The 57671-nt window shown below is 45.4% G+C and carries 46 protein-coding genes and 2 pseudogenes (1 of these 48 running past the window's edge); 21 read left to right on the top strand and 27 right to left on the bottom strand.

The genetic code is table 11. The annotated features are described in order from the left end of the window. Positions 1-710 carry the 5' end (the start) of a S9 family peptidase gene (locus ONT08_RS07795; protein ID WP_264959651.1) on the bottom strand. The gene continues 1840 nt to the left of window position 1, outside the view, so 710 of the gene's 2550 nt are visible here — the first part of the coding sequence; its start codon is at positions 708-710; its stop codon lies off the left edge, out of view. Between the two features lie 130 nt (positions 711-840). Here ONT08_RS07795 and ONT08_RS07790 point away from each other — a divergent pair. Then, positions 841-1215: pseudogene (locus tag ONT08_RS07790) on the top strand (aminotransferase class I/II-fold pyridoxal phosphate-dependent enzyme); the annotation flags it as partial. Here the strand turns inward: ONT08_RS07790 and ONT08_RS07785 are convergent. Next, positions 1216-3402: a helix-turn-helix domain-containing protein gene (locus tag ONT08_RS07785; protein WP_264959650.1), complete on the bottom strand. Its 2187-nt coding sequence runs from the start codon at positions 3400-3402 to the stop codon at positions 1216-1218. 59 nt (positions 3403-3461) lie between these two features. Further along, entirely contained in the window at positions 3462-3983 is a 522-nt protein-coding gene (locus ONT08_RS07780; protein ID WP_264959649.1) for a nitroreductase family protein, read from the bottom strand. A gap of 171 nt (positions 3984-4154) precedes the next feature. Here ONT08_RS07780 and ONT08_RS07775 point away from each other — a divergent pair, with 171 nt between their 5' ends. Both ONT08_RS07775 and ONT08_RS07770 read left to right on the top strand, forming a co-directional pair. Then, positions 4155-5540, top strand: a complete 1386-nt coding sequence (locus ONT08_RS07775; RefSeq protein ID WP_264959648.1) for a Y-family DNA polymerase — start codon at positions 4155-4157, stop codon at positions 5538-5540. Positions 5541-5614: 74 nt separating this feature from the next. Further along, positions 5615-6073 (top strand): LexA family protein, encoded by a 459-nt coding sequence (locus ONT08_RS07770; protein ID WP_182429241.1) that lies wholly within the window; start codon positions 5615-5617, stop codon positions 6071-6073. 106 nt (positions 6074-6179) lie between these two features. On the opposite strand, the gene ONT08_RS07765 is transcribed toward ONT08_RS07770, so the two are convergent. The 3 genes from ONT08_RS07765 to ONT08_RS07755 all read right to left on the bottom strand — a co-directional run bounded on the left by ONT08_RS07765 (position 6180) and on the right by ONT08_RS07755 (position 10260). Further along, positions 6180-7487, bottom strand: a complete 1308-nt coding sequence (locus tag ONT08_RS07765) for an MFS transporter (protein WP_118086141.1) — start codon at positions 7485-7487, stop codon at positions 6180-6182. A gap of 36 nt (positions 7488-7523) precedes the next feature. Then, positions 7524-9020, bottom strand: coding sequence for a mannitol dehydrogenase family protein (locus ONT08_RS07760; protein WP_117587333.1), 1497 nt, complete (start codon positions 9018-9020; stop codon positions 7524-7526). A 235-nt stretch (positions 9021-9255) separates the two neighbouring features. Beyond that, complete coding sequence (locus ONT08_RS07755; RefSeq protein ID WP_117587335.1) at positions 9256-10260, bottom strand: LacI family DNA-binding transcriptional regulator; 1005 nt, start codon at positions 10258-10260, stop codon at positions 9256-9258. Between the two features lie 329 nt (positions 10261-10589). Between ONT08_RS07755 and ONT08_RS07750 the strand changes: the two genes are divergently transcribed. Beyond that, complete coding sequence (locus ONT08_RS07750; protein WP_118086142.1) at positions 10590-11963, top strand: NAD(P)/FAD-dependent oxidoreductase; 1374 nt, start codon at positions 10590-10592, stop codon at positions 11961-11963. Positions 11964-12140: 177 nt separating this feature from the next. Here ONT08_RS07750 and ONT08_RS07745 read toward each other — a convergent pair whose 3' ends face one another. After that, positions 12141-13148 carry a LacI family DNA-binding transcriptional regulator gene (locus ONT08_RS07745; RefSeq protein WP_118085987.1) on the bottom strand — a complete coding sequence of 336 codons (1008 nt, stop codon included), beginning with the start codon at positions 13146-13148 and terminating at the stop codon, positions 12141-12143. Positions 13149-13427: 279 nt separating this feature from the next. On the opposite strand from ONT08_RS07745, the gene ONT08_RS07740 reads away from it, so the two are divergent. The 5 genes from ONT08_RS07740 (at position 13428) to ONT08_RS07720 (ending at position 18349) form a co-directional block, all read left to right on the top strand. After that, positions 13428-14831, top strand: a complete 1404-nt coding sequence (locus ONT08_RS07740; RefSeq protein ID WP_117587718.1) for an MFS transporter — start codon at positions 13428-13430, stop codon at positions 14829-14831. A gap of 112 nt (positions 14832-14943) precedes the next feature. Further along, entirely contained in the window at positions 14944-15993 is a 1050-nt protein-coding gene (locus tag ONT08_RS07735) for a zinc-dependent alcohol dehydrogenase (protein ID WP_264959647.1), read from the top strand. 168 nt (positions 15994-16161) lie between these two features. Then, on the top strand, positions 16162-17046 hold the full coding sequence (locus ONT08_RS07730) for a carbohydrate kinase family protein (RefSeq protein WP_118200927.1): 885 nt from the start codon (positions 16162-16164) through the stop codon (positions 17044-17046). A gap of 122 nt (positions 17047-17168) precedes the next feature. After that, on the top strand, positions 17169-17903 hold the full coding sequence (locus ONT08_RS07725) for a hypothetical protein (RefSeq protein WP_117587721.1): 735 nt from the start codon (positions 17169-17171) through the stop codon (positions 17901-17903). Positions 17904-17959: 56 nt separating this feature from the next. Then, positions 17960-18349, top strand: coding sequence for a VOC family protein (locus ONT08_RS07720; protein ID WP_117692306.1), 390 nt, complete (start codon positions 17960-17962; stop codon positions 18347-18349). Positions 18350-18524: 175 nt separating this feature from the next. Here the strand turns inward: ONT08_RS07720 and ONT08_RS07715 are convergent, their stop codons facing one another. From ONT08_RS07715 to ONT08_RS07705, 3 genes are all read right to left on the bottom strand, one after another. Beyond that, positions 18525-18857, bottom strand: a complete 333-nt coding sequence (locus ONT08_RS07715; RefSeq protein WP_022122055.1) for a cupin domain-containing protein — start codon at positions 18855-18857, stop codon at positions 18525-18527. Between the two features lie 64 nt (positions 18858-18921). Further along, positions 18922-19470, bottom strand: coding sequence for an NUDIX hydrolase (locus ONT08_RS07710; RefSeq protein WP_117587722.1), 549 nt, complete (start codon positions 19468-19470; stop codon positions 18922-18924). Positions 19471-19683: 213 nt separating this feature from the next. Continuing rightward, complete coding sequence (locus tag ONT08_RS07705; protein WP_437181606.1) at positions 19684-20523, bottom strand: phospholipase; 840 nt, start codon at positions 20521-20523, stop codon at positions 19684-19686. 267 nt (positions 20524-20790) lie between these two features. Here ONT08_RS07705 and ONT08_RS07700 point away from each other — a divergent pair, with 267 nt between their 5' ends. Genes ONT08_RS07700 through ONT08_RS07690 form a run of 3 tightly spaced genes read left to right on the top strand, consistent with a single transcriptional unit; the run spans position 20791 to position 22086 of the window. Next, entirely contained in the window at positions 20791-21252 is a 462-nt protein-coding gene (locus ONT08_RS07700; protein WP_118085989.1) for a peroxiredoxin, read from the top strand. A 31-nt stretch (positions 21253-21283) separates the two neighbouring features. After that, positions 21284-21547, top strand: coding sequence for a GlsB/YeaQ/YmgE family stress response membrane protein (locus ONT08_RS07695; RefSeq protein ID WP_117587725.1), 264 nt, complete (start codon positions 21284-21286; stop codon positions 21545-21547). Positions 21548-21579: 32 nt separating this feature from the next. After that, complete coding sequence (locus tag ONT08_RS07690; protein ID WP_117587726.1) at positions 21580-22086, top strand: HD domain-containing protein; 507 nt, start codon at positions 21580-21582, stop codon at positions 22084-22086. A gap of 93 nt (positions 22087-22179) precedes the next feature. Here the strand turns inward: ONT08_RS07690 and ONT08_RS07685 are convergent, their stop codons facing one another. The 3 genes from ONT08_RS07685 to ONT08_RS07675 form a co-directional block, all read right to left on the bottom strand. After that, the gene (locus ONT08_RS07685) at positions 22180-22722 is read right to left on the bottom strand and encodes a beta-class carbonic anhydrase (RefSeq protein WP_117587733.1); all 543 of its coding nucleotides are present in this window, start codon (positions 22720-22722) and stop codon (positions 22180-22182) included. A 37-nt stretch (positions 22723-22759) separates the two neighbouring features. Continuing rightward, entirely contained in the window at positions 22760-23482 is a 723-nt protein-coding gene (locus ONT08_RS07680; protein WP_117587727.1) for a phosphatase, read from the bottom strand. 112 nt (positions 23483-23594) lie between these two features. Next, positions 23595-24098: a methylated-DNA--[protein]-cysteine S-methyltransferase gene (locus ONT08_RS07675; RefSeq protein WP_200758233.1), complete on the bottom strand. Its 504-nt coding sequence runs from the start codon at positions 24096-24098 to the stop codon at positions 23595-23597. A gap of 277 nt (positions 24099-24375) precedes the next feature. Here ONT08_RS07675 and ONT08_RS07670 point away from each other — a divergent pair, with 277 nt between their 5' ends. Further along, a complete protein-coding gene (locus ONT08_RS07670) occupies positions 24376-25128 on the top strand; it encodes a YaaA family protein (RefSeq protein WP_118201923.1) in 753 nt (250 codons plus the stop codon). A gap of 303 nt (positions 25129-25431) precedes the next feature. Here ONT08_RS07670 and ONT08_RS07665 read toward each other — a convergent pair whose 3' ends face one another. Both ONT08_RS07665 and ONT08_RS07660 read right to left on the bottom strand, forming a co-directional pair. Next, positions 25432-26988 carry an IS1182 family transposase gene (locus ONT08_RS07665; RefSeq protein ID WP_118200255.1) on the bottom strand — a complete coding sequence of 519 codons (1557 nt, stop codon included), beginning with the start codon at positions 26986-26988 and terminating at the stop codon, positions 25432-25434. A 496-nt stretch (positions 26989-27484) separates the two neighbouring features. Next, positions 27485-28147 (bottom strand): hypothetical protein, encoded by a 663-nt coding sequence (locus ONT08_RS07660; RefSeq protein WP_117587729.1) that lies wholly within the window; start codon positions 28145-28147, stop codon positions 27485-27487. Positions 28148-28355: 208 nt separating this feature from the next. On the opposite strand from ONT08_RS07660, the gene ONT08_RS07655 reads away from it, so the two are divergent. The 3 genes from ONT08_RS07655 (at position 28356) to ONT08_RS07645 (ending at position 34207) form a co-directional block, all read left to right on the top strand. Further along, positions 28356-28490 carry a hypothetical protein gene (locus tag ONT08_RS07655; protein ID WP_254973341.1) on the top strand — a complete coding sequence of 45 codons (135 nt, stop codon included), beginning with the start codon at positions 28356-28358 and terminating at the stop codon, positions 28488-28490. Positions 28491-29006: 516 nt separating this feature from the next. Further along, positions 29007-30974, top strand: a complete 1968-nt coding sequence (locus ONT08_RS07650; protein ID WP_264959646.1) for a site-specific DNA-methyltransferase — start codon at positions 29007-29009, stop codon at positions 30972-30974. A gap of 98 nt (positions 30975-31072) precedes the next feature. Further along, the gene (locus tag ONT08_RS07645) at positions 31073-34207 is read left to right on the top strand and encodes a type III restriction-modification system endonuclease (protein WP_118200014.1); all 3135 of its coding nucleotides are present in this window, start codon (positions 31073-31075) and stop codon (positions 34205-34207) included. A gap of 180 nt (positions 34208-34387) precedes the next feature. Here the strand turns inward: ONT08_RS07645 and ONT08_RS07640 are convergent, their stop codons facing one another. Further along, a complete protein-coding gene (locus ONT08_RS07640) occupies positions 34388-36163 on the bottom strand; it encodes an ATP-binding protein (protein ID WP_118200015.1) in 1776 nt (591 codons plus the stop codon). A gap of 243 nt (positions 36164-36406) precedes the next feature. Here ONT08_RS07640 and ONT08_RS07635 point away from each other — a divergent pair, with 243 nt between their 5' ends. Continuing rightward, positions 36407-36559 (top strand): hypothetical protein, encoded by a 153-nt coding sequence (locus ONT08_RS07635; RefSeq protein WP_181985913.1) that lies wholly within the window; start codon positions 36407-36409, stop codon positions 36557-36559. Between the two features lie 10 nt (positions 36560-36569). Further along, positions 36570-37004, top strand: a complete 435-nt coding sequence (locus ONT08_RS07630) for a retropepsin-like aspartic protease (RefSeq protein ID WP_117587382.1) — start codon at positions 36570-36572, stop codon at positions 37002-37004. Positions 37005-37119: 115 nt separating this feature from the next. Here ONT08_RS07630 and carB read toward each other — a convergent pair whose 3' ends face one another. The 8 genes from carB to ONT08_RS07590 form a co-directional block, all read right to left on the bottom strand. Further along, the gene (carB, locus tag ONT08_RS07625; protein ID WP_264959645.1) at positions 37120-40353 is read right to left on the bottom strand and encodes a carbamoyl-phosphate synthase (glutamine-hydrolyzing) large subunit; all 3234 of its coding nucleotides are present in this window, start codon (positions 40351-40353) and stop codon (positions 37120-37122) included. Between the two features lie 11 nt (positions 40354-40364). Continuing rightward, complete coding sequence (gene carA, locus ONT08_RS07620) at positions 40365-41441, bottom strand: glutamine-hydrolyzing carbamoyl-phosphate synthase small subunit (RefSeq protein WP_040553026.1); 1077 nt, start codon at positions 41439-41441, stop codon at positions 40365-40367. Positions 41442-41516: 75 nt separating this feature from the next. Then, the gene (locus ONT08_RS07615; protein WP_264959644.1) at positions 41517-43400 is read right to left on the bottom strand and encodes an amidophosphoribosyltransferase; all 1884 of its coding nucleotides are present in this window, start codon (positions 43398-43400) and stop codon (positions 41517-41519) included. Between the two features lie 105 nt (positions 43401-43505). After that, the gene (glmS, locus tag ONT08_RS07610) at positions 43506-45410 is read right to left on the bottom strand and encodes a glutamine--fructose-6-phosphate transaminase (isomerizing) (RefSeq protein WP_117692286.1); all 1905 of its coding nucleotides are present in this window, start codon (positions 45408-45410) and stop codon (positions 43506-43508) included. Positions 45411-45462: 52 nt separating this feature from the next. Next, entirely contained in the window at positions 45463-46263 is an 801-nt protein-coding gene (locus ONT08_RS07605) for a polysaccharide biosynthesis/export family protein (RefSeq protein WP_117587379.1), read from the bottom strand. Positions 46264-46381: 118 nt separating this feature from the next. Then, complete coding sequence (gene pyk, locus ONT08_RS07600) at positions 46382-47836, bottom strand: pyruvate kinase (RefSeq protein WP_264959643.1); 1455 nt, start codon at positions 47834-47836, stop codon at positions 46382-46384. A 258-nt stretch (positions 47837-48094) separates the two neighbouring features. Further along, a complete protein-coding gene (locus ONT08_RS07595; protein ID WP_228112425.1) occupies positions 48095-48718 on the bottom strand; it encodes a LemA family protein in 624 nt (207 codons plus the stop codon). Between the two features lie 55 nt (positions 48719-48773). Next, complete coding sequence (locus ONT08_RS07590; RefSeq protein ID WP_264959642.1) at positions 48774-49598, bottom strand: TPM domain-containing protein; 825 nt, start codon at positions 49596-49598, stop codon at positions 48774-48776. Positions 49599-49753: 155 nt separating this feature from the next. On the opposite strand from ONT08_RS07590, the pseudogene ONT08_RS07585 reads away from it, so the two are divergent. Together ONT08_RS07585 and ONT08_RS07580 are read left to right on the top strand one after the other, a co-directional pair. After that, positions 49754-50050, top strand: a pseudogene (locus ONT08_RS07585) (HU family DNA-binding protein); the annotation flags it as partial. A 280-nt stretch (positions 50051-50330) separates the two neighbouring features. After that, positions 50331-51902 (top strand): Rne/Rng family ribonuclease, encoded by a 1572-nt coding sequence (locus ONT08_RS07580; RefSeq protein WP_117692278.1) that lies wholly within the window; start codon positions 50331-50333, stop codon positions 51900-51902. A 94-nt stretch (positions 51903-51996) separates the two neighbouring features. Here ONT08_RS07580 and ONT08_RS07575 read toward each other — a convergent pair whose 3' ends face one another. Continuing rightward, entirely contained in the window at positions 51997-54084 is a 2088-nt protein-coding gene (locus ONT08_RS07575) for a S9 family peptidase (RefSeq protein WP_264959641.1), read from the bottom strand. 133 nt (positions 54085-54217) lie between these two features. On the opposite strand from ONT08_RS07575, the gene ONT08_RS07570 reads away from it, so the two are divergent. Beyond that, a complete protein-coding gene (locus ONT08_RS07570) occupies positions 54218-54535 on the top strand; it encodes a heavy metal-binding domain-containing protein (protein ID WP_117587376.1) in 318 nt (105 codons plus the stop codon). 152 nt (positions 54536-54687) lie between these two features. Here the strand turns inward: ONT08_RS07570 and ONT08_RS07565 are convergent, their stop codons facing one another. Next, on the bottom strand, positions 54688-56250 hold the full coding sequence (locus ONT08_RS07565) for an ATP-binding protein (RefSeq protein ID WP_119235805.1): 1563 nt from the start codon (positions 56248-56250) through the stop codon (positions 54688-54690). A 352-nt stretch (positions 56251-56602) separates the two neighbouring features. After that, complete coding sequence (locus ONT08_RS07560) at positions 56603-57352, bottom strand: Abi family protein (protein ID WP_229775085.1); 750 nt, start codon at positions 57350-57352, stop codon at positions 56603-56605. Positions 57353-57671: the final 319 nt, after the last annotated feature.

Genomic DNA, 57671 nt, shown 5'->3' with positions numbered 1-57671 from the left:
GTAGCCATCAGTCTGTTTGTCTGAGCGTTGCGCAATTCACTAATACTATGGTTATTACCTTTTCTATCTACCCATGTTTTCCGAACAACGATAAACTTTCCGTTTGGTGAGATAGAAACACTCGGATAGTTGGGCGCACAAATCACATCATAGATATTATAGGCGCGCTTGGCTGCCGCATCGCCTACAGAAAGCGGAGCGCCGTTGGCTGCGGTTACGGTCAACTTGATAGATTTCTTATCAGAAGATGCATTCTTCCGGGTAAGATATTTGATGACAACCGTATGCTGCGATGGAGTCAGGATGGTTTCAGCCTTATCGCCGTTCACCGCTACCTGTTCGCCGTCAACGAACAGACGGTATTGTTCCAATCCTTCTACCGCGATGGTTGCTTTGGTGCGCTGGGTGTTAGAAACGCAGAAAGAAGCCAGATGGAGCGCATCCTGCTTGTCGGCAAGGAGTTGGGCTGCAGTCACCTCCTTGCCCTTATTTAATAAGGTGAAAGACAGCGGCGAATCGAGCAGCTGCTTAAGGTCGAACGCTTCGCCCTTGATGTTCACACTGTCAGCCATCCAAGGCTGTGCTACGGCATAAGGGCCCGCATATTTCAGCGTTTTCACCTCTATGGTTTCGGCACTGGCAGAGATTGAAGCCATCAGGGCAGCAGCCACCAGTCCGCTTTTTGTTGTTTTCAGAATCAGTTTATTCATAAATATCCTTATTTAGATTTTGGTGCGAAATTACAAATAAAATTCGAGATAAACGAATGTTTGTGTTACAATTTGCTCTTTCTACTGCATTTTTACCATACAAATGTTATCTTTAAGTTAATCGGATGAGCCAGTAGGTTATTGTTGGGTTAACCCCCTCTCCCATTCATTGCTGTTTCTGCAGCAGCTTGCCGACTTCTGCTATGAGCACCATCTGCTCGTTATCAGCGATGAGATTCATGCGGATATGGCGCTCTTCGGCCACAAGCACATCCCGTTTGCTTCGGTTTCAGACAAGGCACGCAATATCAGCATCACCTTCCAGGCTCCTTCCAAAACCTTTAATATTGAAGGAATCGTGAGCAGCTACGCCATTATTCCAAACGAAGATATTCGGAATAAGTTTTATAAATGGTTAAGCGCAAATGAGTTGGATGAACCAACCCTCTTTGCTACCATCGCTACCTTCCGAAAGGGAGAAAAATGGCGCAAGGCGATGAATGCTTTATTCCCCCTCCATCAAATCATGAACCAGTTTGATTTCGTAATATTCAATACCTGCTCCCAAAGCTTCCTTTATTTCGCTAAAATGCTCCAATTCAGGATGAGCCTTCATGAAATCACGGATTTTCTTTTCATGGGCACTTGAAATCAGCGCCCGCAGTCCAATCTTTCCTTCTTTCACATAAGGAGTAAGATGACCAATAATGGTACCTTTGGTATAACCCCGCTTAGCAGCAATCTGATCTACCGTCATTCCCTGCATATAGAAATCATAACTTACCTCCTTCGAAGCGACTTTCGGCACCTTCGGTTCATTCGGTTTCTTCTGTCTCCTTGACATTCTGCCCGAACCGCTATCAGATGAGGCATCTGCATCCAACAGCAAGAACTGCGCCTTCTTTTTCAGATAATCTGTTACTGTGAATTCTGCACTACATTCATACTTCAAAAGCCGTTCTTTTAATTTTACATCCTCTGAGAAAACAGAGAAGCGGTCTTCAAACTGTTTCCTAGCTACCTTGTTGTCTGTATCAAGATTCGACTTTCTGATTAAATCACTCAGAATGCCGATTTTGTCAAGAAAATACATAGCTCCCTTATGAATACGGTCTTGCAACTCAGCCTGTCTTACATCAGGATTTCGGGCAAGCATACCCGTATACTGCACACGGAATTTATCCGATACGGCTATCAGACTCTTCAACACCACCTGCAGCTTCTGATACTCGCTTACCACACGCGGATATTTACCATTAAAGAACTCAACCAGGCAGCGCATCAGATGCTCATAGCTGGCTCTGATAGAATAGAAATCGAAGAGTTCACTGATGCAATAAATGATATACTGCAGCTCCAGACTGCTGATTTGCTCCTGAGTAGGCGCAGTAAGCTGGCTGGTGAATGCATCCACTGTCTGACTGCAGATAATGGCTCCGCGAGAAAGCGGTTCGCTGAGCACCATACCCTCTAAAGTCTTGCAGCGGCTCAGCGCCACATAGGTCTGACCATGGGTAAAAGAATGAGAAGCATCGATGATGGCATGTTCGAAAGTAAGTCCCTGACTCTTGTGGATAGTTATCGCCCACGCCAAACGCAGAGGATACTGCATGAATTTTCCTTCCACCGTCTCCTCTATCTCCTTGGTTTTCTCGTTCAGCGTATATTTCGCATTGGTCCACTCCATTTTCTCCAGGTCAAACTCCTCGCCCGAATCCTTACTGCGAACGGTAATCTTGCTGCCGTCTTCATCGGTCCTAACCCCTATCACCTCGCCTATCATACCATTATAAAAACGGTGCTGCGGGTCGTTCTTGATGAACATCACCTGTGCTCCCGGCTTCAATGTGAGCTTGAAATCGGCCGGATAAGATGTTTCCGGGAAATCGCCCTCTATATCTGCTGTAAAAGAAAATGACTGCGCAGGCAAGGCAGCAAGCTGCTGTTCGTTGATATACTGGGCAGGCGCATTATGGGTGGTAAGCCTGATATAATTACCCTTCTTAGGTGGTACAAAATTTGGAATATAGCGCTGGTTCAGAGCCTGCAGCGTAGCTTCAGAAGCCTTGTTCTCCCTAATCTGGTTGAGCAGCGAGATAAACTGTTCATCCTGCTGCCTGTACACCTTTTTAAGTTCGATGGTGAGATAACCCACCTGCTTCAGAGCGTTGCTGCTGAAGAAGAAAGGAGTATCATAATGCTGCCCTAAAAGATGCTCTTCCTGTGGCGTAACCACGGGTGCCAGCTGCTGCAAATCGCCTATCATCAGGAGCTGCACACCACCGAAAGGCAAATCGTGGCGCTTGCGATACTGGCGAAGCACAGAATCTACAGCATCGAGCAGATCGCTGCGCACCATACTGATTTCGTCGATAACGAGCAGGTCGATACTTCGGATGATATTGCGCTTGAGCTTGCTGAACTGATAGCGTTTCTGTTCGCCGCTGCCAAAGGTCGTGCCCGGCACGTATGGCGAGAAGGGAAGCTGGAAGAACGAATGGATGGTCATTCCTCCGGCGTTGATGGCTGCAATGCCCGTAGGAGCAAGCACAATCATTCGTTTTGGCGACAGTTCTTTCAATCGCTTGAGGAAGGTCGTCTTACCTGTGCCCGCCTTTCCGGTAAGGAAGAGGTTGGCATTTGTCTTTTCTATGATATTCCATGCCAGGATGGATTCTTCGTTCATTTCCATACAGCTTCTTTTTTGTACCAGATTTTATATCAGAACTAGATTTCTTCTTATATTCAGATCTAGATTTCTTCCGTGATTTCGCTCATCTCCTTACGCTTCTTCTCAGCGCGTGGACAGTCTTCGGCAATATGACCTACAGGGATGACGACCACCGCCTCATAGCCCTCACGCGGAAAGAACTGCTGCATCTTCGCCGTATCGTAATTGCAGACCCAGCAGGTACCCAGTCCCTTTTCGGTGGCAGCCAGACAGAGATGCTCTGCCGCTATCGCCACATCAATATCGCCATGCGGTTTCTCATCATATCTGCGCACCCAGTTCTCATTCACGTTTTTCATACCTATAATATATATAGGAGCCGTCTTGAACCATTCACGGTCATAGCAATCCTGCAGTTTCTTCTTCGCCTCTTCTGAGCGCACAATGAGCCAGCGCCAAGGCTGCCTGTTCACTGCTGATGGTGCCAAGCGCACACACTCCATGATATAGTCCAGATCCTCCTGGCTCACCGCCTCCGGAGTAAACTTGCGAGCCGAGAAACGCTCCAGGCTCAATGCCAACATGTTATTCTTATCATTCATATCGTTCAGTTTTATGATGTTTCAATACTAGCTTATGACCACAAAGGTAAGAATAAATCACGAAACGACAAAAAAACTTGAATGAAAAACTATCGTTTTCGGATTATTTTTTGTATTTTTGCACATCAAACCAGGATTTCTGGTGATAACAAGAGGTGTTAATGATAAGATATGATAGGACTGGCAGACTGCAACAACTTCTACTGTTCGTGCGAGCGAGTGTTTCGCCCCGACCTGATAGGAAAGCCCGTGGTTGTATTGAGCAACAACGACGGGTGCGTCATCGCACGCTCTGAAGAAGCTAAGGCATTGGGCTATAAGATGGGCGACCCCTTCTATCAGGTGAAGGAAAAACTGGAGGCTGAAGGAGTGGCTATCTTCTCGAGCAACTATACGCTCTACGGTTCGCTCTCCAACCGCGTGATGTCGATGCTATCCCATTATTCCCCACGCATCGACCAATACTCTATCGATGAGAGTTTCTTCGAGGCAGACGAATCAATGGCGAAAGTTTTCTTTCGGGAGCATACGGAAGACCATCCTACTTTGTTCAATAAAATAACAATAGACGAGCTGTCAGAAAAGCCCGATAGCCTGCTCCATCACTATGGCTCCAAAATATCGGCAGATGTACTTCGGGCTGTTGGAATCCCGATATCCGTAGGCATTGCAGAAACGAAGACATTGGCGAAAATCGGCTCTAAATTCGCCAAGAAATACAAGGGCTTCCAAGGCTGCTGCCTCATCGACACGGATGAACGGAGACACAAGGCGCTGTCTCTCTTCCCCATAGAAGATGTATGGGGAATAGGCAGACAGATAGCCCGAAAGCTCGATTATATGGGCATCAGGACCGCCGCTCAGTTTGCCGACAAGAAAGAAAGTTGGGTCCGCAGCCATTTCAATATCACCACCCTAAGAACATGGAAAGAACTGAATGGCGAAAGCTGCATCAGCATCGAGGAATTGCCGCAGAAGAAGAGCATCTGCACCAGCAGGAGTTTTGCCAACGAGGGCATTACCGACAAAAATGTGATAGAAGAAGCCGTGGCTAATTTCGCTGTACGTTGTACAGAAAAATTAAGGAGACAAGGTAGCGTATGTCAGGGCATCACAGTGTTCGCATGGACTTCCCGTTTTAACGAGTATGTGCCTGAATACACCATCCACGATTCCCTCACCCTGCCCATCGCCACCAATGCGCAGGAAGAAATAGTAGGTGCTGCCCTCAGCATTCTCCGGGCTAAATACCCGAAACCGATGGCAGACAGCAGGCCCGATCGCCCCGACATGTCGTTTCACTTCAAAAAAGCTGGCGTTATCCTGTGGCAAATCTCACCCGACCATCCTCGCCAGCAAGACCTCTTCGACCCCATCGACCGAAGCAAGCAAAAAAAGCTGATGGAGGCTATCGACGCCATCAACCGGAAGAATGGTTATGGCACCATACGCCAGGCCATACAAGGCACAGACTGCCGATTCGACCTGAAACGCGAGTACATGTCGAAACAGTTTACCACGAACATCCATGATATTCTGAAAGTAAAAACTCAATGAGAGGCAGAATAAGCCCATTCTAAAGCAGAATAAGCCCATTCTAAAAATGAGCTCCATAAATAAGAAAAAACAAGATGAATAAGAATAGCGATAACAAGATAAAACTGACATTTCACCCTGCGGAATTCGGAGCCAAGATGCCTATTCCGCTGGCAGAGCAAAGCGTAAAGGCAGGCTTCCCTTCGCCGGCACAAGACTATATGGAGGGAGAGATAGACCTCAACGATATTCTGGTTCGCCATCGTGAGGCCACCTTCTATGTACGTGTTTCGGGCGACAGCATGCAGGATGCAGGCATTCTCGACGGTGACCTAGCCATTGTAGATAGGCAGATTGAACCCTCCAACGGCAACTTCGTCATCGCCTTCGTGGATGGTGAATTCACCATCAAGCAATTCAAGATGGATGAGAGCGGTGCCTTCGGCTGGCTCATCCCATGGAACAAAAACTTCTCCCCAATCCGGGTAGATGAAACCAACCGCTTCATGATTTGGGGCGTGGTTACCTATGTGATTCATCAGATTGCAGAATGATTCTTAAAAATAAAAAACTCGGGATACTTCGAAAAAGGAAACACCCCGAGTTTTTTATATTCTTATTAATTTATATCCTTCTTAATTTATGTCTTACTAATGTCTTTTATGCTTCCTGCTTCTTGTAACCCACAAGTCCATACCAGAGGATGACGAACTCGCAGAAGAGAGGAACGAGCCAGGTGAACTGCCATGAACCGATATAATCAGCAAGCAATCCCTGAAGCACAGGGAAGACTGCACCACCGAAAACACCCATCATAAACACCCCCGAAGCCTTGGAAGTATATTCCTTCAAGCCATCCACAGCCAAGGTGAAGATGCAACTCCACATGACACTATGGAACAATCCCACAGCAGCCATCAACCAGAGATTTTCGGTAAACATGGAAATAGCCATCAATACGATAGCTGCCACGCTAACGGTGATAAGCATAGGGCGAGGTGCCACGTTCTTCAAACCAGCAGAAACCATTCTACCTATCATAAATCCTCCCCAATAGAGTGTGGCAAGAAGGGCTGGAGAAAAATCGTAACCATGTCCCATCAAATCCATCGCATGAAGATTCATATTGTTGCCGATTCCCACCTCGGTTCCCACATAGAAGAAGATGGTAATCACACCATATTTCAAATGGCGGAACGACCAGATACTGCGTTTCTTCGCATTTCCGGAATCATCAGAAGGAGTTGTCTTTCCTTCAGATTCCACATCTTGAGTTTCCTCTCTCGTACCCTCAATGTCAGGAAGATTCGCCTTGGAAGTGCTCCATGTTGTAAAGGCAATGACGAGCATCATCACCAGAAAAGGAACGGTGAGCTGATCGGCAGAAACACGATCCAGGGAAACGCCGGCAAACATCACGCCCGTCACGAAGAAAGGAGCAATGGTAGTACCGAATGAATTCACCGCACAAGTGAAGTTCATGCGCTGCACCGGTTGAGTGCCCGGCAAAGGATAGGCAGCTATGTATGGATTGATAACCACCTGAAGCATTGCCGCAGACGTACCCATCAGATAGGAACCGAAAAGGAAAATAAAATATCCGAATGGTACGAAATCCTGAGAAATATGCACACCTGCCCCACCCCAATATTCAGCAATCAGCGCCGAAGCAAGATAGAAGGCAAGTCCCAGCACCATGACCAGCATCGAACGGATGAGCGTCTTCTTATAGCCCACCTTGTTGAGCAAGCGTCCCGTCTTCGCACTATTGAGCAGATAGCCCAGGAAGAAGGCGAAGGAGATAAGCGTAGCCAGGGAGTTCTTGGTGGTAGTAACCTCCGAGAGGAAGGCTATCTTCAAGGGACCCTGACACTGACCGTTGACGGTAGTGAGGAAGCCTACTATAAAATAGATGAATGTCAGGAGGAGGAATGGTCCCGCACTCCTGAGCGTTATCGATTGTTTCATAAATTACAAGATTTCATCTTCCGATTGTTTCATAAATTACAAGATTTCATCTTCCAAAACCTTCATGGCACCCTTTGCCTTGATGTCTTCCACCATCTTTAGGTAAAGCTCTACAAAATGAGAAGCTGCCTTGAGATCGGTGCTTGTAAAGGCTGAAATGCCAAGGAAATCGAGCGCATCATCGCTGTCGATGGCTTTATGGTCATCAACGGTGAGCCATGGATCTGCCACTTCGAATGCATCACCATTGTCATCTACCTGATACTTCAGATAATGGCGGTAAGCTGCAAAGAGGTAAGCCACACGCTTGAACTCCACATCCTGACGCTTGCCCGAAGCATCATCTGCAATCATCTTCTCCAGGTTCGGCATCACGTAAACAGGGAACTTGCTGGCACCATCGAAGCAGAGACGAGCCACCTGGTCGCTGACCATGCGGTTGCCGAAGCGCTCTACCAGGCACTGCTTGTATGCCTCCAGATCAGTATCCTGTGGAGCTGGCACGTAAGGAGTAATGTCTTCATCCATAAAGGCACGTACAAACTTTCGGATTCTCGCATCGTGCATAGCAGCATCTACCTTACGGTAACCGCCAAGGAAAGAAGGATATGAGAGCAATGTATGAGAAGCATTCAGAAGAGAAAGCTTCATGTTCTCAAAGGCAGTCACATCGTCTGTCATCTGAGCACCCACGGTTTCCCAAGCAGGGCGACCGGCAGCAAAGTTATCCTCTACTACCCACTGGATGAAGTCCTCGCAATAAACAGGAGCCTCATCGCAGGTTCCATTCTGAGCATTCAATCGCTCGATGTCGGCAGGACGGGTAGCAGGAGTAATACGGTCAACCATGGAGTTAGGGAAGGTAACATTCTCCTCCATCCAGGCAGCAAGTTCCTTGTCCTGAGCCCCGACGAAAGTCATGAATGCCTTGCGGGCTGTATTGCCATTGTGCTGCAGATTATCGCAGGAAAGGATGGTGAGAGGGCCATTGCCTGCAGCCTTGCGGCGACGCAATCCCTCGGCAACATATCCAAAGGCAGTAACCGGCTTGGCTGGATTCTGGATATCGTGAGCCACCTGCGCATTGTCGAGCATGAATTCGCCACTCTGACGAGAGATGTTGTATCCACCCTCGGTGATAGTGAGGGTGATGATCTTAATATCCTTAGACGCAATCTTGTTCAGAATCTGCTCCTGCTCCTCGATACCCCAATAGAGTTCAACGAGCGCACCCAACTGATAAACCTGGATGCTGTCGTCGCGTCCACATACGGTAAGGGTGTATTCGCCGTCCTGCTTCTTCAGAGCGTGGTAGAGGCGCTCATCACCTGGGAGAATCATTGCTCCACAGATACCCCAGTTCTGCTGGGTATTGTTCTCGAGGAGCATATTGGTCATAAACTCCAGGTGAGCACGATGGAAGTTACCTACTCCGAAGTGCAGGATACCTGCCTTTACCAAACTGCGGTTATAAGCATAACCTTTCACTACCTGAGTTGCATTTGCTGCGTTTGCATTTACTAAATTTGCCATAATTTTTTATTGTTAGCTGTTATTATTTAATTGTTTACTCTTTCCGAAAGCAAGCCACCTGGATGTGTCTCTCCAGCAAGCCTGTCTCTCGTTTTCGATGGCAAAGATAGTTCGTTTTTTCGAGATTAAAAGATATTTTTTTCGAAAAAACCTTGCAAACGTTCCCGCAAACGTTCCCAATTTCTGCAAACGTTTTAAATACTTTCCAGAGATTTCCGGAAGCCACGTAGTTTGACTATTCTCCAGTAGATTCCCTACATTGCATCGTGGTCTTCAGCACCACCTGCCTGTCCTCCATCTCCGGATTGTTGATTTTCTCCATGACCAGTTCTGCCGCCTTTCTGCCCATCTCCTCCAGCGGAGGCTCCATAGTAGTAATCTGCGGAGAAACGATGGTAGATAGTTCCGTGCCCGAAAAACCAGCCACGAAGATCTCTTCCGGTACCCGCTTACCCAAAGCGCGGAGCCTATTCTGCGCACCTATCGCCAAAGTATCAGTAAAGGCAAAGATGGCATCAAATTCCACCTTATCATATATAAGGCGGTCGATGGCATCGGCTCCATCCTTGAAGGTCATTCCCGTTTTCACAATCAGCGAAGGATCAAAAAGATGGAATTTCTCCATCGCCTCACGATAACCCAAGCCTCGCTGATAGGCATTATAAATGTCGTCTGGTCCCTGCAGATAAACGATGCGCTTCCTGCCCAGGCGAATCAGATGCTCCACCATGAAATAAGAATCTACATTATCATCCACCACAACCTGCGGCATCTTCAATCCATACGGAATGCGGTCGTAGAAGACAATTGCCATACCATCTGCCGCCAACTGCTGATACATTTCGATGTTCTTGCGATAGCTGCAGAGGCTCACAATCAGTCCATCCACCATAAACTGCTCCATCATCTTCAGGTTCTCCAGTTCCCGCTCCGGCTTCTCATCGCTCTCGGCAATCATCACCTTCTGGTTCTTCTTGTAGAGCACTTCCTGTATTCCGTTAATCACCTGCGAAGCATAAGGGGTGTGCATCTCCGGTACGATGACACCGATGGTGTTCGTGCGTCCCATCTTCAGGTTCATCGCCACCGGATTGCGCTTGTATCCGAGTCGCTTTGCCTCTTCCACCACCATCTCACGCGTCTCCTTGCGAATATTCTTGTCATCCGTCAACGCTCTGGAAACAGTGGAGACCGAGATGCAGAGCGAACGGGCAATATCCTTGATTGTTACATGTTTCATCATTATGTTTTTATAAGATAAACGTTCGAATATTGAAGTTGTCGATGCAAAAATACAACTTTTCCTTTAAACCGACAACATTTCTCAAAAAAAATGCTAAAAAAAATGCTATCTGAATATTACATTTTACAACTTCATTTTCAAGAATCTAAAATGAGAACGATTGCAACAGTTTTCAATCCCACATTTCTTCTCATCTTCCTTTGCCACATCATCAAAAAGTTGTACCTTTGCAGTCGAATTTTCAGCAAGAACCAGGCATTACGCCTTATAGAGAACAGAATTTTCAGCAAATATATGTAATTAATATGTAAAAAACAGCAGTAGTTATGAGCATTAATATCAAGAGAAATCAGTTGAAAAGAGTTGTGATTGTAGGTGGTGGACTCGGCGGTCTTCGCTTGGCTGAAGACCTGAGCAAGGCAAACCTACAGGTGGTGTTGATCGACAAGAACAACTTCCATCAGTTCCCTCCACTTATCTATCAGATTGCCTCAGCAGGTATCGACCCAAGTTCCATCTCCTTCCCTTTCCGCCAGATTTTCCGCAAGCGCAAGAACTTCTACTTCCGCATGGCAGAAGCGAGAGCCGTATTCCCAGACAAGAAGATTCTGCAGACTTCCATCGGTAAGATTGAGTACGATTACCTGGTGTTCGCAGCAGGAACCACTACCAATTTCTATGGCAATGCCAACATCGAGAAGTGGGCTATTCCGATGAAGACCGTTTCAGAGGCAATGGGATTGCGCAACGCTGTGCTGAGTAATCTGGAGCGTGCACTGACCTGTGCCACAGAAGAGGAGCGACAGGAACTCCTGAACGTGGTCATTGTAGGCGGTGGTGCCACAGGTGTAGAGATTGCCGGAGCCCTCTCAGAAATGAAGCGCTACGTGATTCCTTATGATTATCCTGATATGGACTCATCTCTGATGCACATCTATCTTCTAGAAGCGGGCGACAGACTGCTCGCCGGAATGTCACAGGACTCTTCTAAGAAAGCATACGAATTCCTTACCAGTATGGGTGTGGATGTACAGTTTGGCAAAATGGTAACCGACTACAAGGACCACAAGGTTCTGATGAAGGACGGTCAGGAGATTCCTACCCGCACCTTCCTCTGGGTATCAGGTGTAAAGGCACAGCCTATCACAGGTATCGATGGCGACCATCTGGGCCGTGGTTTCCGAATCGTAGTAGATGAATTCAACCGCATCCCTGGCATTGACGGTCTCTTCGCCATCGGCGACCAGTGTATCCAGACCACAGACCCAGCTTATCCTGGCGGTCATCCACAGTTGGCACAGGTAGCCATTCAGCAGGCAGCACTCCTGGCTAAGAATATCCAGAAGATTGCCGAGGGAGCCACTGATTCCCAACTCAAGCCTTTCCGCTACAAGAACCTGGGTTCTATGGCTACCATCGGAAGACACAAGGCTGTGGTAGAACTAGGCAAGTTTCACAGCCAGGGCTTCTTTGCCTGGGTATTGTGGCTGGTAGTTCACCTCCGCTCTATCCTTGGCGTAAAGAACAAGGTAATGGTATTGCTCAACTGGCTCTGGAAGTACGTAAGCTACAACGATTCTATCCGAATGATTACCTACGCCACCAAGCCTAAGGAAGTGCGCGATCGTTTGAAGCGTGAACAGACCACTCACCTCGGCACCGACTTACTGGAAAATGAAGAAGAGGAAGAGGAAGCTTAAGATAAGGCGATAGATTAAGTTTAAATGCTTAAAATAAAGAGATAGAAAACGGGTGTATCATTCAATAATATAGATGATACACCCGTTTCTTTTACACTGTTTTCAAAAACTGTTTCCTTTTACACTGCTTTCTGAAAACAGCTTCTTTTATGCAGATTCCTGAAGCCGATACCTTTATTAAGTAGATTCCCTTATCACAGTTTCACCTCTCAATGCAATTTCCTCTATCCTTCTATAACCATCGGCAATATGCTCCAGCAGCAGTCGGCAACTTTCCTGCGCCATTTTCTCAATAGGCTGTTCCACTACCGTCAACTGAGGATGAACCAAAGTAGCCAGAGCTGTGCCAGACATGCAGCAAAGCGCCACATCCTCCGGAATGCGCAAGCCACGCTTTTGGATAGCACTCTTGGCTCCCAACACAGCAGTCTCCGTAAAGCCAAAAACCGCATCAAAGGGCACATTCTTCTCCAGGAAACGCTCCATCACCCAACTACCCTCTTCAGCCGACAAGGCTGGCGACAAGACATCTTGCGCCTGATACTCTATATGAAACTTTTCCAGCGCATCCCGATAGCCCCTCAATCGTTCATAGCTGTTTCGGATATAAGCAGGTCCCGGGATATGAATAATATGCTTATACCCCTTGCGCAACAAAGTCTCCACCATGAAAAACGACATGATGTAATCGTCCATGTGCACCTGTGAAGCCTTTACCTTCTCCACCGTTCTATCGAAAAACACAATGGGAATGCCCCTTTCTATCACCTTATTATATAGGTCCACATTATGCTCCTTATCGCATGCACTCATCAGGATGCCATCCACACGCAGCTGCTCCATCATCAGAATGTTCTCTCTCTCCTGCTCAGGATTCTCGTTAGAAATGGCAATCATTACCTTATACCCCTGCTTGCGCAAGATGGCTTGAGCTTCATTGATAAAGGTCATATAGAAAGTGGTGACGATTTCGGGAATGATGATGCCGATGTTATGAGTACTCTGCTGGCGAAAGTTCACAGCCAGTTCGTTGCGATGATAGCCCATCCGCTCGGCAGTTGCCAATATCTTCTGCAAGGTTTCCGCCTTCACATTACCCGTATCTCCCGAAAGAGCACGCGAAACGGTGGACTTGGAAATCCCCAGTTCCCTTGCAATATCCATGATAGTTACATATTTTGCCATATCTCTTTTTCTTTCTTGTTATATGTGCTTGCAAAGATACTTATTTTCTATGAAAGCTACAACAAAAAACAGAGAAATCTTTTTGGGAACGGTTGCGGAAAATGGGAACGGTTGCGGGAACGGTTGCGGAAAAACAGCCGTTTTTTTTCTTGTTTTTCCAGCAAAATCGTTCTATCTTTGCAGCGTGAAAAGGAAAAACGATTTCTCAAATCGCTCTATTCCTACACAAAACAAAGAATAAACAATATTAAGTATCACAATCAAACCTAAAAAAAGAATATGGAACAAGATTCAAAATTTCAAGCGAACACTTCGCTAGAGAACAATTCGCAGGGAAAGGTTCCCTTCATCAGTAAGCTCGCCTATGGCATGGGCGATGTGGGCTGCAACTTCAGTTGGATGTTCGTGGGCAACTTCCTCATGATTTTCTACACCGATGTGTTCGGAATCAGCATGAGTGCCGTAGCAACCCTGATGCTTGTATCCCGATTCTGGGACGCCATCAACGACCCCATCATCGGCACACTTACCGATAAGACCCACACCCGATGGGGACGATTCCGCCCTTGGCTGCTCTTCGGAGCTCCTATCACGGCACTGGTACTGATACTCACCTTCTGGGCTCATCCGGAATGGAGCCAGACCGCCAAGATTATCTATATGGCAGTAACCTACTGCATCCTGGTGCTGGGATATACCTGCGTGAACCTGCCTTACGGCACACTCTGCGGAGCCATGACGCAAGACATCGATGAGAGAGCCAAGCTCAACACCAGCCGTTCGGTGAGCGCCATGATGGCCATCGGAGTAATCAACATCGTAACCGTTCCGCTCATCAGCTGGTTTGGCGCAGGCGATACCAAATATGGTTATCTGGCTGTGGCAGTACTCTACGGCATCATCTTCGCCGCCTGCCATCTGTTCTGCTTCCATAAGACCAAGGAAGTGGTAGAAGTTCCTGTGGGACAGAAGCTCCCATTAAAGGTGCAGCTTCGTTCCGTGATGAAGAACAAGCCCTATCTGCTCGCCCTCTTAGGACAGTTACTCTTCGGTTTCATCCACTACGGACGCAACGCCGACATGCTCTACTATTTCACTTATGTAGAAGGTTCGGCAACGCTCTTCTCCTACTATTCCATGGCCATCATCGTGCCAAGCATCATAGGTGCAGCCTGCTTCCCTCTGGTATTCAGAAAAACGGGCAACAAGGGTTTCACGGCAGCCATCTTCGCTTTCCTCACCGGTATTACGATGATAGGTCTGTACTTCTTCAGCCCTAACGGCAGCGCCATCATGTTCTATCTGTTCTCAGCTTTGTCGTGGTTCTTCTTCTCAGGCTTCAATACAGCCATCTATGCCATCATCCCCGACTGTGTGGAGTATGGCGAGTGGAAGACGGGCATCAGAAACGACGGATTCCAGTACGCCTTCATCTCGCTGGGCAACAAGATAGGAATGGCACTCGGCACATCGCTCCTCGCCATTGCTCTGGGCAGCGCAGGATACGTAAGCAATGCCATGCAGAATCCGGAAGTATTGAGCATTATGCACCACGCCTTCAGCACCATTCCGGGAGTCTTGTGGATCATCACCGCAGGATGCCTCTGCTTCTACAAGCTCAACAAGAAGCAATACAAGCAGATCATGACCGATCTGGAGAATAAGAAGAAAGAAAGAAAATAAGAAGAAATAAAAAAGAGCCCACTTAAAAAGTGGGTTCAGCAAAGAATATAAAGATAAACCGGGATCTTTCATCCCACCAACATAACAATAACAATTTCAAAACATTATAATTATGAGACAGGCAATATTGGTAGAACCAAAGCATATCGAATTCAAGGAAGTAGCAGAACCAAAGGCAGCAGACTTAACTGCTCATCAGGTTCTCGTCAACATCAAGCGCATCGGCATCTGCGGTAGCGAGATTCACTCTTACCACGGTCTTCACCCAGCCACCTTCTATCCAGTGGTTCAGGGACATGAGTACTCTGGAGTGGTTATGGCTGTAGGCAGCGAAGTTACCGTCTGCAAGCCTGGCGACCATATCACCGCTCGCCCACAGTTGGTTTGCGGCAAGTGCAACCCTTGCAAGCGCGGACAGTATAATGTTTGTGAGCACCTGCGTGTTCAGGCTTTTCAGGCAGATGGTGCAGCACAGGATTTCTTTGTAGTAGATGACGACCGCGTGGCTAAGTTGCCGGAAGACATGAGCCTCGACTATGGTGCCATGATTGAGCCTTCAGCCGTTGGTGCCCATGCCAGCAACCGCACCGACGTGAAGGGTAAGAATGTAGTAGTGAGCGGTGCAGGAACCATCGGCAACCTCATAGCCCAGTTCTGCATTGCCCGTGGCGCCAAGAATGTACTCATTACCGATGTAAGCGACCTTCGCCTGGCTAAGGCTCGCGAATGCGGCATCAAGCACACCCTCAACATTACCAAGAAGACCTTGAAGGAGGCTGCCCAGGAACTTTTCGGTGAGGAAGGCTATCAGGTAGGTTTCGAGGTAGCAGGTGTAGAAGTTTCCATCCGTTCACTGATGGAGACCATCGAGAAAGGTAGCGACATCGTTGTTGTGGCAGTCTTTGCCAAGGACCCATCCCTCAGCATGTTCTATCTCGGCGAACATGAGTTGAGACTCATCGGTTCAATGATGTATCGCCACGAAGATTATCTCACAGCCATCGATTACGTAAGCAAGGGCATCGTCAACCTCAAGCCACTCGTAAGCAACCGTTTTGCCTTCGAAGAATACGATGATGCCTATAAGTTTATCGACACTCATCGCGAAACCAGCATGAAGGTTCTCATCGATTTCGAACAGAAACCTGGAGAGAAGAAGTAAAGAGATAGAAGAGAAGAAATATACTGCAAACGATTGCAGAAATTGGAAACGATTGCGGGAACGTTTGCAGAAAGTTTAGATGATTTTCTTTGTGAAGGTAGCAGAAAAATGCTACCTTTGCAACAGAAATCAAGTAACATCTCTAACATTCTTAAAGTAAAAATGACAATGGAAAAGAAACAATCAGTAATAGGTATTGGCGAGGCACTCTTCGATGTGCTTCCAGAAGGAAAGAAGCTAGGTGGCGCTCCTGCCAACTTTGCTTACCACGTTTCACAGTTCGGACTCGAAAGCTGTGCGGTCAGCGCAATGGGCGATGATGAGCTGGGCAAGGAACTGGAGAAGGAACTCAACGATCACCATCTCAACTATCAGATAGACAAGGTAGCCTACCCTACAGGCACCGTCCAGGTTTCGCTCGATGCCAACGGCATTCCATGCTACGACATCAAGGAGGGAGCAGCCTGGGACAACATTCCCTACACGCCAGCCCTGGAAAAGTTGGCAGAGAATTGCACCGCAGCCTGCTTCGGTTCGCTAGCTCAGCGCAACGAGGTTTCCCGTAACACCATCTATCGCTTCCTCGACCACATGCCTAAGGGCGAAGGTATCCTCAAAATCTTCGACATCAATCTCCGTCAGGGATTCTATAATAAGGAAATTATCACCGAGAGCATCAAGCGATGCAACATCCTCAAGATCAATGATGAGGAATTGATTACCGTAAGCCGCATCTTCGGCTATCCGGGCATCGACCTAGAGAACAAATGCTGGCTTCTCTTGGGCAAGTACAATCTGAAGATGCTCATCCTTACCTGCGGTGTAAACGGCAGCTACGTATTCACCCCTGGCGAAGTTTCATTTATTGAGACTCCGAAGGTAGAAGTGGCAGACACAGTGGGTGCCGGTGATTCATTCACAGGCGCATTCGTGGCAAGCATCTTGAAGGGCAAGAGCGTAAAGGAAGCTCATGAATTGGCAGTAAAGGTTTCGGCATTCGTCTGTACACAGAACGGAGCCATGCCGATCTTGCCAAAGGAATTTACAAGATAAGCCCTTATTTGCCCAAATTATATGCAAATTATAATTATCAGTAATATATGGTTTAAGTAATTAGTTAACGTTTATAAGGTTCATAGTTAATTAGGTTTATTAGTTTATTTTGTAGTAAAACCATGAAAAGAATTGTAGTTATTGTTTTGATGATGGCTGCTTGCCTGGGAAACGCCCAGGCACAGCTCCATCTGAAAGCCAACGTGCAGAACAATCATCTGTGGCGTGGCATGGAAGTTTCCGACGGCATCGTCCTCCTCACCGACCTGAGCTATACGATGGTCAACGACCACGTTACCGTGGGACTTTGGGGAGGCTGCAACTCGGAAGGCTCCTACAAGGAGTTTAACCATTATCTGAATCTGAAGGCTGGCTGTTGGGGATTCGCCCTGTGGGACACCTACAACTTCTCCCCTGGCGCCACTTATAATAATAAGGAATACTGGAACTATTCTGCCCATACCACCGGCCGATTCCTCGATGCTACATTGAGTTACCGGTTCCAGGACGAGAAGTTTCCACTGCTCCTAAGCTGGTCAACGGTAGTATTCGGACGCGACCGCAACAGCGACAATACCGAGCAGAAATATTCCACCTTCGCCTATGCGGAATACCCTATCTACCAGAAGGATGGCTGGAAGGTTGATGCAGGAGTAGGTGGAGCCTTCGCCCTTAACAGAGCTGGCGAGGATGCCCACTTCTTCGGAACCACGGCAGGCATCGTTCACGTATCGCTGCAAGCCACCCACGACCTCAAGCTCGGCAACTACACCATTCCGGTTTACGCCAAGGGCATGTGGAATCCGCAGAGCAACCAGAGTTATTTCCAGATTGGAGCAGAAATCATCCGCTTCTAAATCTTCAAAAAACACAGAAAGTTTTATCATAACAATCATCTAAACACAAATTCATTATGAAGATTAAAGATTTTACAACAGGCGTGCAGCACATCGGCATTCCTACCAACGACATCAACAAGACCATTGAGTTTTATCATGCCCTGGGCTTCGAGACTGCCCTCCGCACAGTAAACGGCACCGAGGAAGTAGCCTTCCTCCAGCTCCACAATCTCATCATCGAGACCTATCAGAACCATCAGGCTAAGATGGAATATGGAGCCGTTGACCACATCGCCATCGATGTAAAGAACATAGACGATCTCTTCCAAGTTGTGAAGGAAGCCGGAACATTCAAAATGTTGGATCAGCAGGTAAATGGTCTTCCTTTCTGGGAGAATGGTGTAAAGTTCTTCACCATCGAGGGTCCTAACAAGGAGAAAATCGAGTTCTGCGAGAAACTCTAATCCGCAGCTGACTTTTAGATAAACACAGATTAGCATAGCAATACAAGAGAAAGAGATAAAAATGACGAAAGTCCAGCTTGGAGCCTTTCAGAGAGAGGCATCCGAGTTGGACTTTCTTTTTTCGTTTTCCTTGAGGAATATGATGCGTTTTTCCCTGATTGATGTTTCAAGGATATTAATGATGCTCAGGCACAATGGCGAGATACACCAGATCATGGTCGGTGAGGTTCTCCATATAATGAGCATGGTTCATAGGGCAATAATGCACCTGTCCCTGTCGAACCTCCTCCACGGTATCATCATAATGGAAAGTAGCAGTGCCGCTTACCACATAGATAATCTCGCAGTTGCCCTCGTGAGTATGAAGACCAGTTGATGCACCCGGACGCAAGGTAGAATACATAATCTTCACCTTGTCATCCACATAGTTACGGGTGTCGAGTTTACCCTGTCCACCCTTGAAGCCCTCCAAATGAGCCTCAGCAATCTTTTCGAAATCTATTACCATCTTTATAATGTTTATTGTTTAATGTCTAATATTTACTTGGCTTTTATAGATGAAGCCCTGCAGCTTACTTTGCTTTCGCAAAATACTTCCAGAGCGGAGCCGCCATCAGGCTCTGCCAGATTTCTCCCTTCTCCAGCATTTCCATCACTTCTTCTCTTGAGAAGAGGCGAATCTCGATATCCTCAGCCTGGTCAAGATGCTGAACATCCATGCGCTCCACATCCGTAGCCAGATAGCAATGGGTAAGATTAGTATGAGTGCTCGGATTAGCCGAAATCGTCATCCACTTCTGCCAGTTTCCGCCACCGAATCCAGTCTCTTCCATCAGCTCTCGCTTGGCAGCCGCCATCGGGTCCTCGCCCTTCTCTATCACTCCTGCGCAAAGTTCATTCACCGTCTTACCTATCGCATAGCGATACTGGCGAACGAAGACGAACTCTCCCTCCTTCGTAATGGCGATGGTGTTCACCCAATCAGGATATTCCAGCACGTAATATTCATCGATAATGGCTCCCGTAGGCAATTCCACCTTATCCACTCGTGCCGTGAGCCATGGCTTCTCTATCAGATACTTCTGCGAGAGCGTCTTCCATTTCATATCTTTATCAGCCATTTTCTTACTTCATTTAAAAAACTGGATTTTCTTTATTTTAATTGATGGTGCAAAAGTACGAAAAAAGATTGAAAGGATAGAAATATTTCTATGAAAATGACAGTTTTTCAATTTTTTTTGCCGTACTGGATATTGACAGCGAACACCTCAGCACCTTCGATGATATTGATAAGAATTGGCTGGAGAAGGTAGCAGAACTATTCACCTGATTCCTTAATATTCATTTCCCTCTTCCTTGATTACACTCGGACCGTCGATGAGTTCAGGCTGAGGGGCATTTCTGTTCACATCACCATATGCTCTGCCCAGATCGCTCATCGTAATACTGATGTTGCGGTTCACGGGTCTGTCCTTATCTGAAAGGCTGTGAGAGAAGAGCCACTGATAGGTTTTCTTCAGATAAAACACGCGGGCAGGGGTACCGTGATTGGCACCCTTCCACCAGTCGTATATCAATCGGGTATCCTTGCCATCCTTTTCAAGTTTATCTACCACCACCTTCGATTGCTTGACCGGTACTGCCCTATCTGCTGTGCCATGGATAATCCAGAAAGGCAAATCGCCCAATCCGCTCACATCCTTATACGAACAGCCGCCACACAGCGCCATACCGGCAGCTATCCTGTCGGGATAAGTAGCACAGACATCCATGGTGCCATAACCGCCCAAACTCATGCCCAAGACATAAACCCTATTAGAATCGCATGGGTAATTCTTCTTCACCCAGTCGAGCATATCCATGATTTTCTTCGGATTCCAGGCTCCTCCCGGATTCTGCGGAACGATGGTCAGCGCATCGATATCGCGCCCCTTGACGATGGCATCAAGCGGTCCGTATCTTCTCACCTTATTCAGATTCTTGCCGCAAAGACTGGCACCATGCAGAAAGATGATGACCGGTGTCTGCTCTTGCGAATAAAAATAATCTACTGGCGTATAAACCCAGAAGTTGTAACCTCCCGGAATCTCATCTTTCACAGCTCGCAGAAAGTCGTAAGCCGACATGCTGCATACGGAAAGACAGAATAATATAAACAAAAATATCTTCTTCATTTTCTTCCTTTTTTACCTGTTTAGTATCACGCTCCCTGTTTCATACGATGAACGTTCATCACACAAAAGTAAGTAAATATCAGCATATTACCAAATATCCTCCCTATATTTTTCTTTTTTTTATCCAAAAGAAAGATTCGTTTAAACTTCCAGGTAGAAAGATAAACAACGATTATTTGTGTTAAAAATCATAAGAATCACATCGGTTCGCATTATTTTTATTATCTTTGCATCATAACAAGACATATAATAAATAAATATAGAATTATGAATGTAGGAGATAGAATACCAGAGATTCTTGGCATTGACCAGGACGGACGTGAGATAAAGGCAAGCGACTACCGTGGTCGCAAGATTGTGCTCTACAGTTATCCGAAGGCTAACACCAGCGGATGCACTGCCGAGGCCTGCTCCCTGCAAGCACATAAGGAGGAGTTGGCAGCAGCCGGTTATGAGATTATCGGCGTGAGCAAGGACAAACAGGCTCTGCAGAAGAAGTTTGCCGAAACCAAGGGTTTGCAGTTCCCTCTTATCGCAGATACCGAAACCACCCTACTGCAGGAACTCGGCTGCTGGGGCGAGAAGGTAACCTGTGGCAGAAAGACCATCGGCATCCTCCGCACCACCTATCTTGTCAACGAAGAAGGCCTCATTGAGAAGATCTTCACTCCTAAAGAGATCAAGACCAAGATTCATGCCGAGCAGATTCTGGATTATATTCATCAATAAAGAACAAAACGAACGAAGTGGGAAAAAGAGTATGTTAGAACACATTGCAGATTTCACAGCGTGGCCAATCCTTACGGGAATTTTCATTGGCTATATTGCCAACCGCATCATGAGCGGCGAAGGCAAAGGATGTTGTATGAACCTATTCATAGGTATTGTGGGCAGTTATGCCGGCGCCATCATCAGCAATCTGCTGAACATAGAACTGTTTGGCAAGGGTTATCTTACCAACTTCATTTTCTGCGTCATTGGCGCCATAGCGGTATTGTGGATTTGGAAGAAGCTCTTCGATTAGTATTCTTTTTATTGGTAAAAAAACATAAGATTATGACAAACAAGGAATTGATACTCGCCCAACTGATGAGGGCGATGATTAAGTATGATGGTGGCGATGCGCCACTCATCCAGCATTTCGTAAAGGTGCACGACTTTGCCCGTATGATTGCGATAGCAGAGGGAATGACCGGAGAAGACCTCTTCGTGCTCGAAGCAGCAGCCATTCTTCACGATGTAGGCATTCACGTTTCACAAGCCAGATACGGCAACTGCGATGGCAAACACCAGGAAGAACTGGGTCCTGACGAGGCAAGAAAAGTACTGTCAGAAGTAGATGGATTCACAGCCGCACAGATAGAAAGAATCTGCTGGCTCATTGCCCATCATCATACTTATCAAGATGTTACCAGCCTCGACCACCGCATTCTGCTCGAAGCAGATTTTCTGGTGAATTCCTTCGAAGCCCACCTTGCTCCCGAAGGCATCATCACCTTCCGCAATCATGTATTCCGCTCGGAATCAGCTATCAGTATGCTGAATGATATGTGGGGACTGTAACGAAAGTTACTTTCTTGGAAAGAGCATCATAGAGGGAAGGTGAAAGTACAACAAACTGCTGTTATGTGTTTTAATTAAAATAATACCTTTATTCTATTTCACTTCTGTCAGTTTGCCCGTCTGTGAGTCAATGATATAACCATGAAGATTGACATCTTTTGGTACGAGAGGGTGTGTACGGATCGTATTGATGGTATTCCTTACAGAATCCTCTGTGTCGTGGAATCCCTCCAGCCAATGGTCGAGGTCGATGCCGCAAAGCCCGATGGTATCGATAACATTCTGATGGATGCCACGTTTGAGCATCAATTTCTTCATCTGCTGTCCGTTCATGTGGCATGCACCGCAGTTGGAGTGGGCAATGACCATGATTTCCTCTACACCCAATTCGTAGATGGCTACAAGGAGACTACGCATGGCAGAGTCGAAAGGACTGATAACCAGTCCACCGGCGTTCTTGATGAGCTTGGCATCTCCGTTCTTCAGGCCCAAAGCTGCTGGCAGAAGCTCAGTGAGGCGGGTGTCCATACAGGAAAGAATGGCAAGTTTCTTGTCTGGATATTTACTCGTAAGATACTTTTCGTAAGCCTTACTGGCTACGAAGTTTTCATTATACTTGATGATTTCTTCTATAATCATAGTCATGTAAATTGAAATGTGAAACTAAATTTTCCTATTTCTCAGGGGTTGGCTTGAGGTAAGCCATGAATTTCTCTGGCTGATAGTTGAGAACCAGCTCATCCGGGAACTCTGCTTTTTCTACCAGTGGCATAATGTTGCTGTAGTCGGCAATCATCGTAGAGAAGTGGGCATCACTTCCGAAGATGACTGGAGTTTCATACTTCTTGGCAAGTTCCAGCAGTTCCAGATTATTGGGAGCAGCCACAGTCTTGTGGCGGATGGGAGCCATGGAATGATTGTTGATTTCAAGCAAGGTATGCGTCTCCCTGGAAACTTTCATGAGTTCCTCGAAATCCAGTTCTGCCGTACCATCGCCGGGATGAGAGATAATCTGCACGAAGGGATTGCGCATGGCATTGATGACACCCTGCGTATTCTCCTCCTTACTTCCTCCCTGCCAGCAAAGGCTATGGATGCCTGCTATTCGGATATCCAGCATACGCCAGTAATCCTTGTCGAGATCGATATCTCCCTTCGTATTGAGGATGTTGAGTTCTGCTCCAAGCATCAGTTTGATTCCATAGAGCTGGCGTGGAACACAATGAAGGTTTCTGAAATAGATAGGATCACAGGTACCCGGGATATTGGGACCGTGCTCTGTGATTCCCAAGATATCCAACCCTTTCTCCTTTGCTGTCAAGGTCATTTCCTGCAAACTGCTGAAGGCATGACCTGATGCTATTGTATGTGTATGAACGTCTAATAATGTTTTCATGGTGCAAAGGTAATGATATTTACTAAGAATGTAAGAGAAACAACTATTAATTAATCAAAATTTGTTTTTACGGATATTTAAATTAATAATAAATCACCATTTTATGTTGGTTTTATTCAGCTTCAAGCTCCAATAGCTTTCTCTTTGCGTCCAATCCTCCGGCAAAACCTGTAAGGGAATGATTGCTTCCGATAACTCGATGGCAGGGAACGAAAATGCTGATGCCATTAGCTCCAATGGCACTTGCCACGGCTCTGATGCCGTTAGGTTTGCCTATACTTATAGCTATTTCCTTATAGCTTCTTGTCTCTCCATAGGGTATTTCGAGCAATGCATGCCACACTTTTTTCTGGAAATCAGTTCCTACAGGATGCAACGGAATATCAAATATCTTGCGGTTACCGGCAAAATATTCATCCAATTGCTTTTTGGTCTGATCCAGGATTGGGGATGTTTCTATCTTGAAATCAGCCTTCATATACCGTAAAAGCCGATGCTTATTGCGCTCTGCACATGGCATTTCATTCCAATCACAAAGGCACAGTTCGTCACCCATCGATGCCAAGATGATTTCTCCGCAAGGCGAATTGTAATATTGAATGTTTACTTGCTTCATTGTCTTAAACTGATATTTTTTGTTCATAAATCATATAGGTAAAAGAGGTATGAGAAAACTGTTTGACGAATCTCATATTTAACCGCCATACTAAGTAGTGTATTATATTGTTCTTTTCACGCAAAGGTAACAAATATTTATAGATTACACAAGAAAAAGTACTATATAATGCTCGTTTTATAAAAAATTTTAATTTTATGGGATTTTTTTTGGCTATTTAGCATTGTATATTGATTTTTTCTTATCTTTGCAGGTACAATTCAAAAGATTGATTATTATGCAGATATTATTGGCAAATGCCAAAATCATGTTTGAGAAGGCAGACAGGAAGCCTATCTCCGTGCCACTATTCCAATCAGTTGCCAATGACTTGGCCAAAGAAATGGCAATGATGAATGTAGAGGATTTGGCTAAGCAACTGGATTGCAGCAGCAAGATTGCAATGACGAACTGGAAGCGATATCATGATTTTATGGCTGCAGAGAAGATGCCGGCTATCCTGGCTTACAATGGTCAGGCATACAAACATTTGCGTGCCAGTTCTTTGAGCGAGGAGTCGTTAGAATATGCCCAGAAACATCTCTGGATTACCTGCTTCCTTTATGGATTGCTTCGACCGTTGGATGGCATCGTACCTTATCGTATGGAGCATTGCGTATCTCTCGAAGCAACAAACGACAGGCCTATCAATCAGTTCTGGAAAGACAAACTGACAGATGTTCTCATCGATAGTGTGAAAGCTGACGATGGCATACTCATCCATCTTTCTACAGAGGAATATGAACATCTGTTCGATTGGAAGAGAGTATGTAAGGAAATAAAGGTCATTCAGCCACTCTTTTATGTCCGCCAGAAAGACGGCAGATTGAAGATGCAGGCTGTATGGGCTAAATCTTGCCGTGGAGCCATGGTGAGATATATTCTGAATAATCAGCTTCTTACTCCAGAGGAACTGGCAGGCTTCAGTTACGAAGGTTTTGAATATGAGCCAGAATTAGGAGAAGCTGCTTTTCCTCATTTCGTTCGTTGAAATAGAACAAAAGCAAACAAACGTTATAAAAGGAAGATGCTGTATGTTTGGATTGAATGAGAGCACCCAATATATCATAGAAGTATCATCATTTTACGATGAGGGTGTGTCATAAGTCTGTGACGCACCCTTTTTTTGTGTGTGTTTCTATATATTCTAGTTGAATCGTAGTCTTTCTTCACAAAGGGAATCTTATTATATTGTATAGAAACTTTACTTTTCTTGTTTTATCGATAACAAAACAGCCCCAAAGCTCACAAAAGGGCATAGTTATCCCTGACGATAAAAAAACAAAATTGAGTTTTATCGTTTTATACCCAAATATTTCTTCAAATTGAATCCCATTCCGAACAATCCTAGATCCATGTAAACCTTGTCCATTCCAAAATGCCTGAATCGCTTATAATGCATATCTGCCTTCATCTGCCCAAATACAGCTTCCGGCTCTATCGGTCGCTGGCTTCTGTGTTTCAAGCCCTCTTCAGACGTTAGTAGCAGGAAGGCTTCCTTTTTATATGCATTCAGTTTATGGTTGACATATATGGTTCTGTTGCCTTTGGATTTCTTGCAGAGACTTCCAAGCGGACATCCATCACATCGTTGTGCTCTATATAATGTAATGACAGACACATAGCCGGAGTCACTTTTCGTTTGCCGTTGTCCACAAGGTTCCATGTGTTGTCCCATGGGGCAGACATAATAGTCATCATCCCTGTTGTAGTAGAAGTTCGCTTGGTTGAAGGCATCCTCCTTGAAAGGCTTATGCTGTTCCTTGTGAAACCAGTTGTACTTTACATAACCCATCATTTCTTCCATCTCTAGGTACTCGTAGTTCTCCTCCGAGCCATACCCTGAGTCTGCGGTGACGCTCTTGGATTGCTTTCCATATCTTTTCTTGTACTTATCCAAAAAAGGCTTGAAGGTCAGGGTGTCTGTTGGATTGGGATAAAGGGCGAAATTCGTCCAATATTGATTCTCTGTCGCAATTTGAAGGTTATAGGCAGGCTTTGTCTGCCCATTGTTCATGGCATCTTCCTTGAGGCGCATGAAGGTCGCATCGGGATCAGTCTTGGAGTAACTGTTTCTCTCGCCCAGTATATCCAGTGATTTTTCATACTCGCACAGTTTGTCCGAGGCTTTGAACAAGTGATCTATCTGAGTATTTAGCTTTTGCTTCTCTCTTCCTGTAAGCTTTGCCTTAGGAAGGTTCTTAGCTTGCCTCTCACACAAACGTGCACTTCTCTCTACATCCTTGGCGGAAGTGGCTGGCTCGCTGTCTTCTTCCTTAATGTCACTCCCGCCATTCAGGCGAATTTGTTCTTTTATCTGAGCCAATGCAGCAGAGGTCTTTTCCAAGAGCTTAGCCCTGTTCTTTTCCACAGTCTTCTTCCATACAAACGTGTACTTGTTTGCTTTCGACTCTATCTTAGTGCCATCAACATATTGTTCCTCCAGACTAATCACGCCCTTTTCAACCAATATGGAGACGACTGCATCAAAATAAAAGTCGATGCATTTAATCATATGATTGGATCTAAAGCGGTTGATTGTTGCGAAAGATAATTGCTTACCTCCACAAATCCACATATAGCGAACATCGTATTTAAGTGCGTCCGCTATGCCACGACAGGAATAAACGCCATTGATATAGGCAAAAACAACTAAACTTAGAAGCATCTTCGGACTGTAAGGAGGAGCACCAATCCCATCATAGGTATCCATGAGAGGGTTGATGTCCATACTGCGAACAATACGATCCACCATACGAACTTTGCTGTCTTTTGGCACATAATCATCGAAAGAGTTAGGAAAAAAGCTCAATTCGTGCCGAGTTTCAGATTTTATTTGTATCTTTGCCATACTTAAAGAAGTTTTCTGCAAAGATACAAATCTTTTGCGGAAAGGCAAAGCCCGAGCTTGTGAAAGTTTGGGCTTTGTTGTAAATAAAAATGTTTTTTAAAGATTTCGTATCTGTGAAAAGGCAAAAAATAAAAAGGGGTGCGTCACAGACTTATGACACACCCTCACTAAAGAGGTTATAGTTGTACGACTAAAGGGTATACAGTTGTACAACTAAACAGGTTATAGCTGTACGACTAAAAGGTGTTGTCACTAGGCTCAGCAGAGGTGCTGACTGCAGTCAGCAGACCTGCTGACTAGGCTCGGCAGAGCTGCTGAGCCTAGTGGCAATGTCTGAGAAGGTATATGCTTGTACTCTAAAAGACGCTTGTTCTGACTCCAGTAAACGCTTCTTTTAACTCTCGGAGACGCATCCTTCAACGAGAAGAGACGCTTCATTCAAGTTAAGGAACCGATTCCGTCAACCTAAAGAGCCGTTTCAACAACTACGTCTTAGTTACTCCTTCTTCCACAAACGATAGAGCGTTATAGGACCTTCCTTGGTAGCATACATTCTGGCAGCCGGTTCCTCACAGAGATCATTCAACACCTTATTGGCATGATAGCGGGTAACACCGAATTCACGAATCATATCCTTCACCGTGATATAACCCTGCTGCTGACAAATCTCTACAATATCAGTAAACTCCTTATCCGCCTCTTTTGGAGTAGATTTCACACTCCAATACTGTCGGCTGCAACCATTAGAGTGGCGCTTCAGCCTCTCCAGAAACTCCTTCGTGGGCTGAATTTCCAAGCCGCAGATATCCACCTCATTGGCTGGAATCAGATCCCCCTCATGATAGGTTCTTTTCCATTCGATTCCATTTTTGTCCTTATGCTTCACCATCCCCAGCTTAGGCTTGACGATAAACATATCGCCTACCCTCACCTCGTTGCCTTCAGCCAAGGCGTAAAGCGTTTCATCCTCCAACGTTTCCAATGCAGAGATAAAGGACGAAACGTTCATCGCACAATGATCGCGAACACGCTTTTCCATCTTCTCCCTGTCAACGACATCCTGTTTCACGAACATCGGATGTATCTGATACTTACCGCTTTCGTCCTTCAAGGGCGTGCGATGCTCCAAATAATTGATTGAACCTGTTGCTCTAGCCATATTCTTAGTTTTTTTTGATTCTTTAAAAGATTATGCGCAAAAATACTGATTATTAGTGAGATAAGCAATTATTTTGTGTTAACTTTGCTAAATCTGACTCATACGAGCCATTATAATCAAGATTATCTGTGTTAAAATTCACAAGAACACCTCATTTCTCATTATTTTTTATTACCTTTGCCCCAAATAACAATTTAAAACAAAGGATATGAGCACATCAACTAATGCGATTACTCCCGATTTGCAAGCGAAGCTTGACAAGGCGAGAGAAGAACATAAAAACGGAGAAACTCTGTGCTTTGGCACTGCTCAAGATGCTATCGCATGGATGGAAACCTTATAGTGTTGCGAATAGACTCCTTATGGATGAAATTCCAGTATCCATTAAAACTTGTTGGCCATCATAATGACCAACAAGGAAATTTGAATGTATAACAATTTAAAAAGAAAGAGATATAAGAAACAGAAAAGAAAGATATAACATAGTAAGATTATAAACTTGCGTTTACTAATTTGTTCGGAATACACTTGAAATTTGGCGATTTAAAGTAGTAACGTACGAAAGAGTAAGTTCTGTAAACGCCTACGCTATAGCGTGGGCGGAACTTATCGTATGTTACGGGCACGCCAAAGCCTCAAGTGTTGATAAGGGAAGCTCACGCTTCTTCTTTGTCTTCACTTCATCAAGGCTTTCCTTGGATGGCTTTCTGCTAATCCTTCTGTCCGCTGCCCGTTTTACTCCGATAATGATTTAGTTCCAAACGCACCCATCAGCTATAGCAAAAGACGTTGGAGTTCGCTTCAAAGTTTGTTGCTATACCTTATTATATATAGTAACCAACAATGAAAAGAGCTACGAATGGACAAATTAAGAATGCAGAGTAGTAATGGTGTCGAGGATAACATTACGAAAATTGCGCAGCTGTTTCCCGACTGCGTTACGGAGACCGTGGATGAAAGAAGCGGTCAGCCAAAGCACCTCATAGATTTCGAGAAACTCAAACAGAATCTTTCTGATAGTGTGATGTCAGAAAGAGCGGAACGCTACCAGTTTACCTGGCCCGACAAGAGCAAGGCGATTCTCCTTGCCAACTCTCCTATCAATGCCACACTTCGCCCTTGCCGTGAAGACAGCGTTGATTTCGACAACACCCAGAACCTTTATATCGAGGGCGACAACCTCGATGTTCTCAAATGTCTGAAGGAGACTTATCTCCACAAGGTGAAAATGATCTATATAGACCCACCTTACAATACCGGAAACGATTTTGTTTATGAAGATGATTTCGCTCAGTCTTCAGAAGAATACCTCGCCAACTCAGGACAGTTTGACGAGCAGGGCAACCGTATGTTTACCAATGCCGAAAGCAATGGCAGATTCCATACTGATTGGCTCAACATGATTTATCCGAGATTGAAGGTTGCAAGAGACTTGCTGACCGATGATGGTGTGATATTTATCTCTATTGACGATAATGAGGTAGAGAATCTCAGAAAAGTTTGCGATGAAGTGTTTGGAGAAAGTAACTTTGTTGCTCAATTCATTTGGAGAGGAGGAAGAAGAAATGCAGCAAAATTCATTTCAACATCACATGAGTATATAATCTGTTTTGCTAAAAATCTTACTTTTTGCAATGAACACAACATCAGTTGGCATGAAAAGAAAAAGGGATTAAACGAAATATACAAAAAAGCAGAAGAACTAAAAAAAATCAATGGAACAGATTACGAGAAATCATCTGCACAATTAAAATCATGGTATAAATCTTTACCTGATGATTCTGAGAGTAGAAATCATTCTCACTATAGTTGGATTGATGAGAATGGAGTATACTTTGCTTCAGATATATCTAGAGGAGGAGGTGGTGGTCCCAAATGGGATATTGTAAATCCCTATACTCACAATATCGTTAAAACGCCTCAACGAGGTTGGGCTTATTCAAGCAAAGAGGACTTATTGAAAGACATTAAAAATGGGTTAATTCATTTTAATGGCGATGGAGTTCCATGCAAAAAAAGATACCTAAAAGATAATGAAACGCAACTGAAAGAAACCGTATTTTATAAAGATAGAAGAGGTAGCAGTAAGAGATTACGTTCCCTCATGGGAAATGATTGTTTTTCATTTCCTAAAGATGAAGAAATATTAAGTAGTTTCATCGACTCTTTTACTGACAAAAATTCTCTCATCCTCGACTTCTTCAGTGGCTCCGCCACCACAGCCCATGCCGTCATGCAGCTCAACTCCGAAGATGGCGGCAACCGCAAGTTCATCATGGTGCAGCTCCCAGAAAAGACCGATGAGAAGAGCGAAGCTTTCAAGGCAGGCTATAAGAACATCTGTGAAATAGGAAAGGAAAGAATAAGAAGAGCCGGCAAGAAAATCAAGGAGGAGTCTCTTTTAACCACTCAGGACCTCGATACTGGCTTCCGTGTGCTGAAACTCGATTCCACCAATATGCAGGACATTTACTATTCTCCAAAGGATATTTCGCAAGCCGACCTCTTCTCGCAGGTTGATAATGTGAAGCCGGATAGAACGGGCGAAGACCTGCTCTTCCAGGTGATGCTTGAACTCGGTGCAACCCTGGATTCTAAGATAGAAACGACAACGGTAGCTGGCAAGACCATCTATAACGTTGCCGAAGGATACCTCGTGGCTTGCTCCGACCCGAATATTACCGACGATGTGGTAAAATCCATCGCTCAGATGCAACCAGCCTATGCCGTGCTCCGTGACACCAGCATGAAGGACGATTCCACCGCCACCAACTTCGAGCAGATCTTTAAAACATATTCTCCTGACACAGTCACCAAAATCCTTTAGAAAGGTAAAAAAGTAAAAAGGTAAAAAAGTAAAAAGAACATTTTTGCTGTGTTTACTTGAAACTTGTAAAAGTAAAAAGAGCTTTACTGATTACGATTATGAAACTGAAGTTTAAGATACAACAATATCAGACCGATGCCGTGGAGAGCGTCATCAACGTCTTCAAGGGGCAGCCCAACCAAGCCAACCTGGAATACAGGATGGATAAGGGAAAACTGTATGTGGTTGATAGCAAGAAGCATGACATCAAAATCGTTCAAACAGATGTCTTTGCTGATAACGATGATGCGGGCAATAGCCTGGGCTATAAGAACAACCGCCTAGTCATGGATAAGGTGGCTCTCTTTGACAACATCCGACAGATTCAGACCGAGAACAATATCCATCAGGATGAAGAACTCTGTCAGAAGCTCGGTGCCTGCCAGCTCGACGTGGAGATGGAAACCGGTACGGGAAAGACATACGTCTATATCAAGACGATGTTCGAACTGAACAAGCAGTATGGCTGGACCAAGTTTATCGTGGTGGTTCCAAGCATCGCCATCCGAGAAGGAGTGAAGAAGAGCTTCGACATTACGGTAGATCACTTCATGGAGCAATACGGCAAGAAGGCTCGCTACTTCATCTACGACAGCAGCAGCCTCAACGACATCGACACCTTCTCGCAGAGCAACGACATCAGCGTGATGATTATCAATACCCAGGCCTTCAACACCATGAAGGAAGGAGCCAAGAACAAGGCGGCACGCATCATCAACTCCGAACGAGATGAGTTCGGTTCCCGAAAGCCTATTGCCGTTCTTGCTGCCAACAACCCTATCATCATTCTGGATGAACCGCAGAAGATGGGAGGTGCCGCTACACAGACGGCACTCAAAGCCTTCAATCCGCTCTTCACCCTGAACTACTCAGCTACCCACAAGGAGCACCACAACACGGTGTATGTGCTCGATGCACTCGATGCCTACAACCACAAACTGGTGAAGAAGATAGAGGTAGTAGGCTTCGAACTGAAGAATCTGAAAGGTACCGACAGCTATATCTATTTCGCAGAGCTGCTACTCTCGAAAGACAAGGCACCACAGGTAAGACTGGAGATAGAACAGCAGAGCACTACGGGAGCCATCAAGCGAATCTATAAGAAGTTGGGAGAAGGCGATGACCTCTATAGTGCCTCCGGAAACATGCAGCAATACAAGGGGTTCATGATTACCGACATTGTGGTGGATGTCCTCCAGCCAAGTCGCAGCCATGTGAAGTTCAGTAACGGCGAAAGTCTGATGCTGAAGGAAGTAATCGGTAACGTAACTGCCGACCACAAGGCTCGCATCCAGATAAGGGAAACCATCAAGGCGCACTTCCGCAAAGAGAGTGCACTCTTCCATCGTGGCATCAAGTGCCTCTCCCTTTTCTTTATCGACGAGGTTGCCAAGTATCGCCAGTATGATGAAGACGGCAATGCGATGCTGGGACGCTATGGAGAAATATTCGAACAGGAATACCAGGCAGAACTACTGGAGAATCAGAATAAGTATGACCCGGAGTATATGCAGTATCTCAGCTGCATCCCTGTCAACAAGACCCATGAAGGTTATTTCTCCATCGACCCCAAGACCAAGCGCATCAAGGACAGCGATGAGAAGAAGGGAGCCGGAAGCGATGACGTATCGGCTTACGACCTGATTATGAAAGATAAAGAACGGCTGCTGAGTCTCGACCCAACTTACTCGCCAGTTCGCTTCATCTTCTCCCACTCTGCCTTGAGAGAAGGTTGGGATAACCCGAATATCTTCCAGATCTGTTCGCTCAGACAGGCAAACAGCATCTCGCAGAAGCGTCAGGAAGTGGGACGAGGATTGCGACTCTGCGTTGACAACAAGGGAGTACGACAGGATGCCGATACCCTGCAGGGACAGGTGCAGCAGATTAACCGCCTTACCGTGATTGCCTCTGAGGGCTATGCTGATTTCGTAAACGACCTGCAGAAGAATATTTCGGAAGATCTCTATGACCATCCGAAGGTTGCCGACATCGATTACTTCGATGGAAAGACCTTCACGATTGAGGATGGTAGCAAGCACAGCATCACGACATCAGAAGCCAAGAAGATATATTTCTATCTGGTAAAGAACGGTTATGTGGATGACGAAAGTCATGTAACCGATGCTTACCGCTCTGCCGCAACATCGGGAACACTCGCAACATTGCCAGATGAAGTAAAGCCATACGGCAAATGGATTCACAAACTGATAGAAGGCGTTTGGAATCCTTCTGCCCTTGACGGTATGATAGAAAACGGAAGTACACCGCAGACTCCGGAGAACAGACTGAATGAGAACTTTACGAAGAAGGAGTTCCAGGAACTCTGGAATCGCATCAACCACAAATACGCCTATACGGTGAACTTCGAATGCAAGGAACTGATAGAGAAAGCCATTGCTGCCATCAACAAGGAACTAGTGGTTTCGAAACTGAGCTACGTGGTAACCCGAGGAGTGCAGAAGACGGAACTGAAGCACGACGACATGAAGGCGGGCAGCATGATGGTGCAGGAAGAAATGCAGCATGATGACCTGAGAACGGATGTCGTAAGCACCGTAAAGTACGACCTGCTGGGCAAGATAGCCACCAACACCCGATTGACCCGCAAGACCATCGCCGGGATTCTGAGTCAGATTAAGCCAGAAAAGTTTAATATGTACAAGATGAATCCGGAAGAGTTTATCCGCAGGGTAAGCCGCCTGATACTGGAGCAGAAAGCCACCATCATCGTAGATCATATCAGTTACAACGAGATAGAGGGAAGCTACGATTCCGCCATCTTTACGGAGGAGAAGCATACCTCGCTCGACAAGGCTTACCAAGGCAGGAAGAGCATCGTGGATTATGTGTTTACCGATGGTACGGCAAAGCAGAGTGTGGAACGCAAGTTCGTGGAAGACCTCGATACGAGCACCGATGTTGCCGTATATGCCAAATTGCCAAAAGGCTTCCACATTCCTACCCCTGTGGGCAATTATTCTCCCGACTGGGCGATAGCCTTCAAAGATGGTGCCGTGAAACATGTCTATTTCGTAGCCGAAACCAAGGGCAGCATGTCAACCCTCGACTTGCGAGGCATAGAAGATGGCAAGATAGCCTGTGCCGACAGGCTCTTCGAGCAACTCTCAGGTTCGGGCATCTACTATCATAAGGTAACCAACTACGACGACTTGATGGAATGGGTGAAATAATTCGTAATGTTAAATGTTATCGCCTCCTCTTTCACCAGTTCCGCCTTCGAAGCCTTGAAGGCGGAACTGGAGAAAGAGGAGGAAGTGCGCTTTATCTTTTTTTTGATGATTTCAACACCACCCAACTGAATTAATAGAGGGGCGTTTTATGATAAAAGATAGAGTTATAAACCCTATCTTTTACTCTATTTCCTCTATCCTTGCCAACTCCCAGCCCTTGAACTGCATGATAATCTTATGAAGCGTTGTGCCCTGGCGAAGAGCCTCAACCCTTGGAGCATCGGCATATCGCCTAATCTGTTCCACTGCATCCAACCATTGCTTCTCCGACTTCTTCATAGGGCTACCATCTTCCTTCAAGACATCCTTCAACTCTTCATCAAACTCCTTTCTGGAGAGAACCTTGAGTTCGAGGATATAGCTGTGCTGAGTGGCATAATGGGTATGATCAGGCAACAGGAAGAAATCACAATAGCCATGATTCAACTCCAATTCGGGAGCCGTGATGTAATAATCGTTGAGGTTCAAGTATGCCATAAAGAAACCTTGCAGATTTCGCTCCGATTCTATTCCGTCACGCACAGAAGAAACCTTAGCGTAGGCATCAGCCATGAAACGCAGTCCTTCTTCCCATACTCCTTCATAAGCCATGTCGTAATAGTAATCCGTCAATCTGTTGGTATCCACATACGACTTTGCCTGATACTCTTCTTCCAAATATCCATAATATTGCTTGCGAACATTATTATTAGGAATGCCCAAAATCAACTTTGAACCACGTGTACCCTTGATGGTCAACATACCATAATAAAACAGCAAACTTGGGAAGATTTCAGCCTTCGGTATCTGATAGGCAGAGAACTGTTCCTCCAGTTGGGCAACAATCTGTCCCTCTTCCGCTATCTTGCGGATGATACCCTTGCGCTCGCCATCCAACTTATCGAATTGCAAGAGTTTCTTCATCTTGCCATAATCGGTCTTGGTATTCGGGTCTATCATCTGCCGAGGAGAGCGTCCGTAATCCATATAATTGCGAAGATAGTAAAGCACCATATCGCAATTAAACATTCTGACACTCTTATTCAATGCTTCTTCTGCAAAGCAATAGTTGTCGTACCAAGGCTTCATATCGTTGACGATGGCTTCCACATCGCTATCTGCAGGAATGCTTCCCATCTCCTTATAATAAGTGAACATCTCGACTACATCCTTGGTAGAGAAGCCCAGCATCTCGTCGAACTCTGGCTTTACAGAGATATTCCATCCCACATTATACCCACTTGTCACATCATCCAGGGTTACAGGACTGACACCCATCATGAAGATGCGCTCGAAGTTTCCCTTGAACTTCTTGAAAACATCACGATAGAAACCATCGGCATGAGTAATGGCATGATACACTTTCTCACCATGTTCATTGAGCACTACATTAGTAAAATTATCATACTCGTCGATGATAAGATAAAGCTGAAAATGATTTGCCTTGGCTGCATCAAAGATTATCTGCATCTTATCAGCATACTGTGTCTTTGTTTTGATTTCCTGAACCTTCTTATCACCATAATATGCAGCATACTGCTCTGCAAAACTATCCAACTTGATACAGAGATAGGCATTGAATCTTTCCTCCAAGACTTCTATCTTACCTGTAATTTGAGAAAAATCCAGGAACAGTACCTGGTAAATTCCTTGCAGGGATGTAGGATGCTGGCCTATCCACAAATTACCGAAGAGTTTTTCGAAACTCTCCTTTTGGTTACAGTCATAGTAAGAGTAGAGCATACTGAGAAACAGGCTTTTTCCAAAACGACGGGGACGGATGAAAAAGAGATTGCGTTGCTGCTTCTCCAGCTCTGGCAAAAACATCGTCTTATCGACATAATATAGATTCTGACTCATCACCGTGGCAAAATCAGATACTCCGTATGGTACTTGTTTTACTTGCAGTTTCATCATGCTATGAAATTTAACCAGTTTACATACGCAAAGTTACGGCTTTATTTTGAAACAACCAAAGTTTTCACTGCTTTTTTGGTCGCACCAGTAAATTCCTGTATCCATAATCCCACATTATAAACACAAGAATTTACTGGCATACCCTTATCATTTGACTATAAATCACAAAAATTACTAGAAAAGTTTGGCAGTTTCGAATTTTCAGCGTATCTTTGCAACAATAATAAAAGAAAGGAAAGCTATATGGAAACAAAAGACAAGAAAATACAAGTTCATACCATAGACTACAAAGACATCGACAAGTTTTTCCCTGCTCATAGCGAGATTACTATGTCTCCACTTCCGAAAGGACACATAGCACGACTTGCTACCATCCACAAGGTTAAGGCTCAATAAAAACTTCAAGATGAAAAAGTCTATTACACAAAAATATCCTGCAAAGGCTGAAAGCATTCTGTCAAGCTGTTTTGTGATAAAACCTGCAACTAACAATAAACTTGAATATTGCGAAGCCAAGGATGTCCTTTGGGATACAGGTGCTACAAACACTATTATATCCAGAAACATAGCAGCTGCTTTAGGATTGGAACCTATCCAAAAAGCCATGATTGCAGGAATTGGCGGAAATGTAGAGGCTTACACTTATAAAATAAGCCTATATTTTGCCAAAGAAGGTGCTTGGATAAAAGATTTGGAAGTTCTTGCTTGTGATTTAGAAGACAATGACATTATCATTGGCATGGACACCATTACACGAGGAGACTTAGCTATCACCAACAAAAATGGAGAAACATGGTTCTCTTTCCGTATTCCTTCACAAGAGCATATTGAATTTGAGTAAGACGTTTATTATCTAAAAAATCCCTGCCATAGGAAGCCTTTCCTACAGCAGGGATTTTTCTATTGGGAATCGTCAAGAATGACTTAACTATCAATTCTTAACTATTAACTATCAACTATTTATACTCGCCCCAAGCCTTGATATCGATATCCTCGAGCTTGGTAGTGCAGAATGCATAGATGAATGCGCTCGCCAGACGACTATTAGTAATCAATGGCACGTTCAGGTCGATGGCAGCACGGCGAATCTTGTAACCATTACTCAACTCGCTGCTGGTCAAGTTTTTCGGAATATTCACTACCATATCAATCTCATGGTTGTGGAGCATCTCCAAAGCCTTAGGCGCACCACCTTCTGCCTCCTCTGATGGCCAAAGCACACGGGTGTTCTCAATGCCATTCTCGGTGAGGAACTTGCTACTACCACCGGTTGCATACAGCTTGTAGCCATGCTTAACCAGCATCTGGGCTGCATCAAGCAAATCTACCTTCTGCTTGGCAGAACCAGTAGAAAGCAGGATGTTCTTGGCAGGAATGCGATGACCCACAGAAAGCATACTCTTCAGAAGTGCGGTAGATGTATCGTCGCCCAAGCAACCTACCTCACCCGTACTGCTCATATCCACACCCAATACTGGGTCTGCCTTCTGCAAACGGTTGAAGCTGAACTGAGAAGCCTTGATACCTACATAGTCGAGATCGAAGAGGTTCTTGTGTGGCTTCTCTACTGGCAAACCGAGCATTACGCGGGTAGCCAACTCGATGAGGTTGATCTTCAATACCTTGCTTACGAATGGGAACGAACGGCTGGCACGAAGGTTACACTCGATAACGAGAATATCATTGTCACGAGCCATGAACTGGATGTTGAACGGACCATTGATGTGCAACTCCTTGGCAATCTGACGACCTACTCGCTTTACACGACGAACTGTCTCAACATACAACTTCTGAGGAGGGAACTGGATGGTAGCATCACCTGAGTGAACACCGGCAAACTCGATGTGCTCGGAAATCGCATAGGCAATCACCTCGCCATTCTTTGCCACTGCATCCATCTCAATCTCCTTGGCATGTTCAATAAACTTACTTACTACCACTGGGTGATCCTCGCTTACATTGGCAGCCAACTGCAGGAATCGCTTCAGCTCATCCTCGTTAGAACATACGTTCATCGCAGCACCAGAAAGCACGTAGCTAGGACGAACCAATACAGGAAAGCCTACACGCTCGATGAAGTTGTCGATATCCTCCATAGAGGTCAGGGCGCTCCACTCTGGCTGGTTGATGCCGTTGTTGGTCAACATCTGAGAGAACTTGGCACGATCCTCAGCGTTATCGATGTCCTTGGCAGCAGTACCCAGGATTGGCACGTTCTGTGCATCGAGGTGCATAGCCAGGTTGTTTGGAATCTGACCACCGGTAGATACGATAACGCCATGAGGCTGCTCCATCTCGATGATATCCATCACACGCTCGAAGGTCAACTCGTCGAAGTAGAGACGGTCGCACATATCGTAGTCGGTAGATACGGTCTCTGGGTTGTAGTTGATCATCACAGAACGCCAGCCTTCCTTGCGGATGGTGTTCAATGCCTGAACGCCACACCAGTCGAACTCTACGGAAGAACCGATGCGGTAAGCACCTGAACCGAGTACGATGATAGAACGGTGGTCGTTCTCGAAGGTAATGTCGCTCTTCACGCCTGCATAGGTTACATAGAGGTAGTTGGTCTGAGCAGGATACTCTGCTGCCAGGGTATCAATCTGCTTCACTACAGGCAGGATGCCATAGCTCTTGCGCTTGTTGCGAACCAGGAGGGCAGCCTTGTGCATGTTGCCCAACTCCTGCTCCAAGCCCACGGCGCGGGCTACCTGGAAGTCGGTAAAACCGTAAACCTTAGCGATGCGGAGCAAATCCTGTTCAAGAGTATTGATGTTGCACTTCTTCATCGCCTCGTCGATATCGATGATGTGCTTCAACTTCTCAAGGAACCACTTGTCAATCTTGGTCAAGTCGTGAATCTGATCTACGGTATAGCCCTTGTGCATTGCCTTTGAAATCACGAACACACGCTTATCTGTTGGCTCGCGCAAAGCTGCATCGATATCGTCGATTTCAAGTTCCTTGTTCTCTACGAAACCGTGCATGCCCTGACCAATCATACGAAGACCCTTCTGGATGGCCTCCTCGAAGTTGCGGCCGATGGCCATTACCTCACCTACTGACTTCATAGATGAGCCCAACTCCTTATCTACACCACGGAACTTAGACAAGTCCCAACGAGGAATCTTACAAACTACGTAGTCCAATGCTGGCTCGAAGAAGGCAGATGTGGTCTTGGTTACTGAGTTCTTCAACTCGAACAGACCGTAGCCCATACCGAGCTTGGCTGCAACGAAGGCAAGAGGATAACCAGTAGCCTTAGATGCCAAGGCTGATGAACGGCTCAAACGGGCATTCACCTCGATTACACGATAATCCTCGCTCTTAGGGTCGAAGGCATACTGCACGTTACACTCACCCACGATTCCGATGTGACGGATAATCTTGATGGCGAGGGCACGGAGCTTATGATACTCAGAATTGCTCAGGGTCTGAGATGGAGCGATGACGATACTCTCACCGGTATGGATTCCCAGTGGGTCGAAGTTCTCCATGTTACAAACTGTGATACAGTTGTCGTAACGGTCGCGAACTACCTCATACTCAATCTCTTTCCAGCCCTTCAAACTCTTCTCTACCAATACCTGTGGAGAGAAAGAGAAAGCCTTCTCTGCGAGTTTGTTCAGCTCCTCCTCGTTGTCTGCGAAACCAGAACCGAGACCACCCAAGGCGTAAGCAGCACGGATGATGACAGGATAGCCGAGCTCAGCAGCAGCCTTGCGGGTCTGCTCGATGTTCTCGCAAGCCTCGCTCTTGATGGTCTTCACATTGATTTCATCCAACTTCTCTACGAAGAGCTCACGGTCCTCAGTGTCCATGATAGCCTGTACTGGAGTACCCAATACCTTGACATTATATTTCTCCAGGATGCCCTGGCGATAGAGTTCTACACCACAGTTGAGGGCAGTCTGACCACCGAAGCTGAGGAGGATTCCGTCTGGCTTCTCCTTCTGGATGACACGCTCTACGAAGTAAGGCTGCACTGGCAGGAAGTAAATCTGGTCGGCAACACCTTCTGATGTCTGTACGGTTGCGATATTCGGGTTGATGAGCACAGTCTCGATACCTTCCTCGCGCAATGCCTTCAGGGCCTGCGAACCTGAGTAGTCGAACTCACCTGCTTCACCGATCTTCAAGGCTCCAGAACCTAAGAGGAGCACCTTCTTTATATTTTCGTCTTTCATTATTTTCCTAATTATTTAAGTGTTTCTACAAACTTATCAAACATGAACTCTGTATCCACAGGGCCTGAGCAAGCCTCTGGGTGGAACTGGCTTGAGAACCAAGGGTTCACCTTGTGGCGGATACCCTCGTTAGAGCCATCATTCATATTTACAAAAAGCTCCTCCCAATCGTTGCCCAATGTCTTGGCATCAACGGCATAACCGTGGTTCTGAGAGGTGATGTAGCAATTGTTGGTTCCTACCATGCGCACTGGCTGGTTGTGTGAACGGTGACCATACTTCAACTTGTAGATAGTAGCACCGGCTGCCTTAGAAAGCAACTGGTTACCCATACAGATACCGCAGATAGGCTTGCGGCTCTGGCTGATCTGCTTGCGAATAATGTTTACTGCATCCTCGCACATATCTGGGTCACCAGGACCATTGGCCAGGAACAATCCGTCGAAGTCCATATCGGTGTAATCGTAATTCCATGGCACACGGATCACCTCTACGCCTCTGTTGATGAGGCAACGGATGATGTTTGCCTTCACACCGCAGTCAACGAGAACCACCTTCTTGCCGGCACCCTCGTTATAACGGATAATCTCCTTGCAGCTTACCTGGTCAACAAAGTTTACACCCTCATAGTTAGCCTCAGGAATGTTGTCTGGTTCATCATCAAAGAGAATCTTACCCATCATCACACCATGCTCACGAAGCACCTTAGTCAACTCACGGGTGTCGATGCCTGTGATTCCTGGCACCTTTTCGCGCTTCAACCAGTCGGCAAGACTCTCCACTGCATTCCAGTGGCTGTACTGCTCGCTGTAATCATTCACGATGATGGCAGAAGCATAAATCTTGTCACTCTCCATGAAGGTTGGCAAACCGTTCTCCTCGAAAGTAAATGGAGGCACACCATAGTTGCCCACAAGAGGGAATGTAAGTGTCATCAACTGACCGGCGTAAGAAGGGTCGGTCAAACTCTCTGGATATCCCATCATGGCTGTGTTGAACACAACCTCGCCCGCTACAGGAGCGTCATATCCAAAAGATTTGCCATGGAACTTGGTACCATCGCTCAAAACTAAGGTTACTTTTTTCATATCTGACATTTGATTCTTTTATTTCATACTTATAAGAGCAAATGAATTCTTCACTCTTCGTTCTTCTCTATTCACTTATTTATGATAAACGTTTTCGATGTAGTTTACAAACGACTGGTTGCAGAGCTTCGTGCCGCCTGGGGTTGGATAATGACCGGTGAAATACCAGTCGCCCTTGTGGTTTGGAATCGCCTCGCGCAAGCCCTCGATGCTCTGGAATACAAGCTGGATAGGAGTGGTCATGCCCTCTGGGCGAAGCATCTCAACAATCTTCTCGTTGATTTCCTCGGTGCTGAATGACTTGTAGATGGAGCGTACTGGATTGATCTGCTCCTCCTTTGGCTTTGCCAATTCTGCCTTGCAAGCCTCATAGGTCTGCTCGATAAGGTCTTCCATCTTGCGCTCTTTCAAAAGCTGGATGGCAGCACGGAACACGCAGAACTCTTCCAGTCTTGCCATATCGATGCCGTAGTAATCCGGATATCGGATCTGAGGGGCACTGGAAACCACTACAATCTTCTTAGGATGCAGACGGTCGAGGATGCGGAGAATACTCTCCTTCAGGGTAGTACCACGCACGATACTATCATCGATAATGACAAGATTATCCACATTCGGCTCGATGCTTCCGTAGGTTACATCATACACATGGCTCGCCAGGTCGTTACGACTGTTGCCCTCGGTGATGAAGGTACGGAGTTTGATATCCTTCCATGCTATCTTTTCTGAGCGGACGAAGTCGCCGAGGATTTCGTATAATTCTTCTTTTGATGGAACATGGTCGAGGTTGGCAATCTGCTCAATCTTGGTCTCATTAAGATACTTCTTGAAACCGCTCAACATGCCATAGTAAGCCACCTCGGCAGTGTTCGGGATATAGCTGAACACGGTGTGGTCTACATCATAATCCACAGCCTTCAGGATAGGCTGGGTCAACTGCTCGCCCAACTGCTTACGCTCCTTATAGATATCCTTGTCGGAACCACGACTGAAGTAGATGCGCTCGAATGAGCAGGCTGAATCGCCCTTCTGCTCCATGATGCGCTCGATGCTGCACTCTCCGTTCTTCTTCACGAGAAGCGCCGTGCCCGGCATCAGTTCCTGCACTTCCTCTGCCTCCAGGTCGAAGGTGGTCTGGAGTACAGGGCGCTCGCTGGCTACTACCACGATTTCATCGTTCTTGTAATAGAACGCAGGACGGATGCCCCAAGGGTCGCGCATAGAGAACATTTCACCCGAACCGGTGATACCGCAAACCACATAACCGCCATCAAAGTTCTTCATCGTGGTCTTGAGTACATTGCTCATCTTCACGTGGTCTTCTATATAGTTGGTGATATCGGTATTCTGCATCTCCATCGCCTTTGCAGCTACGAAGTTGCGCTCCACCTCTCTGTCCAGACGGTGGCCCATCAGTTCAAGCATGATGTAGGTGTCGCTGTAGATGCGAGGACTCTGGCCCTGCTTGGTAAGTTCCTCGAAGATTTCATCTACGTTGGTCATGTTGAAGTTACCACAAAGGCAGAGGTTCTTCGCCTTCCAGTTGTTACGTCGCAGGAATGGGTGCACATACTGAATGCCACTCTTTCCGGTGGTACTGTAGCGCAGGTGTCCCATATAAAGTTCGCCTGCAAAAGGCAGTTCCTCTTTAGCGAACTTTGCATCAGCAAGCTGCTCGGGAGTCAGGCTCTTGAAGTTGGCATTCGCCTTGCCGAAGATTTCGGTCACGGCATTCTTGCCCTCTGCACGCTCACGGAACATATACTCATGACCAGGCTTACCGCCCAGTTTGACACAAGCCATACCAGCACCCTCCTGGCCACGGTTGTGCTGCTTCTCCATCATCAGATAGAGTTTGTTGAGTGCGTACATCCAAGTACCATACTTCTGCTGGTAATACTCCAGTGGCTTGAGCAATCTGATCATTGCTACACCACACTCATGTTTCAATGGTTCCATCTCTCTATTATCCTTATCTTATTTAGTTAAATTTGAATATACCTATCCGAGGGATCCCCCTCCAAAAAAAGGGAAACGTCAAGAAATGACGAATCCCTTTATATATTATTCTACAGTAACTGACTTGGCCAAGTTTCTAGGTTGGTCAACGTCCTTGCCCTTACATACAGCTACATGGTAAGCCAAGAGCTGCAAAGGAATGGTAGCCAATAATGGCTCCAGGCACTCCAAGGTCTCAGGGAGTTCAATCACTTCGTCGGCAATCTTAGAGATGGTTTCGTCGCCATTGCTGACAATAGCAATAACACGACCCTGACGGGCTTTAATCTCCTGGATATTAGACAAGACCTTCTCGTACATGAAGTTGTGGGTAGCAATAACTACCACTGGCATATCGCTGTCAATCAATGCGATAGGACCATGCTTCATCTCCGCTGCAGGATAACCCTCAGCGTGGATGTAGCTAATCTCCTTCAACTTCAATGCACCCTCAAGGGCCACAGGATACTGGAATCCACGGCCCAGATAGATGAAATTGCGAGCGTATGTAAACGTACGGCTCAAGTCAGCTATCTTATTGTTGAGCTTCAACACTTCCTTCATCTTGGCAGGAATGTTCCAAAGCTGTTCTGTAATCTTCTGATATTCATTTTCGCTGATGGTTCCCCTCTCCTTACCGATGGCAAGTGCCAGGAGGATAAGGACGGTAACCTGACCAGTGAACGCCTTGGTAGAGGCAACACCAATCTCCGGACCTACGTGAATATAGGTACCTGTATCTGTCTCTCGTGCGATGGAAGAACCGATGGAGTTACAGATACCATAGATAAACGCACCGCTCTCCTTGGCAAGCTTGATGGCAGCCAGGGTATCAGCGGTTTCACCACTTTGGGAAATGGCGATGACCACATCATCCTTCGTTACCACAGGATTACGGTAACGGAATTCAGATGCATATTCCACTTCCACAGGGATGCGACAATAGTTCTCTATCATCTGCTTGCCGATAAGTCCGGCATGCCATGATGTACCACAAGCCACGATGATGATTCGCTTGGCATTGAGAAGCTGCTGGCGATGGTCGGTAATGGAGCTGAGCACGACCCCCATCTCAGTCTCCTTCTTGCTGGTTGTATCGTCGCCATCAGTCATTACGCGAGTTTCCACTGTGCGGCTAACTACACGACCACGCATACAGTTACGAAGGCACTCTGGCTGCTCAAAAATTTCCTTCAACATAAAGTGAGGGAAACCGCCCTTCTCTATCTGACCGAGATCAATGTCTACGGTCTGTACCTCAGGGTTGAGTTTAACGTTCTGGATGTTCACCACCTGCAATTCCTCACCGAGGCGCATCACAGCGATGTTACCATCCTCCAGATAAACCACCTTATCTGTATATTCGATGATAGGACTGGCATCAGAACCGAGATAAAACTCACCATCCTTTCCGATACCTACAACCAACGGACTCTGCTTACGGGCAGCAATGATCTGATTAGGGTTACGCTTATCAAGAATAGCGATAGCGTAGGCTCCGATTACCTGACGGAGAGCCACCTGAACGGCAGTCAGCAAGTCGAGATTTTTCTTTATCTGAATATATTCAATCAGCTGAACGAGAACCTCAGTATCCGTCTCGCTCTTAAACTCTACTCCCTTAGCAATGAGATTCTTCTTGATATCGGCATAGTTTTCTATGATTCCATTATGAATCATGGCAAGGTTCTTGCTAGAGGAATAATGCGGGTGAGCATTTACAGCTGAAGGCTCTCCATGGGTAGCCCAACGAGTATGAGCAATACCCACATGTCCCGAAATATCCTTATCAGAGCAGAACGCTTCAAGATCTGCCACCTTACCCTTTGCTTTGTAAACGTTCAAAGCACCATCATTACTGATAAGAGCCACGCCTGCACTATCGTATCCACGATATTCCAAACGCTTTAAGCCTTTGATAAGAGCAGGATAAGCCTCACCCTTACCTAAATATCCTACAATGCCACACATATATATATTATTATTTTTGTAGTATCCTGATTTTACTCCCTTCTATTACCTGCTATCGCAAGATATTGACAATCAATGATGCGATAGAAATCAATGTACCAACGGCAGAGAACCACAATGTAGTAGATGAACCGATAGATGAGTTTTGAGCTTTCACCTTATTTGGTTCTACATAGATAATATCATTCTGCTGCAGATAATAGAATGGTGAATTAATGATATTTGCATCATTCAAGTTCATACGATAGGTATGCTTCTCTCCTGCTGCATCCTGACGAATCAGCAACACATTGTCGCGCTTACCATAGATAGTAAGGTCGCCTGCCTGAGCCAAAGCCTCGAGAATACTCATTTTCTCCTGAGGTACTGAAATGATGCCCGGCTTGGTAACTTCACCTAATACAGAAACATGATAACTTGCCATACGAACTGTAACGATTGGATTTTCCTTTGCTGCCAAGTAAGGCTTTACCTTTTTCTTGATAAGATCTTCTGCCTGTTTCTTGGTCAAACCACCTACATGCAATGTTCCAACAACAGGAAACTCGATGTTACCGGAATTGTCAACCAGATAACCTTGCAAAGAACCAGTACCAGAACTCAACTGCCCGCTGTTTCCCAAAGTTTGAGAAACAGAAAGGTTGAAAGGCATGGCAGCCTTTGGATCTGTCGTAATCACGGTAATGGTAAGTTCGTCCTTAGGCATAATCTTAGCTTCATAAAGCATTCTTGAAGCAGCCAAACTGATAGAATCTGCATTTTGGAAATAAGCTACATTCTTAGTACTTCCACAACTGCCAAGTACTAAGAGCATAGTCAAAGCGACTAAAACTGAACTAACGAGTTTTTTCATTTTCTAAAATTTTCGTTTTAAAATATTGGTGCAAAATTACGGTATTTTTTTGAATACTGCAAATTTTTGCACCAATAATTCTATTTACGTCTATTTTTTTTTGAAATAATAGCCTTTTTTACTTATCTTCGATACCATTTGATGGCAAATTAAAGCTATAACTGTTATCGAAAATCTTCTTCACTTTATTAATCTCTACGAAGGTTGTGCCTCCACCCTCTCCAAAGCTACCGCTCAGATAAGCAATCTTATCCTCCTCACCTAAGTAGCCTTTCTGGCGAAGCATACGTACCGCTGCGGTAAACATAGCCTTGGTAGAAACCTGATCCTTCTGATGAATTGGAATAATACCATAGCTCAGATTCAACCAGCGCTGGAGTTTCTCCTTATAGCAGATTGCCAATACCGGATTTGGACCACGGAAGGCTGCCAGGTCGCGTGCAGTCTGACCGGTCTCGCCATCGGTAATAATACCAGCAACACCCAACTTCTTTGTAGCCTCAATGGCAGCATGAGCCAGGAAGAGCTTCTGGTCAATCTTACCATCTTCCATTGGATCAATATCATTCAGTGGAGACTTATCCTTCTCTGCCTGCTCAGCAATACGGGCCATGGTCTGCACAGCTTCTACAGGATACTTTCCGCTTGCTGTTTCACCAGAAAGCATCAGCGCATCGGTGCGATAGAAGATAGCATTGGCAATATCGGTTACCTCTGCACGAGTAGGACGTGGATTCTTAATCATTGTATGCAACATCTGTGTTGCTACGATTACCGGTTTCTGCGTCTTCACACACTTAGAGATGATACGGCGCTGGATGCCTGGAATTCTCTCGATTGGCACCTCGATACCCAGGTCACCACGGGCAACCATGATACCATAGCAGGCATCAATAATCTCGTCAATATTATCAACACCTTCCTGATTTTCAATCTTAGAGATAATCTTGATATCACTGTTGTGAGCGTCCAAGATATCCTGAACTGCCTTCACATCGGCTGCATTGCGCACAAAAGAGTGAGCGATGAAATCAATATCCAACTCGATAGCGAGTTCAATATTTCGGCGGTCTTTCTCTGTCAGTGCAGGCAGGTCGATATGCTCTCCCGGCACATTCACGCTCTTGTGAGCCCCGAGCACTCCCTCGTTCTGAACCTCGGCAACCAGCATAGGACCCTGGCTGTCGATAATCTTCATATCGAGTTCACCATCATCGAAGAGCAAATCATCACCTACCTTTACATCGGCTGCGATGTCAGGATAACTCACATTCACAATATCATGAGAAGACTCCATTTCCGGACGTCCAAAGATTTTCACTACATCACCAACATTGTAGTGGATAGGTTCCTTCACACCTGTAGTTCGCACCTCAGGACCTTTGGTATCAATCATAATACCAATATGTGGAGACACGGCTCTTACATTCTTTACGATGGTGCGTATACCCTCTTCTGTGGCATGAGCAGTATTCATACGAACAACGTTCATACCGGCGAAAAACAGTTTTCGGATAAAATCCTGATCACATCTACGATCACTGATGGAAGCGACAATCTTTGTTTGTTTCATATTTGTAATTTACCTTATTGAAATTTCAATGTTTGCGGTATTTCTACCATATTTCTTAAATTGCGTGCAAAGATACAAAGAATTTCTGAAATAAAAAACATCTGAAATACAAAATATATATAAAATATTGAGTTACTTTCAAATTGAAAGCGCATAAAACAGAAAATCTAGCCAATGGGACACTTCTCGTTCCCATTGACTAGATAACAAATCTATTAATCCCATTGAAAAACAGGATTCTTAATGATCAATTCTAAATTAGATGTCCAAATCTGGCGCCTTCTCAGCTCCTGCTGCTGCCTCAAACTTAGGCATCACATTGAAATTGAAGAGGCCGGCGATAAGGGCACTAGGCATTTTTCTAACCGTCTGGTTATAGTTCTGAACGGCTTCATTATACTTGCGGCGTGCCTCGCTGATACGGTTTTCCGTACCCTCTTCCTGAACCTGAAGAGCCTTGAAGTTCTCGCTGGCTTTCAACTCAGGATATTTCTCGGCTACTACCATCAGTTTGGAGAATGCATTCGCCAACTCGCCCTGTGCAGCAGTATATTTCTTCAGGCTAGCCTCAGTAAGATTATTGGCATCCAGTTTTACCTGACCTACAGCAGCACGAGCCTTGGTCACCTCGGCGAAGGTTTCTTTCTCATGCTTGGCATAAGCCTTTACAATCTTAGCCAACTGTGGCATCATATCAGCACGACGCTGATACTGAGTCTGAACATTAGCCAACTCTGTGGTAGCCAACTCCTGTTTCTCTACCAATCCGTTATAACCACTGAACATCCATAGTACCAGCACAACTACGATGCCCAGAATAATCCAGCTTTTCTTTATACCTCTCTTTGCCGGTTGCATGTTTGAATTCATTGTCTGTTCCATTGTCATTATTATTAATTATTAATTCTAAACTATAAACTATTAACTATCAAAGGCATCACCATCCTCCGCCAGAGCCACCTCCGCTAAAGGTACCTCCGCCAAAAGAACCGCCCGAGAAACCGCCGCCGGAAGAACCGCCACCTCCCATAAAGAAAGGAGGTATCCAGTCATCGTCATTGTTTCTCCTACGAGACTGGTTTCTCTGATTGCTCTTCGGTCTTGGCTTCACAATGCCGAGCATCTCCAGAATATACCTGATAAACAGATAGATAGGAATACCGAAGAAGATAAGGAAGAGGATAATGACCAGGAACCAGTCCTCTTCGTCATTAACCGAACCTTCATCAACATCCGCAATTCCCGTCCGTCCACTTTTCACCTTATTATATATAGCACGGCTTACAGATGCTACTGCCTCACCCGGATTGCCTTCGCGCATATACTTCACGATGCAAGCTCGGGCAATATCATCGCAGTCTACATCGGTCAACTCACCCTCCAGTCCGCTTCCTGGAGCAATAAAGTACTTATGGTCCTCCACCGCGATGACAATAACCAGTCCTCTCCGACTCTTCTTGTAACCGATACCATATTGGTTGCCCACATCCTGCGCCATCCGGAAGGCATCCTGGTTATCAACCTTTCCCACAATGATGAGCACATTCTGTACGCCACACTCCAACTTCAGTTTCTGAAGATAGAAATTGGCAGAATCCTTCTGAGCCTTATCAACATATCCATCCGGGTCGGAAACATATTGCGTAGAATCCTTGAGGAAAGGAATCGGTACATTTTTCGCCGTCCAGACCTCCCCAGCCGTCAACGCCAATGCATGAAAGGCAACCATCATCAAAGCCAAAAAATATCTCTTAAATCTCATAATTTCTCTATTTTGGTGCAAAAATACGCAATAAAAACCTTATATGCAAATACTTAGAGCATTATTTTTGCAAAAAAAGCCTTAAGTATTTTGTTATATCATAAAAAACTTGTATCTTTGCACACCGAAATAAAGATTAACAAGTAAAATTAGTAAAAAATAAAGAAATGACCAAAGCAGATATCATTAATGAGGTAGCTATCGCTACTGGTATGCCTAAGAAAGAAGTAGGTACTGTAGTAGAGGCTTTTATGGAAGAGGTTAAGAAGTGCCTCATCGAAAAGAAGGACAATGTATACTTGCGTGGCTTCGGCAGCTTCAACATCAAGCATCGTGCTGCTAAGACTGCCCGTAACATCTCTAAGAATACAACCATCACCATTCCAGCTCACGACTTACCAAGCTTCAAGCCATCAAAGAGCTTCATCGAGGAGATGCAGAACGCTCAGTAATACTGCTGGACAGGAAGAGAGAAATATCATTTTTTATAATAACAATATTTTAAAATTTTAAAATCATGCCAAACGGAAAGAAAAAGAAGGGCCACAAGATGGCTACTCACAAGCGTAAAAAAAGATTACGTAAGAACAGACATAAGAGCAAGTAAGCTAGCAGTGTAGCTAGTCTACTATAGCTCTCGGTCAGTTCGTGACTGAGGGGGTGTGTCAGTTCTGATATGGAATGACATACCCTTTTTTTGTATTAATTTAAAGTTAAAAGATTATTGAAGATATGACAAGCGAAGTTGTAATTGATGTCCAACAGAAAGACATCTCTATCGCACTCATGGAGGACAAGCAGCTGGTAGAATACCAGAACGAACCTCGTGAGGCATCGTTCTCTGTGGGCAACATCTACATCGCAAAGGTAAAAAAACTGATGCCGGGTCTTAACGCCTGCTTCGTGGATGTAGGTTATGAACGCGACGCCTTTCTTCATTATCTTGACCTAGGAAGTCATTTTAATTCCTACCAGAAGTACCTTAAACAAGTACAGAGCGACAGAAAGAAACTTTTCCCATTCTCTAAAGCCAGCAAAATGCCTGAATTGGAAAAGGACGGCAGCATACAGAATGTGCTCAAAGCAGGACAGGAAGTGCTGGTACAAATCGTAAAGGAACCAATCTCTACCAAGGGACCTCGACTCACAGGCGAAATCTCATTCGCGGGCCGATACCTGGTACTCATGCCATTCGGTGATAAAGTTTCTGTCTCGTCGAAAATTAAAAGCGGTGAAGAACGCTCCCGACTCAAACAACTCATTCACAGCATCAAACCAAAGAATTGCGGCGTTATCGTCCGCACTGTGGCTGAGGGTAAGAAGGTCGCTGAGCTCGATGCTGAACTGAAAGTCCTGGTGAAGCGATGGGAGGATGCTATCGCCAAGGTACAGAAGACCCAGCAGCGCCCGCAACTTGCATTCGAGGAGACCGGAAGAGCCGTTGCTCTCTTGCGTGACTTGTTTAACCCATCTTACGAGAACATCTACGTGAACAACGAAGATGTAATGAACGAGGTGAAGAATTATGTTTCTCTAATAGCCCCTGAAAAGGCGGGCATAGTTAAGCTCTACACCGGTAAGGTGCCTATCTTCGACAATTTCAGCATTACCAAGCAGATTAAAGCTGGCTTTGGTCGTGTTGTTAACTACAAGCACGGTGCTTATCTCATCATCGAGCACACCGAGGCCTTGCACGTTGTCGATGTAAACAGTGGCAACAGAACTCGTGAGAAAGGTCAGGAAGCAAATGCACTGGATGTTAACCTCGGCGCTGCTGATGAGTTGGCAAGACAATTGCGCCTCCGAGACATGGGAGGTATTATTGTTGTCGACTTCATCGACATGAATCTTGCCGAAGACCGACAGTTGCTCTATGAGCGCATGTGCAAGAACATGCAGAAGGACCGTGCCAAGCACAACATCCTGCCATTGAGCAAGTTCGGACTGATGCAGATTACACGCCAGCGTGTACGTCCGGCAATGGATGTGAATGTAGATGAAACCTGCCCTACCTGTTTCGGTACGGGCAAGATTAAGTCTAGCATCCTCTTTACCGACCAGTTGGAAAGAAAAATCGACCGCCTAGTCAACAAGATTGGCGTCAAGAAATTCACTTTGTATGTGAATCCTTACGTGGCTGCCTTCATCAACAAGGGCTTCATTTCCCTGAAGCGCAGATGGCAGTTTAAGTATGGTTTCGGCTTCAATGTGATTCCTTCACAGAAACTGGCATTCCTCCAGTACGAATTCTACGACAAGGACAACCAGTATCTGGACATGCAGGAAGAACAGGAAACAAAGTAAGTTTTTAATTATCAGAAAAAAGCTCCATTCGTATCAGTTTGCGAATGGAGCTTTTTTATTTTGGTTTTCTACACCTTATTATATATAGGGCATTTTAGTAATCTATCTCATTATTCACCATTTTCTCTGTGTCCCAAGGTGCAGGAGCACCGCCAAGATAACGATGGAACCAGTCGAGGTGCGCATTGTAATAGAGCGGCATAGACTTCAGGTTGCTTGGCCAGTGACCATCATACTTCAAGACTATCAGTCGCGAAGGAATGTTCAGGGTCTGCAAAGCTGTGAAATACTGCAAACTCTGGGTATATGGTACACGATAGTCCAGCTCGCCCGTCATCACGAGAGTTGGTGTTGAGAAGTTCTTGATGTATGAGGATGGCGACCACTTCTCGTAGAGATCGGAATTATAAGGCTGTCCCTCTAACTCAAAGTTAGGAAACCATACTTCCTCAGTACTGCCCCACATAGAGCGCAAGTCATATACACCCATCATGGAAGCCAGACACTTGAATCGCTTGGTATGACCCTGCAGCCAGTTCATCATATAGCCGCCATACGACCATCCCATCGCTCCCATCCTCGTGGAGTCAACATATTCCAGAGTTGCCATCTTATCGGTAACCTTCATCACATCCTCAAATACCTTTCCGCCCCAATCACCGGAAATGGCACGGGTGAAAGCCTGACCATATCCCGTAGAGCCATGAGGGTTAGGATAAGCCACCACATAACCGGCAGCAGGATAAACCTGCCAGTCGCCACGGAAGGAATTCATCCACTGCATCTGTGGTCCGCCATGCACATTGATGATAAGCGGATATTTCTTGCTGGCATCAAAGTTGTGTGGCTTCACGATGAATACCTGTACCTTGTCGCCACCAGCGCCATCTACCCAGATGCTCTCAGATGGACGGATATCCACCTCATCCTCCAACTGCTGGTTGAGGAAGGTTATCTGCTGTTCCTTGCCGCTGGCTACAGGAGTTCCATTCCACTTTTTTACCTGCTGGCGATAAAGAGCCGATGGTTTGCCTGTCGTGCTATAGGTATAATATACCATACCCTTATTGTCGAAATCAAACTCCGAGATGGCCTTGCCCGTCAATACCGGCGAGATGGTTTTTCTGGCTATATCGAGCTTGTAGAGCGGCTCAGCGCCCTGTACCTGACCGAGGAAGAAGATACTCTTGCTGTCGGGAGCCCATTTGTAATCATCTACCCAGTTGTCAAACTTCTCTGTCAGGATGGTAGACTTCTTTGCAGCCCGGTCGTAGATAGCAAGACGGAAGCGATCTGACTCATAACCAGGTACTTGCTGCAAGCGGTAAGCGATATACTTGCCGTCAGGCGAATAGGCTGGAGTACCATCCCAAGCCTTGTTCTCCTTCGTGATGCAGACCGGTTCTCCCCCATTCACAGATACCGTCCACAGGTCGGCATTGGTGCTAGCCTCCTGATGCTCATCATGATTGGATACGAAACAGATCTCCTTGCTGTCAGGAGAGAATTGATAGGTGATTCCACCCCCAACCACGAATATCAGCGAATAATTGCCCGGAGTCAGATCCTTGTAAGTCTTCGTCTGTGTATCGAAAAGGATAAGGTGATTGCATCTGCCATCATTATAGCTCGTCCAATGACGGTAGAGCAACTTGTCGGCGATATGCGCCTGTACAGGTCCCTGCTCCTTTTTCTCCATCCGGGCCTTGTTAGCCTTGGCATCAGCTCCCAGGTCGGGATATACTTCTGCGGTAAAGGCAATGTATCGCTCATCCGGAGAGATGACAGGACTACCGATACCCAACTCATAATCAGTTACCTGTTCCGTCTCACAGGTAGTCAGATCCATGCGAAAGATCTGAGCCGTCCCTTTCTCATAATTAGTAAAGAAGATACTCTTTCCATCCTTGCTCCATATGGCAGAACTGCTCTTTCCATCCTCGGTAAGAGCCTTGGCGTGAGAGCCATCCGCATTCATGATGTAGATATCGGAGCCAGACTTCTGGTTCTTCAGGTCAGAAGAACTGGCGGTATAGCAAACCGTCTTACCATCAGGCGAAAGGCTCACCGAAGATACGCCCTTCACCCTGTACAAATCCTCGATGGTAAACGCTCTTTTCTGAGCGTTTGCCGAAAGCAGCGTCATCACGACTGCTGCCGAAAACATCAATCTCTTGTTCATATAACCTATAAATATTTATTTTTCAGATGCAAAAGTAACAATTATTTTTGGATTTTCTGCAACCTTTTCACTACTTTTATCGTCTAAGCTATAAATAACATTGATAATAACATAAAAAAGAAAGGAAAAGATTATGATTTTAAGTACCACTCCAACCATAGAAGGCCACCCTATCCGTGAATACCGTGGCGTAGTAACCGGCGAAACCATCATCGGTACCAACTTTGTAAAGGATTTCTTTGCCAGTGTCCGTGATGTAATCGGCGGCAGAAGCGGTTCTTACGAAAGCACCCTCCGCGAGGCTAAGGATACAGCCCTCAGAGAGATGGCCGACCGTGCCGCATCCCTGGGCTGCAACGCCATCGTGGGCATCGACCTGGATTACGAAACCGTAGGAAAAAGCGGCTCCATGCTGATGGTAACATGCAGCGGAACGGCGGTGATTATCTAAGTTCTGCGACTGTACAAAAGAACAAAACATGCTTGAAATGGGGCGGTAACTGCCTAAAAAAATCGAGTTACCGTCCCTGTTCAGTTATATTTTTATCTATATAGTGTGGTGACATACACCTGATGAAGGTCACCAACTTTCTTCTATTTCATTTATTCTATCACCCAATCCTCTATACTTCGCTGGTTTTCCGAGAAGTTAATACCCACTTTCACAACCTTTCTCCCATCATCGGCAAAAGCCTTGGCATAGTTCTTATCGCTGATTTGCGCCATGGCGATGTCGGCAGACTTCTTATATTTCAACTCAAAGATAAAGATACTCTTATCCGTCTTGAGCACAAGGTCTATTCTTCCATCCGAAGTGGTATGCTCCACCTTCACATCTTCGCCAAGCATGGTGAAGATGGTGAATATCACGGCTTGATAGTGACGCTCATTATTGTTGATAATCGTATATGGGAACTTATCATAGAATGCCTTCAAATGAGGCATAAAAGCTTCCATGTCATCATTGATGAGCACATTCTTGGAATAAGCATACACGATGGCATCATATCTGTTCATGTCTTGCGCAGAATAATACCTGACGAGACTTTCCGAGAAACCTTGTCTTACTTCTTGATCTGGGAAACAGAGATGATACAACTTGCCTTTCTTCTCATATCCTTTAATGGTAAGGTAGCCACTTTGGAAAAGGACAGGAATAGGATCAGCAAGCTTTTCCGTAGGTGTATCAAAACGTGATGCCTGTATCCACAGATCGTCCAGATTGAGCATATCCAAATTCTTCTGCTGCAACAACTCCACCAGAAACGTAGGCGTACCAGATGTAAACCAATAGCTATTAAACTCCTTATCATCCAAAGCATTGATAATGCTGTAAGGATTGAAGATATCCTCGCTATTGATACTGAAATGGTAGCCATCATAATGCTGCTTGAGTTGCTGCAAGGTCTCCTCATAAGTGAGTCCATTATGCTCAGCCATCTCCTCGATACCCTCACGGAAATACTGAGTCAATTCACTCTTGGTTATACCACAACAGCTACTGTATTCATCCTTCAACGTGAGAATCTTGAGATTGTTCAACTCGCTAAAGATGCTGAGCTGGCTAAACTTGGAGATGCCTGTGATGAATACAAAGCGGATGTTTCCCTCTTGCTGCTTCAAGGGGCTGAAGAAATCTCGCATGATATTGCGGATGGTTTTCTGCAAGTCTTCGTCACTGACAGAATCATGCATAGGAGCATCATATTCGTCTATGAGAACAACAACTTGTTTACCTGTTTGAGCAGCTGCTGCAAGCAAGATGTTCTTAAGACGACCTCCAAAAGACTTCTCATCTATTGGATTAACTTTTAAACCATATTTTTTCTCTTCTACTTCTAGTATTCCGTTTAGAATTGAATATGTATTCTCCAAACTATAATATTTACCACAGCTCAGATCCAGGTGGATGACAGGATATGCCGTCCACTCCTTCTCCATCTGTTCGATGGCAAGTCCCTTAAACAGTTCTTTCTTACCTTCAAAGTAGGCCTTGAGAGTAGATACAAACAAGGATTTTCCGAATCGACGTGGGCGACTCAGAAAATGAAACTTGGCATAATGAGCCAACTGATAGACGATAGCCGTCTTGTCAGCATAGAAGTAATTCCCCTTCACGATTTCGGAGAACGTTTGTATTCCCAAAGGATATCTCTTTGAAGCCATAATCTTACTCTTAATAATTAATGTACAAAGATACAGATAATATTTCAGAAAACAAGCATTTTTCTGATTATTAACAATATATCACTGCAAAAATAGAACCGCAATTCAACAAAACATGCTTGAAACGGGGCGGTAACGGCCTTAAAAAACGACCCGCACATTTGAGCATCGTTGAGAGGCTTGGCGGGTTCTCGTGCTGCAAAGATACGAATAATCTTTGATAATACAAACTTTTGAGCAAGAAAAAACAGCCAACCTTCAATAGCATATTTGAAAGTTGGCTGTTTTTCATTTATAATGTTTCCTGCAAGTTTTTACTAGGCATAAGCTTACTTGTATTTTATCTATAAAGTTATCTCCATAGGGGCTCGGAAATCCAATTTTCAGGGAATCCCATTGCTGCAGGATCTACCTGTGGATAAGAAACGAGTAAGGATTTGAGCTCATTCTTGAAGTCCAATCCATATCCCATAGAATCAAGCCAATATGCAATACAACAGGCTATAGCATATACTTTGTTCGCATCAACACCTTCTATGTTCACCCATGCACCACGCAAAGAGGCATTCATTTGTGGAGCATTGGAGAGATAACGATTCCAAAGTCGTGAGTGATGAGCGCAACAGTTTCTTAGGACAGTTACACTACGCATCCAACTTTCCAACACCTCATGCTGTGGAAGATTGAACTGACGAGCTACACGCTTCTTCAACTTCTTGTCACCGAAATTGTAATAGAGTTTTGAAAGCGTACCGAAAGATGCCAGTTCAAGCGTTTTCCATGCAGGAGGGAATATCGGCTTGTCATAGTTGCGCCTATGTTCCTTGATAAAGTCCTCTTTACAACGCTGAAGCTCTCGATCTATGGAGTTCATATTCTCAATAAACTTGTGCTCATCGTCAGCAAGGCTTGTATCAAAGAACCAAAATGGTCCATGTGCCAAAGAGAACTCTTGTATAATCTTTGTGCGCAAAGCAATCTCTAATCGTTGAACAGCCTTGAACATCAAATCTCTCAACTCTATATCAAAGTTATAGAGAGCTACGGCATCTTCAAATCTACTATTAGGCTTAAACTGATGTGTAGTTTTGTCTTCCTCCATAGGACGAAGGTATTGAACAAAACGAAAATAGCTGACCTCACCAAGAAATTTTTCAGCCTTGGATGAATCAGCAATATTTAAGCCTCTACTTTTTAGTAGTTCTATTTGTTCCGAAATAGAAAGAGCCTGCTTAGTGTATAATCTTAATGTACCCATAAAAAGCAAAAGACCCGCCCTGGTTCGCTGTTCAAATGGGAAGCGTGGCGGATTCTGTTGCTGCAAAGATACAAATAATTATTGATAATACAAACTTTTGAGCAAGAAAATTCGCGCAAAAGTAGATTTCTTTGACATATTTATATTTAATAGTGTTAAATCA

Origin of the sequence: Segatella copri (assembly GCF_026015465.1) — a bacterium.
Lineage (GTDB): Bacteria > Bacteroidota > Bacteroidia > Bacteroidales > Bacteroidaceae > Prevotella > Prevotella copri_E.
This window is presented reverse-complemented; position numbering and strand designations above follow the sequence as displayed.

What these genes read in the sequence shown, in the direction of transcription:
- ONT08_RS07780 (WP_264959649.1), bottom strand. Translation starts at nt 3,983, where the DNA reads ATGAATGATAAGAATAACATGTTGGCATTGAGCCTGGAGCGTTTCTCG.
- ONT08_RS07775 (WP_264959648.1), top strand. Translation starts at nt 4,155, where the DNA reads ATGATAGGACTGGCAGACTGCAACAACTTCTACTGTTCGTGCGAGCGA.
- ONT08_RS07590 (WP_264959642.1), bottom strand. Translation starts at nt 49,598, where the DNA reads ATGAGATTTAAGAGATATTTTTTGGCTTTGATGATGGTTGCCTTTCAT.
- pyk (WP_264959643.1), bottom strand. Translation starts at nt 47,836, where the DNA reads ATGAAACAAACAAAGATTGTCGCTTCCATCAGTGATCGTAGATGTGAT.
- ONT08_RS07765 (WP_118086141.1), bottom strand. Translation starts at nt 7,487, where the DNA reads ATGAAACAATCGATAACGCTCAGGAGTGCGGGACCATTCCTCCTCCTG.
- ONT08_RS07735 (WP_264959647.1), top strand. Translation starts at nt 14,944, where the DNA reads ATGAGACAGGCAATATTGGTAGAACCAAAGCATATCGAATTCAAGGAA.
- ONT08_RS07760 (WP_117587333.1), bottom strand. Translation starts at nt 9,020, where the DNA reads ATGGCAAATTTAGTAAATGCAAACGCAGCAAATGCAACTCAGGTAGTG.
- ONT08_RS07655 (WP_254973341.1), top strand. Translation starts at nt 28,356, where the DNA reads ATGAGCACATCAACTAATGCGATTACTCCCGATTTGCAAGCGAAGCTT.
- ONT08_RS07645 (WP_118200014.1), top strand. Translation starts at nt 31,073, where the DNA reads ATGAAACTGAAGTTTAAGATACAACAATATCAGACCGATGCCGTGGAG.
- ONT08_RS07565 (WP_119235805.1), bottom strand. Translation starts at nt 56,250, where the DNA reads ATGGCTTCAAAGAGATATCCTTTGGGAATACAAACGTTCTCCGAAATC.
- ONT08_RS07575 (WP_264959641.1), bottom strand. Translation starts at nt 54,084, where the DNA reads ATGAACAAGAGATTGATGTTTTCGGCAGCAGTCGTGATGACGCTGCTT.
- ONT08_RS07580 (WP_117692278.1), top strand. Translation starts at nt 50,331, where the DNA reads ATGACAAGCGAAGTTGTAATTGATGTCCAACAGAAAGACATCTCTATC.
- ONT08_RS07755 (WP_117587335.1), bottom strand. Translation starts at nt 10,260, where the DNA reads ATGAAACATGTAACAATCAAGGATATTGCCCGTTCGCTCTGCATCTCG.
- carA (WP_040553026.1), bottom strand. Translation starts at nt 41,441, where the DNA reads ATGAAAAAAGTAACCTTAGTTTTGAGCGATGGTACCAAGTTCCATGGC.
- ONT08_RS07665 (WP_118200255.1), bottom strand. Translation starts at nt 26,988, where the DNA reads ATGGCAAAGATACAAATAAAATCTGAAACTCGGCACGAATTGAGCTTT.
- ONT08_RS07670 (WP_118201923.1), top strand. Translation starts at nt 24,376, where the DNA reads ATGCAGATATTATTGGCAAATGCCAAAATCATGTTTGAGAAGGCAGAC.
- ONT08_RS07615 (WP_264959644.1), bottom strand. Translation starts at nt 43,400, where the DNA reads ATGGAACCATTGAAACATGAGTGTGGTGTAGCAATGATCAGATTGCTC.
- ONT08_RS07710 (WP_117587722.1), bottom strand. Translation starts at nt 19,470, where the DNA reads ATGGCTGATAAAGATATGAAATGGAAGACGCTCTCGCAGAAGTATCTG.
- ONT08_RS07560 (WP_229775085.1), bottom strand. Translation starts at nt 57,352, where the DNA reads ATGGAGGAAGACAAAACTACACATCAGTTTAAGCCTAATAGTAGATTT.
- ONT08_RS07770 (WP_182429241.1), top strand. Translation starts at nt 5,615, where the DNA reads ATGAATAAGAATAGCGATAACAAGATAAAACTGACATTTCACCCTGCG.
- ONT08_RS07630 (WP_117587382.1), top strand. Translation starts at nt 36,570, where the DNA reads ATGAAAAAGTCTATTACACAAAAATATCCTGCAAAGGCTGAAAGCATT.
- ONT08_RS07750 (WP_118086142.1), top strand. Translation starts at nt 10,590, where the DNA reads ATGAGCATTAATATCAAGAGAAATCAGTTGAAAAGAGTTGTGATTGTA.
- ONT08_RS07660 (WP_117587729.1), bottom strand. Translation starts at nt 28,147, where the DNA reads ATGGCTAGAGCAACAGGTTCAATCAATTATTTGGAGCATCGCACGCCC.
- ONT08_RS07690 (WP_117587726.1), top strand. Translation starts at nt 21,580, where the DNA reads ATGACAAACAAGGAATTGATACTCGCCCAACTGATGAGGGCGATGATT.
- ONT08_RS07745 (WP_118085987.1), bottom strand. Translation starts at nt 13,148, where the DNA reads ATGGCAAAATATGTAACTATCATGGATATTGCAAGGGAACTGGGGATT.
- ONT08_RS07720 (WP_117692306.1), top strand. Translation starts at nt 17,960, where the DNA reads ATGAAGATTAAAGATTTTACAACAGGCGTGCAGCACATCGGCATTCCT.
- glmS (WP_117692286.1), bottom strand. Translation starts at nt 45,410, where the DNA reads ATGTGTGGCATTGTAGGATATTTAGGTAAGGGTGAGGCTTATCCTGCT.
- ONT08_RS07740 (WP_117587718.1), top strand. Translation starts at nt 13,428, where the DNA reads ATGGAACAAGATTCAAAATTTCAAGCGAACACTTCGCTAGAGAACAAT.
- ONT08_RS07650 (WP_264959646.1), top strand. Translation starts at nt 29,007, where the DNA reads ATGGACAAATTAAGAATGCAGAGTAGTAATGGTGTCGAGGATAACATT.
- carB (WP_264959645.1), bottom strand. Translation starts at nt 40,353, where the DNA reads ATGAAAGACGAAAATATAAAGAAGGTGCTCCTCTTAGGTTCTGGAGCC.
- ONT08_RS07675 (WP_200758233.1), bottom strand. Translation starts at nt 24,098, where the DNA reads ATGAAGCAAGTAAACATTCAATATTACAATTCGCCTTGCGGAGAAATC.
- ONT08_RS07635 (WP_181985913.1), top strand. Translation starts at nt 36,407, where the DNA reads ATGGAAACAAAAGACAAGAAAATACAAGTTCATACCATAGACTACAAA.
- ONT08_RS07605 (WP_117587379.1), bottom strand. Translation starts at nt 46,263, where the DNA reads ATGAAAAAACTCGTTAGTTCAGTTTTAGTCGCTTTGACTATGCTCTTA.
- ONT08_RS07700 (WP_118085989.1), top strand. Translation starts at nt 20,791, where the DNA reads ATGAATGTAGGAGATAGAATACCAGAGATTCTTGGCATTGACCAGGAC.
- ONT08_RS07570 (WP_117587376.1), top strand. Translation starts at nt 54,218, where the DNA reads ATGATTTTAAGTACCACTCCAACCATAGAAGGCCACCCTATCCGTGAA.
- ONT08_RS07725 (WP_117587721.1), top strand. Translation starts at nt 17,169, where the DNA reads ATGAAAAGAATTGTAGTTATTGTTTTGATGATGGCTGCTTGCCTGGGA.
- ONT08_RS07785 (WP_264959650.1), bottom strand. Translation starts at nt 3,402, where the DNA reads ATGGAAATGAACGAAGAATCCATCCTGGCATGGAATATCATAGAAAAG.
- ONT08_RS07705 (WP_437181606.1), bottom strand. Translation starts at nt 20,523, where the DNA reads ATGAAGAAGATATTTTTGTTTATATTATTCTGTCTTTCCGTATGCAGC.
- ONT08_RS07730 (WP_118200927.1), top strand. Translation starts at nt 16,162, where the DNA reads ATGGAAAAGAAACAATCAGTAATAGGTATTGGCGAGGCACTCTTCGAT.
- ONT08_RS07595 (WP_228112425.1), bottom strand. Translation starts at nt 48,718, where the DNA reads ATGGAACAGACAATGAATTCAAACATGCAACCGGCAAAGAGAGGTATA.
- ONT08_RS07680 (WP_117587727.1), bottom strand. Translation starts at nt 23,482, where the DNA reads ATGAAAACATTATTAGACGTTCATACACATACAATAGCATCAGGTCAT.
- ONT08_RS07715 (WP_022122055.1), bottom strand. Translation starts at nt 18,857, where the DNA reads ATGGTAATAGATTTCGAAAAGATTGCTGAGGCTCATTTGGAGGGCTTC.
- ONT08_RS07640 (WP_118200015.1), bottom strand. Translation starts at nt 36,163, where the DNA reads ATGATGAAACTGCAAGTAAAACAAGTACCATACGGAGTATCTGATTTT.
- ONT08_RS07695 (WP_117587725.1), top strand. Translation starts at nt 21,284, where the DNA reads ATGTTAGAACACATTGCAGATTTCACAGCGTGGCCAATCCTTACGGGA.